The sequence below is a fragment of the Vibrio inusitatus genome, assembly GCA_024346935.1.
GTDB classification, from domain to species: domain Bacteria; phylum Pseudomonadota; class Gammaproteobacteria; order Enterobacterales; family Vibrionaceae; genus Vibrio; species Vibrio inusitatus.
Genome location: AP024879.1, coordinates 692057 through 749727 on the forward strand (window position 1 = coordinate 692057; position 57671 = coordinate 749727).

General features: G+C 40.3%; 57 protein-coding genes (1 of these 57 cut by a window edge). 24 read left to right on the top strand and 33 right to left on the bottom strand.

Annotated features, from left to right (window positions below):
- From OCU48_RS16135 to OCU48_RS16145, 3 genes are all read right to left on the bottom strand, one after another.
- Positions 1-621, bottom strand: the 5' portion of a protein-coding gene (locus tag OCU48_RS16135; RefSeq protein ID WP_141346687.1) for a lipid-binding SYLF domain-containing protein. 864 nt of this gene lie to the left of the window's left edge; only the first 621 of its 1485 coding nucleotides appear in the window; its start codon is at positions 619-621; its stop codon lies beyond the left edge, outside the window.
- 281 nt (positions 622-902) lie between these two features.
- The gene (locus OCU48_RS16140) at positions 903-1094 is read right to left on the bottom strand and encodes a hypothetical protein (protein WP_141346688.1); all 192 of its coding nucleotides are present in this window, start codon (positions 1092-1094) and stop codon (positions 903-905) included.
- A gap of 257 nt (positions 1095-1351) precedes the next feature.
- Positions 1352-3067, bottom strand: coding sequence for a bifunctional metallophosphatase/5'-nucleotidase (locus tag OCU48_RS16145; protein WP_141346689.1), 1716 nt, complete (start codon positions 3065-3067; stop codon positions 1352-1354).
- A 235-nt stretch (positions 3068-3302) separates the two neighbouring features.
- Between OCU48_RS16145 and OCU48_RS16150 the strand changes: the two genes are divergently transcribed.
- Both OCU48_RS16150 and OCU48_RS16155 read left to right on the top strand, forming a co-directional pair.
- Positions 3303-4931: an ATP-dependent endonuclease gene (locus OCU48_RS16150; RefSeq protein WP_141346690.1), complete on the top strand. Its 1629-nt coding sequence runs from the start codon at positions 3303-3305 to the stop codon at positions 4929-4931.
- 234 nt (positions 4932-5165) lie between these two features.
- Entirely contained in the window at positions 5166-5579 is a 414-nt protein-coding gene (locus OCU48_RS16155) for a hypothetical protein (RefSeq protein ID WP_141346691.1), read from the top strand.
- Between the two features lie 154 nt (positions 5580-5733).
- Here OCU48_RS16155 and OCU48_RS16160 read toward each other — a convergent pair whose 3' ends face one another.
- Together OCU48_RS16160 and OCU48_RS16165 are read right to left on the bottom strand one after the other, a co-directional pair.
- Positions 5734-6303 carry a YceI family protein gene (locus tag OCU48_RS16160; protein ID WP_141346692.1) on the bottom strand — a complete coding sequence of 190 codons (570 nt, stop codon included), beginning with the start codon at positions 6301-6303 and terminating at the stop codon, positions 5734-5736.
- Positions 6300-6848: a cytochrome b gene (locus OCU48_RS16165; protein WP_167496224.1), complete on the bottom strand. Its 549-nt coding sequence runs from the start codon at positions 6846-6848 to the stop codon at positions 6300-6302. Before OCU48_RS16165 ends, OCU48_RS16160 begins: the two co-directional genes overlap by 4 nt.
- A 204-nt stretch (positions 6849-7052) precedes the next feature.
- On the opposite strand from OCU48_RS16165, the gene OCU48_RS16170 reads away from it, so the two are divergent.
- A complete protein-coding gene (locus tag OCU48_RS16170) occupies positions 7053-7691 on the top strand; it encodes a hypothetical protein (RefSeq protein ID WP_141346694.1) in 639 nt (212 codons plus the stop codon).
- Between the two features lie 10 nt (positions 7692-7701).
- Here the strand turns inward: OCU48_RS16170 and OCU48_RS16175 are convergent, their stop codons facing one another.
- Positions 7702-8433 (bottom strand): dienelactone hydrolase family protein, encoded by a 732-nt coding sequence (locus tag OCU48_RS16175; protein ID WP_141346695.1) that lies wholly within the window; start codon positions 8431-8433, stop codon positions 7702-7704.
- A gap of 428 nt (positions 8434-8861) precedes the next feature.
- On the opposite strand from OCU48_RS16175, the gene OCU48_RS16180 reads away from it, so the two are divergent.
- From OCU48_RS16180 to OCU48_RS16190, 3 genes are all read left to right on the top strand, one after another.
- Positions 8862-9920: a helix-turn-helix domain-containing protein gene (locus OCU48_RS16180; protein ID WP_244312364.1), complete on the top strand. Its 1059-nt coding sequence runs from the start codon at positions 8862-8864 to the stop codon at positions 9918-9920.
- A gap of 171 nt (positions 9921-10091) precedes the next feature.
- Complete coding sequence (gene gltS, locus OCU48_RS16185) at positions 10092-11318, top strand: sodium/glutamate symporter (RefSeq protein ID WP_141346696.1); 1227 nt, start codon at positions 10092-10094, stop codon at positions 11316-11318.
- A gap of 244 nt (positions 11319-11562) precedes the next feature.
- Positions 11563-13170 (top strand): ABC-F family ATPase, encoded by a 1608-nt coding sequence (locus OCU48_RS16190; protein ID WP_141346697.1) that lies wholly within the window; start codon positions 11563-11565, stop codon positions 13168-13170.
- 225 nt (positions 13171-13395) lie between these two features.
- Here OCU48_RS16190 and OCU48_RS16195 read toward each other — a convergent pair whose 3' ends face one another.
- The 6 genes from OCU48_RS16195 to OCU48_RS16220 are packed head-to-tail and all read right to left on the bottom strand — an operon-like array spanning position 13396 to position 19404.
- Positions 13396-14517: a BatD family protein gene (locus OCU48_RS16195; protein WP_141346698.1), complete on the bottom strand. Its 1122-nt coding sequence runs from the start codon at positions 14515-14517 to the stop codon at positions 13396-13398.
- Positions 14514-16037, bottom strand: a complete 1524-nt coding sequence (locus OCU48_RS16200) for a VWA domain-containing protein (protein WP_141346699.1) — start codon at positions 16035-16037, stop codon at positions 14514-14516. Before OCU48_RS16200 ends, OCU48_RS16195 begins: the two co-directional genes overlap by 4 nt.
- The gene (locus OCU48_RS16205) at positions 16030-17019 is read right to left on the bottom strand and encodes a VWA domain-containing protein (RefSeq protein WP_141346700.1); all 990 of its coding nucleotides are present in this window, start codon (positions 17017-17019) and stop codon (positions 16030-16032) included. The genes OCU48_RS16200 and OCU48_RS16205 overlap by 8 nt, the downstream gene beginning before the upstream one ends.
- Positions 17016-17522 (bottom strand): DUF4381 domain-containing protein, encoded by a 507-nt coding sequence (locus tag OCU48_RS16210; protein ID WP_141346701.1) that lies wholly within the window; start codon positions 17520-17522, stop codon positions 17016-17018. Before OCU48_RS16210 ends, OCU48_RS16205 begins: the two co-directional genes overlap by 4 nt.
- Positions 17522-18448, bottom strand: coding sequence for a DUF58 domain-containing protein (locus tag OCU48_RS16215; RefSeq protein ID WP_141346702.1), 927 nt, complete (start codon positions 18446-18448; stop codon positions 17522-17524). The genes OCU48_RS16210 and OCU48_RS16215 overlap by 1 nt, the downstream gene beginning before the upstream one ends.
- Positions 18448-19404 (bottom strand): AAA family ATPase, encoded by a 957-nt coding sequence (locus OCU48_RS16220; RefSeq protein ID WP_141346703.1) that lies wholly within the window; start codon positions 19402-19404, stop codon positions 18448-18450. Before OCU48_RS16220 ends, OCU48_RS16215 begins: the two co-directional genes overlap by 1 nt.
- Before the next feature lie 307 nt (positions 19405-19711).
- Between OCU48_RS16220 and OCU48_RS16225 the strand changes: the two genes are divergently transcribed.
- From OCU48_RS16225 to OCU48_RS16250, 6 genes are all read left to right on the top strand, one after another.
- Positions 19712-21358, top strand: coding sequence for an arylsulfatase (locus tag OCU48_RS16225; RefSeq protein ID WP_141346704.1), 1647 nt, complete (start codon positions 19712-19714; stop codon positions 21356-21358).
- 57 nt (positions 21359-21415) lie between these two features.
- Complete coding sequence (locus OCU48_RS16230; RefSeq protein WP_141346705.1) at positions 21416-21769, top strand: hypothetical protein; 354 nt, start codon at positions 21416-21418, stop codon at positions 21767-21769.
- 134 nt (positions 21770-21903) lie between these two features.
- Complete coding sequence (locus OCU48_RS16235) at positions 21904-23232, top strand: anaerobic sulfatase maturase (protein WP_141346706.1); 1329 nt, start codon at positions 21904-21906, stop codon at positions 23230-23232.
- Positions 23229-24221: a tetratricopeptide repeat protein gene (locus tag OCU48_RS16240; protein WP_141346707.1), complete on the top strand. Its 993-nt coding sequence runs from the start codon at positions 23229-23231 to the stop codon at positions 24219-24221. The genes OCU48_RS16235 and OCU48_RS16240 overlap by 4 nt, the downstream gene beginning before the upstream one ends.
- Before the next feature lie 11 nt (positions 24222-24232).
- Positions 24233-24631 (top strand): hypothetical protein, encoded by a 399-nt coding sequence (locus OCU48_RS16245; protein WP_141346708.1) that lies wholly within the window; start codon positions 24233-24235, stop codon positions 24629-24631.
- 359 nt (positions 24632-24990) lie between these two features.
- Complete coding sequence (locus OCU48_RS16250) at positions 24991-25896, top strand: LysR substrate-binding domain-containing protein (RefSeq protein ID WP_141346709.1); 906 nt, start codon at positions 24991-24993, stop codon at positions 25894-25896.
- Positions 25897-25946: 50 nt separating this feature from the next.
- Here OCU48_RS16250 and OCU48_RS16255 read toward each other — a convergent pair whose 3' ends face one another.
- Genes OCU48_RS16255 through OCU48_RS16270 form a run of 4 tightly spaced genes read right to left on the bottom strand, consistent with a single transcriptional unit; the run spans position 25947 to position 28256 of the window.
- Positions 25947-26477, bottom strand: coding sequence for an MAPEG family protein (locus OCU48_RS16255; protein WP_141346710.1), 531 nt, complete (start codon positions 26475-26477; stop codon positions 25947-25949).
- Positions 26478-26522: 45 nt separating this feature from the next.
- The gene (locus OCU48_RS16260) at positions 26523-27518 is read right to left on the bottom strand and encodes an HlyD family secretion protein (RefSeq protein ID WP_141346711.1); all 996 of its coding nucleotides are present in this window, start codon (positions 27516-27518) and stop codon (positions 26523-26525) included.
- Positions 27518-27841: a DUF3302 domain-containing protein gene (locus OCU48_RS16265; protein ID WP_141346712.1), complete on the bottom strand. Its 324-nt coding sequence runs from the start codon at positions 27839-27841 to the stop codon at positions 27518-27520. The genes OCU48_RS16260 and OCU48_RS16265 overlap by 1 nt, the downstream gene beginning before the upstream one ends.
- Positions 27842-27851: 10 nt before the next feature.
- Positions 27852-28256, bottom strand: a complete 405-nt coding sequence (locus tag OCU48_RS16270) for a glycine zipper family protein (RefSeq protein ID WP_141346713.1) — start codon at positions 28254-28256, stop codon at positions 27852-27854.
- A 251-nt stretch (positions 28257-28507) separates the two neighbouring features.
- Here OCU48_RS16270 and OCU48_RS16275 point away from each other — a divergent pair, with 251 nt between their 5' ends.
- The 4 genes from OCU48_RS16275 (at position 28508) to OCU48_RS16290 (ending at position 30247) form a co-directional block, all read left to right on the top strand.
- Positions 28508-29005: a general stress protein gene (locus OCU48_RS16275; RefSeq protein ID WP_141346714.1), complete on the top strand. Its 498-nt coding sequence runs from the start codon at positions 28508-28510 to the stop codon at positions 29003-29005.
- 14 nt (positions 29006-29019) lie between these two features.
- Positions 29020-29394, top strand: coding sequence for a hypothetical protein (locus OCU48_RS16280; protein ID WP_141346715.1), 375 nt, complete (start codon positions 29020-29022; stop codon positions 29392-29394).
- A gap of 152 nt (positions 29395-29546) precedes the next feature.
- Positions 29547-29885: a ribosome hibernation-promoting factor, HPF/YfiA family gene (gene hpf / locus OCU48_RS16285; RefSeq protein WP_141346716.1), complete on the top strand. Its 339-nt coding sequence runs from the start codon at positions 29547-29549 to the stop codon at positions 29883-29885.
- A 2-nt stretch (positions 29886-29887) separates the two neighbouring features.
- Positions 29888-30247, top strand: a complete 360-nt coding sequence (locus tag OCU48_RS16290; protein WP_141346717.1) for a hypothetical protein — start codon at positions 29888-29890, stop codon at positions 30245-30247.
- A gap of 992 nt (positions 30248-31239) precedes the next feature.
- Here OCU48_RS16290 and OCU48_RS16295 read toward each other — a convergent pair.
- The 5 genes from OCU48_RS16295 to OCU48_RS16315 all read right to left on the bottom strand — a co-directional run bounded on the left by OCU48_RS16295 (position 31240) and on the right by OCU48_RS16315 (position 35421).
- Positions 31240-31569 (bottom strand): hypothetical protein, encoded by a 330-nt coding sequence (locus OCU48_RS16295; protein WP_141346718.1) that lies wholly within the window; start codon positions 31567-31569, stop codon positions 31240-31242.
- Between the two features lie 173 nt (positions 31570-31742).
- Complete coding sequence (locus OCU48_RS16300) at positions 31743-32267, bottom strand: hypothetical protein (RefSeq protein ID WP_141346719.1); 525 nt, start codon at positions 32265-32267, stop codon at positions 31743-31745.
- A gap of 61 nt (positions 32268-32328) precedes the next feature.
- Positions 32329-33492: a BamA/TamA family outer membrane protein gene (locus OCU48_RS16305; protein WP_141346720.1), complete on the bottom strand. Its 1164-nt coding sequence runs from the start codon at positions 33490-33492 to the stop codon at positions 32329-32331.
- Positions 33493-33555: 63 nt separating this feature from the next.
- Positions 33556-34368 (bottom strand): hypothetical protein, encoded by an 813-nt coding sequence (locus OCU48_RS16310; RefSeq protein ID WP_141346721.1) that lies wholly within the window; start codon positions 34366-34368, stop codon positions 33556-33558.
- 135 nt (positions 34369-34503) lie between these two features.
- Complete coding sequence (locus OCU48_RS16315; RefSeq protein WP_141346722.1) at positions 34504-35421, bottom strand: LysR family transcriptional regulator; 918 nt, start codon at positions 35419-35421, stop codon at positions 34504-34506.
- Between the two features lie 112 nt (positions 35422-35533).
- Here OCU48_RS16315 and OCU48_RS16320 point away from each other — a divergent pair, with 112 nt between their 5' ends.
- From OCU48_RS16320 to lpdD, 4 genes are all read left to right on the top strand, one after another.
- Complete coding sequence (locus OCU48_RS16320; protein WP_141346723.1) at positions 35534-36094, top strand: UbiX family flavin prenyltransferase; 561 nt, start codon at positions 35534-35536, stop codon at positions 36092-36094.
- A gap of 2 nt (positions 36095-36096) precedes the next feature.
- Positions 36097-37512 carry a non-oxidative hydroxyarylic acid decarboxylases subunit C gene (locus OCU48_RS16325; protein WP_141346724.1) on the top strand — a complete coding sequence of 472 codons (1416 nt, stop codon included), beginning with the start codon at positions 36097-36099 and terminating at the stop codon, positions 37510-37512.
- 1 nt (position 37513) lies between these two features.
- Entirely contained in the window at positions 37514-37732 is a 219-nt protein-coding gene (locus OCU48_RS16330; protein WP_141346725.1) for a non-oxidative hydroxyarylic acid decarboxylases subunit D, read from the top strand.
- 72 nt (positions 37733-37804) lie between these two features.
- Entirely contained in the window at positions 37805-38158 is a 354-nt protein-coding gene (lpdD, locus tag OCU48_RS16335; RefSeq protein ID WP_141346726.1) for a prenylated flavin chaperone LpdD, read from the top strand.
- A 252-nt stretch (positions 38159-38410) separates the two neighbouring features.
- Here lpdD and OCU48_RS16340 read toward each other — a convergent pair whose 3' ends face one another.
- The gene (locus OCU48_RS16340; protein ID WP_141346727.1) at positions 38411-38899 is read right to left on the bottom strand and encodes a GNAT family N-acetyltransferase; all 489 of its coding nucleotides are present in this window, start codon (positions 38897-38899) and stop codon (positions 38411-38413) included.
- A gap of 400 nt (positions 38900-39299) precedes the next feature.
- Complete coding sequence (gene lysA / locus OCU48_RS16345) at positions 39300-40580, bottom strand: diaminopimelate decarboxylase (RefSeq protein ID WP_141346728.1); 1281 nt, start codon at positions 40578-40580, stop codon at positions 39300-39302.
- Positions 40581-40779: 199 nt separating this feature from the next.
- Here lysA and OCU48_RS16350 point away from each other — a divergent pair, with 199 nt between their 5' ends.
- Positions 40780-41199 carry an Lrp/AsnC family transcriptional regulator gene (locus tag OCU48_RS16350; RefSeq protein ID WP_141346729.1) on the top strand — a complete coding sequence of 140 codons (420 nt, stop codon included), beginning with the start codon at positions 40780-40782 and terminating at the stop codon, positions 41197-41199.
- A gap of 457 nt (positions 41200-41656) precedes the next feature.
- Here OCU48_RS16350 and OCU48_RS16355 read toward each other — a convergent pair whose 3' ends face one another.
- The gene (locus OCU48_RS16355) at positions 41657-42112 is read right to left on the bottom strand and encodes a RidA family protein (RefSeq protein ID WP_141272638.1); all 456 of its coding nucleotides are present in this window, start codon (positions 42110-42112) and stop codon (positions 41657-41659) included.
- A 360-nt stretch (positions 42113-42472) separates the two neighbouring features.
- On the opposite strand from OCU48_RS16355, the gene OCU48_RS16360 reads away from it, so the two are divergent.
- Positions 42473-43858, top strand: coding sequence for an aminotransferase class V-fold PLP-dependent enzyme (locus OCU48_RS16360; protein ID WP_141346730.1), 1386 nt, complete (start codon positions 42473-42475; stop codon positions 43856-43858).
- A gap of 329 nt (positions 43859-44187) precedes the next feature.
- Here OCU48_RS16360 and rsgA read toward each other — a convergent pair whose 3' ends face one another.
- The 9 genes from rsgA to OCU48_RS16405 all read right to left on the bottom strand — a co-directional run bounded on the left by rsgA (position 44188) and on the right by OCU48_RS16405 (position 53843).
- Positions 44188-45234 (bottom strand): ribosome small subunit-dependent GTPase A, encoded by a 1047-nt coding sequence (rsgA, locus tag OCU48_RS16365; protein ID WP_141346731.1) that lies wholly within the window; start codon positions 45232-45234, stop codon positions 44188-44190.
- A 77-nt stretch (positions 45235-45311) separates the two neighbouring features.
- A complete protein-coding gene (locus OCU48_RS16370; protein ID WP_141346732.1) occupies positions 45312-46157 on the bottom strand; it encodes a helix-turn-helix domain-containing protein in 846 nt (281 codons plus the stop codon).
- A gap of 111 nt (positions 46158-46268) precedes the next feature.
- A complete protein-coding gene (locus OCU48_RS16375; RefSeq protein ID WP_141346733.1) occupies positions 46269-47090 on the bottom strand; it encodes a GNAT family N-acetyltransferase in 822 nt (273 codons plus the stop codon).
- Between the two features lie 406 nt (positions 47091-47496).
- Positions 47497-48561: a DUF1254 domain-containing protein gene (locus OCU48_RS16380; protein ID WP_141346734.1), complete on the bottom strand. Its 1065-nt coding sequence runs from the start codon at positions 48559-48561 to the stop codon at positions 47497-47499.
- Positions 48562-48769: 208 nt separating this feature from the next.
- Positions 48770-49432 carry a hypothetical protein gene (locus OCU48_RS16385; protein ID WP_244312365.1) on the bottom strand — a complete coding sequence of 221 codons (663 nt, stop codon included), beginning with the start codon at positions 49430-49432 and terminating at the stop codon, positions 48770-48772.
- A 305-nt stretch (positions 49433-49737) separates the two neighbouring features.
- A complete protein-coding gene (locus tag OCU48_RS16390; protein ID WP_141346735.1) occupies positions 49738-50205 on the bottom strand; it encodes a type II secretion system protein in 468 nt (155 codons plus the stop codon).
- A gap of 186 nt (positions 50206-50391) precedes the next feature.
- Positions 50392-52065: an ABC1 kinase family protein gene (locus tag OCU48_RS16395; protein ID WP_167496223.1), complete on the bottom strand. Its 1674-nt coding sequence runs from the start codon at positions 52063-52065 to the stop codon at positions 50392-50394.
- A 165-nt stretch (positions 52066-52230) separates the two neighbouring features.
- The gene (locus OCU48_RS16400; protein WP_141346737.1) at positions 52231-53283 is read right to left on the bottom strand and encodes a DUF1254 domain-containing protein; all 1053 of its coding nucleotides are present in this window, start codon (positions 53281-53283) and stop codon (positions 52231-52233) included.
- A gap of 200 nt (positions 53284-53483) precedes the next feature.
- Positions 53484-53843 (bottom strand): hypothetical protein, encoded by a 360-nt coding sequence (locus OCU48_RS16405; protein WP_141346738.1) that lies wholly within the window; start codon positions 53841-53843, stop codon positions 53484-53486.
- Positions 53844-54762: 919 nt separating this feature from the next.
- On the opposite strand from OCU48_RS16405, the gene OCU48_RS16410 reads away from it, so the two are divergent.
- Positions 54763-54990: a hypothetical protein gene (locus tag OCU48_RS16410; protein ID WP_141346739.1), complete on the top strand. Its 228-nt coding sequence runs from the start codon at positions 54763-54765 to the stop codon at positions 54988-54990.
- Positions 54991-55486: 496 nt separating this feature from the next.
- Positions 55487-56518, top strand: coding sequence for an IS110 family RNA-guided transposase (locus OCU48_RS16415; protein ID WP_141347421.1), 1032 nt, complete (start codon positions 55487-55489; stop codon positions 56516-56518).
- The last annotated feature ends 1153 nt before the right edge of the window (positions 56519-57671 follow it).

Genomic DNA, 57671 nt, shown 5'->3' on the forward strand with positions numbered 1-57671 from the left:
ACTTGATTTATCTGTCGCGGATTCATGGTTGGCAAACTTGGCATTACCCATCCCTGTTTCTGTCAGCTCTTCATTTACCGATACCGACATCAAACGAGCGCTGCCCACAGCCGAGGCACTGGACTCAAACACAAGATAGGTTGGAATTTCACTATCTTCCAGATAGTAAACCTTGTCCGCCTCTATACCACTAACACTTATGTTCCAATCTGTTCCCCAAGACTGCTCACTGAATCCTTTACTAAATTTTTCAAGGTTCTCAGGGGTATCGAGAATTGAAATCATTCTATAACTGCTTAGGCCAAGTCCTGCGCCAACATCGTAGCGATACAAGTCAATATAGGTGATGGAGTCATCAACATTACTATATACAGCGCCTATGCCTGTCCCTCCGCCCACTAAAGGCACTTTGATGTTAGACATCACACCGGTTGCGTACCCTTCTGCCTCTTCAAGCTGTGCATAAATTTCTGGGTAAACCTCTGCCAACTCTTCTATTAACTGTTCACTTTCATCATCTATTGATTGACGGATCTCTACTCTCTCTTCATAGGGGGTTGAAGAACTACAAGCCGTCATAAAAAAAGCAATACAACTGATAAATAAGAGGGGATTACGCATAGTGTAATAAGCCAACTGGTTATAAAGTGCGCGAAGATTAACATGATGGAGATCCCCAACCCATCACTCACACTTATGCCGTTCCTCACTCTTATTTAAGTATTAAACCAAGAATACACATGGACTAAAGAGTCCTCACACAACAAGAGTGACCACTTCTATAACAAGCTTTATAACACTTGCATTGATAGCATCAATTAATTTCCTTTTTGACGAATACAAAAAAGCCCTGCTCTCATAAAGAGCAGGGCTTTCGAATAATATACAGTATGGCTAATCTATTAGCGCATCATACCCAAATCTTTTTGCATATGATCAGAAAGATCAGATGCATAGTAAGTTGTGGTAGTCTGACCTTTGCCGAATAAAATATCAACAAGGTGCATGATCAATCCTTTGAAATCAATAGAATAGCTCTTTGCTTCCTGAGAGCTTGGTACTGCGACGGTGTTGATATTCATTACTTGCGCCATGAGTGCCTCTTTAATTTCTGTAAGTTTCAATAAGTTATGGCGCAAATATAGGCAAAATTAGACTAAGAATAAAACGAGTAAAATTCAACCTTCGGATTAGTTTTTCTAATTTTACAACGACGTAACAAGAACAAAAATCAACCAACGAAATAGGTGCATAAACCCGCACTTTACCAAGGTTTTCTTGAATATAAATTCTACAGGGCGGTTGATGCACTTTTTTGTTTACAAATCCGTCACAATAAAAAAGTGCAATTTTATGTGGTTAGACCTAATTTAATTTGTGTTTCAAAGCGCAGCGCTTCTCTCGATACAAATTCGAGGAAACAATCGGCCATCGACATATCAGTAACAGTCCAATCATCTCTACAGTTTAGTATCGCTGAATACCCTTCTTTACCTTTCATTGTGTAAGCTGAAGACGTTCCCCAGTAGATTTTTTCATCACGAATTTCTGTCCAACCGCGAATCTCATCGTAGATCCTCAAATTTTTTACACGTTGACCTTTATTCGCATCGAGCACTACCTGATAATCCAATTGATAAGAATACGGGTAGCTTCCAGAGCCGGTTCCACTTTCATCTACAGCGTTATCAATCGCACCTTCCAACACGTCTTTGATATGACGCCCTTCGATTGAATAAACGCCTATAGGGACGATGAATGGCAGCAATTTACCTGCTATATCGGCTTTGCTGATTGGTCCGGAATTTAATGAGCAGCGCACGCCACCTGCGTTGTGTATTGCAAAGTCTATGCTATGCCCTCGATGGCGCATCGCGTGATAGAAAGACTCTGCGACTAAAGAACAAATCTCACTAGGTCCCTTATCATCAGGAATCCTTATGTGTCTAAGCCCTGATTTAAGGTGCCCTACTACACTCGTTTGCAGGGCATGTACTGCAGGCTTATAGGTATCGGTTAATAGTTGATGTATAGCAGGATCTTTTTTACAACGCACAATATTAGGATGTGACTGCAAATAGTCGAACACCTGACCATATTCTCCATCACAATCGCAATCACTCATCGTCGCATCAAGACACAGCCGGCGACCAACTAGGAGTTCATTTCGACCATTAAACGAAATTACCTTACCAGATTCATCAAAATCAATATCACAATGGCCCATGGTTTGTGAATGCAAACCCGCCTGTACAACATGTGTGTCGTTAAAGCGTTTCCCATACTCATCTCGGCACGGTAAACCCAACTCGCTAAAATCACCTTGGAGTACGTGAGAGTGCCCTCCGACAATTAAGCTTATACCATCAACGCTTCCTGCCAGTTTAAGGTCGGCATCATAACCTAGATGACTCAACAGTATGATTTTGTTGATTCCTGACTCACGAATTTGCTTAACCGTATTAATTGCCGTGTTAGTAGCGTTTATGAACGGAGTATCTGGATCAGGGTTTGCAATATCCATCATCTTATCTATGGATAAACCGAAAATAGCAATCTGTTCACCGTCGACTTCATGGACCAACCATTTCGCACTTTTTGATTGTGGCTGATATGAGTGTACGCTCGTGGTTTCATTAAGCTTAAGAGGTTTATCCTGAAGTTCATTAGACAAGTCCCAATTGCCACACAACAATGGAAAGTTGATTTCATTAGCGAACGTCGTAAGAGGCCCATTTCCCATGTCCAGCTCGTGGTTTCCCAACGTCATCGCGGTAAGATTTAACTGATTTAATAACCTTGAGTTGGCTTCCCCTTTAAATAGGGAAAAGTACAGCGTCCCTTGAAAGCAGTCACCTGCGTGCAAAAAGAGAAACTCTCTACCTGCTTGGTCGGCTTGCTGTCTGAGCTGTTGGGAACGTGTTTTTATACGTGCAAATCCCCCTACACTTACGTAAGGGTTTAACAATTGATTATCTATATTTAAAGACAACTGCAGTGTGGTTGGCTCAAAATAAGAGTGGGTATCATTGATGTGAGCGACCCGTATCCTTGTCACTTTTTTCATTCTTTTCTTCATTCATTCATCTCTAGTTTCAAAGCCATTGTAGTCGGGCGAATATGACAAACCAATGAATTATTTTTTGGGGTGTATAAAACCTCATCTGACTAAGTATCAACAAGGCTTCTTTAAGGTTTGAATTTTCCACTAAGCATAACGAATATCAATTAGTTAGAAACTTGCGAAGCTTCGCAGTGCAAATCCGGTCTATTTTCTATAATGAAAGAAAAAGGGGTAGATTATGCAATTGGAGCGTATCGAAATCTCTGGCTTTCGGGGCATAAAGCGTCTTTCTTTGCCTTTTGAACAACTGACAACTCTGATTGGTGAAAACACATGGGGTAAATCCTCTCTACTTGATGCACTATCCGTTGCTTTACCTACTGATGCTGAGCCCTATCAGTTTGAAATGCGCGATTTCCATGTGGATTACTCAATTTCACATCCTCAAACCCAGCATCTTCAAATAGTATTAAAGCTTCGTGCTAGTTCGAATAATGAACCAAGATCAGGCCGCTATCGCAAGATAAAACCCGCATGGAATGAACGTTCAAACGGCCGCTCTGAAATTATTTATCGACTCAGCGCCACACTTGAAGGAACAAAGGTTACTACCCATTACGCCTTTTTGAATCGCGAGGGAATCCCAAAGCAACTGCATCACACAGCGAAGCTTGCACAAGAATTGATGATTCTGCACCCTGTCATTCGATTGCGGGACTCTAGACGCTTTCAACGCATTGAAGAATCTCCTCAAACTAATTCAAAGATCGAACGTAGAATCAAAAACACTTGCCGTCGACTAATTTCAAACCCTGGTCTAGTGAGCAAAGAAGAAATGAAGAGCAGCGTCAAAACGATGCACGATCTTGTTGACCATTACTTCTCATATAAAACTCACATGCGACATGACCCTAGAGCGTTACGTGATGGCATATTTACGTCAAGTTCAGGTAGTAAAATGTCACTCAAGCAATTTGTCGATCAAACCAAAGACCGTCAGACTCGTTTGCTATTGATGGGATTGCTCAATAATTATTTACAAGCAAAGGGAAACACAGAGCTACGACGCTGCTCAAGACCTTTGCTCATTGTCGAAGACCCAGAGGGAAGGCTCCACCCAACACATCTCGCTCGCGCTTGGGCGCTTTTGCAAATGATGCCGATGCAAAAGATCCTTACCACCAATTCAGCTGTTTTATTAGGTGCCGTGCCTCTTAGGAGTATTAAACGATTAGTTCGAAAGTCTGACCGTACTGAAGCAAAATACATCCGTCCAGAGATGCTATCGTCTGACGAACTTAGGCGTGTTGGTTTTCACATCCGTTTTCACCGTTCGAGTGCTTTGTTTGCAAGGTGCTGGTTACTGGTCGAAGGTGAAACCGAAGTCTGGCTTTTCAACGAATTAGCAAAATTGTGTGGGTATGATCTCGCCGCAGAAGGTGTGCAAATCGTGGAGTTTGCACAATCAGGGTTAAAGTCGCTACTTAAAGTGGCTCGCGCATTTGATATCGACTGGCATGTAGTGACAGATGGCGACGCGGCAGGTAAAAAGTACGCAGCCTCGGTAAGAGCGATGCTTCACGGTGAACAGGAAAGGCACCGCCTGACAGAGCTACCGGATAAAGATATAGAGCACTACCTCTATAATAATGGCTTTGAAAAGTTCTTCAGGGATATGGTGAAAATTCCTTATGATCACCCTATTCCAGCGAAAAAAGTAATTGTACGTGCTTTGAAGAAGCACGCTAAGCCCGATGTTGCCCTAGCAATTGTTGAGTATTGTGAAACTCACGGGGACGGCGTAGTGCCTCTGCTCATTCGCTGGACATTGAAGCGAGTGATAAGTATGGCAAATGGGAATACGTAACCTTCGAGATCATGTAGTGAACAACAAAGTACAGTGAATGTGTAGCCAGCCAGAACCATAAGTAGCGTTTATAGATTAACTAAATGCGACGATATGGATCGAATTCCCTCATCGTATAAAATACAGCCAACTCTATGACTGACGTAAGTTATATAGCGTTCATACGATAAATCATTTCTGAATCAAGGCAGACTCAAATAGATTTATAACACCTAACTTAGTTGGAATTAATTTATGAAAAATCTATTTACACTGTTCATATTACTATTTATTACCTCTCCTGCTCTTGCTAACAGCGTCACCAATCAATCCGAGCAAGCTCTAGAAGTTCAACCCAAAGAAAGCGTAGTTGGAACGCCATCTAAACCTGCTCACGTTGAAAGTGACTATGCGGAGTCAGTGACTAAGGCTAAGTCTGATTACGAACAACGAATAGACTACTTAGAAAGCAGCAATTATGACGATCTCGAAAAGAAAGCTACACGCGGAACTGCCGGATTTATTCTTGCCGGTGCTGCTACCATTGCCGCTATTGGTAATCCTGGTCTTGTAGCTGCAGGTGCAGCCATTACTGTGGGTAGCGTATTCTATGTTAAAGACAGCCATAAAGCTTTGAGTGACAAACGCACATTAGGTCATGAAGAGTAATCAGTGCTCGAACTCTGTTATATTTTCTAGTAACAATCACATGTATTTCGTCACGAACCATTTGTATTTACATATAGACGTAAATACTAGAGATAAAAAAATCTCGCTTGAAAAACTCAAGCGAGATAAAGAAAAAAGGTTTAGCGGTTAGAAGTTACTTTTTCTTACCTTCAACATGCAGTTCCATTTCTACATAGCTTGAAGTTCCCATCACTGGAATATTAAAGTCCGCAAGTTCTAGGCGAGTTGTTCCCATAAAGCCAGCACGCTCACCACCCCACGGGTCTTTACCTTGACCAATAAAGTTAGCTTCAATGATGATCGGCTTAGTTTGGCCATGCAGCGTCAAATCGCCCATGATCTCAAGATTACCATCACCCTTATCGACCACTTTCGTACTATTAAATACCGCGTCACTGTACTTTGAAGCGTCGATAAAATCGCTGCTTCTAATATGCTTATCACGTTCAGCATGGTTAGAATCTAGGCTCGTAGTATCAACCTTTACCTCGACTGAAGATGCTTCAACGTTGGCAGGATCATAGCTAAATTCACCAGAGAAACGGTTAAAGCGTCCCTTAATGTAGCTATAACCAAGGTGACTTACCTTAAAGTTAATTGATGCGTGCGCACCTTGGGTATCAATCACGTAATCTGCCGCGTTAGCGTACAGAGGTGTAGCCATCGCAAGTGCCAATCCTAGAGCAGCCGTTAATTTCTTCATTTTGAACCTCCTATCATTCTGCGTAGCGTATCGTCTTTATCGATAAAGTGATGTTTAAGTGCAGCTAAAGCATGGATAGCTGCTAATCCAATCAGGGCAAATGCCACATAATAATGTACAGAACCAGCAAGGTCGGCTTGTCCTTCAAATAGCTTTCCAATTCCAGGTACTTCGAACCAATCAAATACAGAAATACCTCTGCCGTCTTCTGTTGATATCAAGTAACCTGAAGCAAACAAAACAAACAGCAAAAGATACATCAGATGGTGAGCTGATTTAGCAGCCTTCACTTCAAATGCATTACCTTCTACTCTCGGTGAGCTAGTTAGAGCTTTCCAAATGACGCGAAAAACAGTGAGTGCAGCAAGAATAATCCCTACTGATTTATGCCAAAATGGTGCAGTTTGATACCATTGACTATAGTAGTTAAGGTCAACCATCCACCAGCCCACAGCAAACATACCAATGACAGTAACTGCTGATATCCAGTGGATGATGCGCGCGGTGCGATTATAAGCCTTCAACGTACAACTCCTTTGTTCCATAAGTAACTCAGTCACTTAATCGTTTCCTTTACTTAACAACTAGACTACAAGATTGAGTTAGTATGCGCGAACTAAAAAAAACTGCGATGACTTGAATTTGACGGACTTATTCAAAGAATTTGAAGGAACTTGGCAATTTACTCAACCTTACAATTTAAAATATAGTAAAATCATTGACATAATACCCATTGGCTGAGACAGAATTTGCTTAAAGATATCGTTATTCAGGCTCTAAAAGCAGTTCAAAACGACTGTCTTTCCCTGTCAAAACAGCACTACCCCACTGTGCACAATCGAGGAATAAGTAACAATCACTTAACCTCATTAGTTGAGCGTCGCCTTGAAATAATCGCGACCCAGTTTGAAACTTCTATATCAAGTCAGCCCATTGAACTAGAGGCCAATGATATTGAGAAGACTGTGCATCGACGTATTACGTTATCCTACGGCACTGTTTGGTTATTTCCATATTCGATAAAAACCGCGAATAGAGTCTTCAAAGAACAGCTTTCTAATACACTGAGCTTATGGCGAGAAGAGTATGCCTATGCCATTCAACCGAACGATTGTGTCGTATTAGTGTGTGATCACTGGCTAAATAGGATTAACACCAGTCAGCAATTGCTAGATTGGTGGCATAATCAATTACCGGATAACTTTTCTGAATATGTTCAGCAAGGCATTTTGTTAGTGCCATCTTCAGCACCTAAACTTGATGAAATTATGCAACCCTTGAATCTACTTCCCTGTTATAAAGCCCATGCTCACCCCCTTAAAAAAGAAGAGAACGCATCTTCTGTGAAAAGATACGTCCAGCTGTATGCGATATTTGAGTGCAAATAGGAAATAGCTATTACTTCGTTACTTCGACCAGCACCTCGTTAAATCGGATCCATGACTTCATGTCCGCATCTTCACGGTATCGCTCTGATCCAAACACAGTAAATGCGTGAGGTGCGCCCCCATAGGAAACCATTTCATGTTTGATGCCTGTTTTTTCCAGCTCATCCGCTAACATAGCGAAATCTTTCATAGTAATAGCGGTATCAGCAGTGCCGTGAAAAACAACAACCGGTGCTTTGGTCATTTTATAACTTTGACCTTCTGGAGTGGATAATCCTCCATGGAAGGTGACAAAGGCTTTAGCATCTGCGCCGGCTCGGGCAGCTTCAAGAACCGCAGCGCCTCCGAAGCAGTAACCCATCACCACCGTGTTATCTCCACTCCCATTAAGCATTTCACCTTTGCTTTGACTCTCTGCCATCAACTTTTGCAGTTTAGCTCTATCTTTGTATAACTCGCCCGTGTGTTGTTTCTTATCTTTAACTTCTGTTGGACGAACACCCTGACCAAAAAGATCTGCCGCAAACACGTTATAACCTTGCTCATTAAGCATTTCTGCGCGTTTAATCTCGTAGTCTGTCAATCCATCCCAATCGTGAACAAGTATCACTAATGGTGCAGTATCAGACACCTTTGACCAATACCCTTGATAAGGTTGCCCATCTACTTCATAAACCACATCTTCACCCGCTACAGCATTAAAAGAACCGACCAATAATGCAGCAGTTATAAAATGACGCATGACACTCTCTCCTTCCTTTTGAGTCAATTACAGTGTAGTACGTGATTTTTAGCGTATTGAGATTATTTAAATGTGTATTTGCATCAAAACCTAGTTCAGAATCAGAAACATAGGAGACGAATAATCAGTGAATACTGATAGTCGAATGTATCGATTGCTAACCTTTTGGATAACAGCACCAATCCTCACTATAAACTCGCCTCACAAGCCTTCTGAGTCGTATTTCGACTTTTATAGAATAATGTACTCATCACTTCCGCCTAATTTGAATGAGATACACATTGCTAGACGGCGTCGATTTTTTACAAAAATGTGAATAAATTCGTATATTATTGATAAATGTAATATTACGCACAGTACATACATTTAAGCGCGAAGTAAAAAACAACGCGCTTATCCCTATTTTACTGCAGTTGAGAGCTATCGAATTGAAAATACAAGGATTTAAACCCGCTATACCTGAAAATGTTAGTGAATCTTATGAAGACACGATTCCGCTGATTAGAGCCGATATTGTCCGTGTAGTATTGGTGGCTTTCGAGAAACATGGGATCGACATAGAAGAGGCTTTAAAGCACGCAAATATTACTCGCGAGATGCTGTTTAACTCAGAAAATATGATCATGAATGATTCAGTTCGCAAGATTCTAGAAGTTGTGTATAACGAGAATGGTATTTTCCCATTTGCACACAGCATAGCTGATACCTTACGCACGCACCTGATCCCGGATTTCGTTAAAACTCTACCACACAGTTTATCAATTCGTGATGTCTTAACTAAATTCAACCTATTGATCAGAGACTCTATCCCTGCGGCATGTCAATATCTCGACATCGAAGGAGATACAGCTTGGTTTTGCTCTGCATACAAACATAAGAGCATTGGACACTGGCAAGAAGTGTTCAACATCCTATACTGCACACAGCTCATAAGAGCACTTACCAATAATGAAAAGTGGAAGCCTAAAATCGTCTCACTGCAACAAGGGATACTCGGCGATTTCGCAAAAAATATCCCGAATGACATTCTATTACTCTTCTCGCAAAGAACCACTAAGATCACAATTGATCTTGAATTACTCGATCAACCTATTTACACCCCCTACCCAGAGCCTACGCCTAAGGAGATTGTTTGGTACAGCACCTTTACTGATACTATTTACACCGCTTTGCTGCCTTATGTTCATGAACAGCACCTCGATATAGATCTGGCAGCAAGATTATTTGATATGAGTACACGCACCTTACAGCGTCGATTACAACAAGAGAAAAACTCATTTAGAGCGATCAAAAATAGCCTACTGTTTGATATAGCTTGTGAGTTAATGAGTCGGAATTTAAGTCTAACTCAAGTATCCGTTCAGCTAGGCTATGCGGATATTTCGCACTTCTCTAGAGCCTTTAAACGTTTTAGTGGTTTAACGCCAAAATTGTATCAAGCAGCATTGATAGAAGAGAAAAATAGCTTAAAAATCAAACAGACATAATCATTTAATTTTCATTTGGCGGAAAGTGGTAATTGAATTTTCGGGTTTCTGGCGTATAATCCGCCCTCCTAATTTTTGGACTAACTAGTTACGATGGCCTTTCAACTTTCGTCTATAGTTATCCAATACTCATCTCCACAGCGGTTTTTCGCCGTGCATTAAAGGAGCTTTATGACTACTACTTATACTATTGGCAGCTTAGAGTCGTTTCTCATCGCGATTTTTGTTCTCTTTCTTGGCCAGTTCATAAACAGAAGAGTCCCCTTCTTAAAAAAATACAAAGTGCCTGAACCTATTGTTGGTGGCCTAATTATTGCCTTCATCATCACTGGTTTGCATTTCCAAGGTATCCATCTAGATTTTACTTTGCCTCTAGAAAAGATACTTATGCTGATGTTTTTCACTACTGTGGGTCTATCCGCAAGCTACTCTCAACTGCTTAAAGGCGGTAAGAAAGTATTCATCTTTTTAGGGGTGGCTTCCGTTTATATCATCATCCAAAATGCGATAGGTGTTAGTCTCGCTAGCATGATGGATTTAAACCCGTTAATGGGTTTGGTAGCAGGATCAATCACACTTTCAGGGGGTCACGGTACAGGTGCAGCTTGGGCAGCCACCTTTGATGAACTGTACGGTCTTAAAACACTTGAGTTTGCGATGGCCTCGGCAACCTTTGGTTTGATTGTTGGTGGTCTTATTGGTGGTCCTGTCGCTCAGCGAAGAATCAATAAGCACAACTTGATTTCAGAGTACGGCGACGGTTCAAAGCATCATGAAAAATTCCCAGACGTCGTAACCTATAATGAGACAGAGGAAGATAAAGTTACCCCTCGCCGCGTAATCGAGACCATGTTTATGGTGTTGATTTGTGTTGTGGGCGCAACTTACATCAAAGAATATACATCAAGCTTGGGTATCGGTTGGCTAAAAGGTATCCCTGATTTTGTATTTGCACTGTTTCTGGGTGTTATTCTAACTAACATCTACGAGTTTACAGGCGCCTATAAGTTCAATACCGACACCGTTGATATTATCGGTACGGTATCACTATCGCTATTCTTAGCGATGGCACTCATGAGCCTGAAATTGTGGGAGATCTTTGACCTAGCAATGCCATTGTTAGTTATCCTTGGCGTGCAAACCTGTGTCTTGGCGGTGTTTGCCTACAACATCACCTTTAGGGTTATGGGCAGTAACTATGATGCCGCCATAATCACTGGCGGACACTGTGGTTTTGGTATGGGTGCAACACCGACAGCAGTAATGAACATGGGTTCTCTAGTAAACCACTATGGACCGTCCCCTCAGGCCTTTATGGTAGTGCCTATTGTGGGTGCTTTCTTTATCGACATCGTTAACTTACTTGTTCTGCAGGGGTATATTGCCTTCCTAGGCTAATGCCACTTTCGCAAATCTTAACCTAAAGCCAGCCTTATAAGCTGGCTTTTCTATTTTTGGTAAACTAAACCTATTCCCTCCCCCTACTGATTTATACCTCTTTTCAACAAAATCATTTATGTGACAACCCTCTCATAACTGTCTTTTGTTGAATAAATCTGTATAATTCTGCGCCTCACATTTCATTGTTTAGTCACTGTCTTTGATTGAGCAAACCTAAACTTTAATTCTCAGGAATAGTTCTTTGATATCTACCGCAAACATCACAATGCAATTTGGCGCAGAGCCGTTATTCGAAAACATCTCTGCAAAATTTGGTAACGGCAACCGTTATGGCCTTATTGGTGCTAATGGGTGTGGTAAATCAACCTTCATGAAAATCCTAAGTGGCGCTTTAACGCCAAGTTCAGGTAACGTCTCTATTACTCCTGGATTGAAACTGGGCGTGTTAAGTCAAGACCAGTTCGCATTTGAGCAATACAATGTAATTGATGTGGTTATCATGGGTGACCGTAAGCTTTGGGAAATTAAGCAAGAGCGCGACCGCATTTACTCGCTTCCAGAAATGAGCGAAGAAGACGGCATGAAAGTAGCCGAGCTTGAAAGTGAATTTGCTGAGATGGATGGCTACACAGCAGAAAGTCGCGCCGGTGACATACTTCTTCAAGCGGGTATCGAAGAAGAGTTTCACTTTGGTTTAATGCAGCAAGTTGCTCCAGGTTGGAAACTGCGCGTGCTACTGGCACAAGCGCTATTTGCTAACCCAGATATATTGCTACTTGATGAGCCAACCAACAACTTGGATATTCACACCATCAACTGGCTTGGTGAAGAGTTAAACCAGCGTAAGTGCACCATGATCATCATCTCGCACGATCGCCACTTCCTTAACTCTGTATGTACTCACATGGCTGATATCGATTATGGTGAGCTACGTATCTATCCTGGTAACTACGAATACTTCCTTGAAGCTTCGGGGCTTATCCGTGAACAATTGCTTTCAAGCAATGCTAAAAAAGCCGCAGAAATTAACGAACTACAAGACTTTGTAAACCGCTTTGGTGCAAACGCTTCTAAAGCGAAGCAAGCAAGCTCTCGCGCTAAAAAGATGGATAAAATAAAGCTAGATGAAGTTAAGTCGTCAAGCCGCATCAGCCCATCAATTGATTTTGGCGAGGGTAAAAAGCTGCATCGACAAGCACTTGAGCTACAAAACATTGGACATGCATTCGATGAGCAACTTCTGTTTGAAGGCGGTAATCTTTTGCTTGAAGCAGGAAGTCGCCTAGCGGTGATTGGCGAAAATGGTGTAGGTAAAACCACCTTTTTGCGTTGCCTTGTGAATGAGCTCGAGCAAAAACACGGTGTGGTTAAGTGGTCTGAAAATGCTTCTATCGGTTATTGCCCACAAGATAGTACAGCAGACTTCGATAATGATTTAAGTATCTTTGATTGGATTTCTCAATGGCGCACCGTCAAGCATGATGACCTTATGGTTCGTGGTATATTAGGTCGCCTACTGTTTACCGCCGACGATGCCAATAAGAAAGCAAAGAACTGTTCTGGTGGTGAGAAAAACCGTCTACTATTTGGCAAATTGATGATGCAAGACATCAATGTATTGATTATGGACGAACCTACAAACCACATGGATATGGAAGCCATCGAAGCACTGAATTCGGCACTAAAAGGTTACGAAGGAACGCTTATCTTCGTAAGTCATGACCGTGAGTTTGTTTCTTCTCTAGCGACATCTATCATTGATATTAAAGATAAGAAATTGGTCAACTTCCAAGGTACTTATGATGAGTACCTAGACCATCAAAAGAAAGAACTAGCGGTTACCCTTTAAGCACAGATAAATGGACCAAATATTGAAAATCAGAAAAGTATAGCGTTTGCCTACTTTCAGATGAGTAAGTGATGGTCCGTTTCTAACAATTGTTATAGCGGAATATTTCATCCAAAATTCAGTCTGAACAATTCGATTTAACGGAGAAAAACTAGCACGCTAACTACCTTTTTGAGTGCCAATGTTTCCCACTCTAGGTAGAACACATTGGTACTCAAACCAACATTATACTGACCAATACAGCCGAATTCTTTGCCATATTCCTACCCTCTCATTTTTCTGGAACTGGCTTTGCAGTGAGTATTTGACAAGCTCTTCGTTGTTACTGGCGTCAATAAGTAAAGGAGTCCTTAAATTCGTTTTGTTACTGGCCTTTGAATAACAACTATTCAACCACTTGGCTCCATGACTCGAAAATAAGCGGCTAAAAATCAAAATCGTAGGTTTGCTTTTAATCAGGTAAAGTCGAGCCAAGTAAATACAGATCATAAAGCTCAAAAAAACCATTCCCAATCGAAGTACCTTTTGATAATCCACGCCTCCAGCATCGATGCTTTTTGCTGATGCTTTCCATGTATTTAGTTGATTATTATCAGGATTCCACCACTTTACTTGTTCCGAACCCAATGCATATTGACCCGGTTTGTCAATGCTATAACTGATATGTTGTACCAACGTAGTGCTATGCTCTCCCCTAGAATAGTGAGAAGATAACGCAGGCTCGAGCAACGAAACCGTTACGCCTTCAGGCGCTAAAGGGACAAAATCAGGCATCATAAATGTTGACGTATATTCGGCTTTTATCGTCACAGTTCTTTGGATTATGTCCCCTCTTTCATACTCTTTTTTTGCCGTTTCAGAGGTGCTCGACCAGACATCTTCAACACTGACTTTAGATGACACTAAGTAATTTGACTCATGTTTCAATTCTGATGGAGCCTTCACTACCAGTGCTAGTGGTTTGGTTTTTAGGGGGGTTTTGACGATATTGCCATCCTCATTTGCAGTGGTTAGCGTTACCGTCATCGACGGAATCAAATACACGCCCACCTTATTTGGATATACCTGAATCGACCAACGCTGGCTGGTAAATTTCTCATCATTAATGAAAGAATAGCCTGACAAGGTTGATTTGTTCTCTTGCTTAACCATCGCATTCGCTACATAAGGGAGTGAGTACTGTGGACCGTCCATAAAGTACTGTTTAGTTGTCGCTTCAAACTGAAGATTAACTTGTTGCCCCGGTACTATCTGCTCATCTTTGACTAAGAGCGCAATGTTTGGATCGGCACCGGCTTGCCACGAAACCAACAGAAAAAATAGCAGTGATATTAACCGCATCATCATTTTGTCTCCTGGTTGTATTCACTCAAGAATTTTCTTCTCACGAAATCTTTAGGATCTCGGCTAATATCTCTCAGCCATTTGTCTGTCGCTGCATCACTAACTAACACATCAGTAGCTTTAAGTGTCGAGTGAGGTATTTGTCCATAAGATTTTCTCTTGGCACCATCTGAAATTTCATTCGCATCTTTGGGAGGCGGCACGGCATCTTTTGATGGCGGATGCTGGTCATGCTGTTTTTCACTCAATCTTTTCATTTTCTGCAAGATCTCATCAATAATATGCAGATTGTGTTTCACTTTAGTATTTTCAGGTTGGATTTCCAACAAGGCCAGATAGAGTTGCTGGGCTGTTTTGTATCGGCCATCTTGAGCGGCGGAGTTAGCCATGTTAAAGATTGCTGTCGAATCTCCTGTTTTGGAAAATTCTTTTTGTGCGCAAGTAAATTTCTCTTGGTAATAACACGCAACGGCTTTCCAGCTTGGATCTTGAAAATACTGCTCTGCTTTCTGATATTTTCCCATATACATTAGAGCCATACCCTGTTGATCTCTGGTTAAAAGCCAATCCATTGCTCCTGCTTGTGAAGGCTGGCTATAGGTGGTCATCAGTAATAAGCAAAGCGCCCATTGCAAAGTCCATCCCTTTCTAAACCAAAATCCAGCGATAATGGCCACTGCAACGATCAACCAGTGGGACTCATCTTGCCACTGACTATCACTTGCACTATTGGCTTGATTACTTAAAAAGTATTGCTGTAAAGCGCTATCGTTGATATTCATTGTGGCACCATCAAAGCTCGGTACTCCTAAAGCTTTTGCTGACTGTTTACCAAGTTCATTCATATACAACACGGCAGCTGCCATATGGTGTTGTTGAATGAAGTTCGTGAGGTCATGCTGACCAGACGATACGCCATCTGTAACCAGCAACAAGCTCGACCTATCGAGTTTTAGCCCTTGTGTATTCTTCAATCGAGAAACGAGAGTACTGAGATCGCCACCATCTTTTGGCATTACTGAAGGATCTAAATACGAAAGATATAGCGCCAATAAATCTTGGTCATCTGTTGGTGGTAGCAGTATGTGACTGCTACCTGCCACGCCAAGCACAGCTATCGGACGATTTATTCCAGATTTCACCAAATGCTTTACTAACAATTGAGCTTTTAGGTTTCGATTAGGAGCAACATCAATTTTGTTCATCGACAATGATTCATCCATCACGACATACAATGGAGGGTTATCTGAAGGAGACAAATCAGTCATCCTCCAAACGGGTTTTGCTAAAACGCCAATCACGATAAGAAGAATAAAAGAGATGGCGACAATTGGCCCATACCCTTGTCCTTTAGCCGGTTTATCAATCATTTTAGACAATAGATGAGGTGCTACCACTTTGCTTGGTAAACGCAATTTATGATGACGTTTATAGAATAGATACCCAACAAAAATCACAAGCGGACCAAGCAATGTAAGGAACATAGGCCTCAAGAAATGAAAAGACGCCAAAAAACTAGACATAGGCTTTTCTCCTTTTCACTTCAAAGAGACTCAACCCAAGCCACAAGACGAAGTAGTAACTAACCAGTACCATCAAGATATATGGATATAGGTAGTTATAAGGTTGATAACTGACTTGTTGATAGTGGCTCTGCTCAATTCGATTAATCTCTGCTAAGATATGTTCTAGAGCTCCTTTATCGATAGCCAGATAACTTTCTCCCCCTGTTAATGCAGAGACTTTTTTCAATGTCTCTATATCAACTTTCGCATTGCTATCCTGAGTCGCAGGATCGCCCATCGCAATAGTATGGATGGAAATATTGTGTGCCTTTGCCACCTTGGCAGCTTCCACGGGAGGCAATTGGCTTGATGTATCACTGCCATCGGTCACTAAAATAAGTACCTTTTGCTTTGCTTGGGAAACTTCAAAAGCACGAATGCTGAGCCCTATTGCATCACCGATGGCGGTTGCTGGACCTGCAATCTCTGTCGATAAACTGCCTACAACTTGAGTCCATGTGGTCAGTTCATCTGTAAATGGCACCTGCAAATATGCACCCGAGCCGAAAACCGTAAGACCTAACCTATCCCCCTTACGCTGTGAACCAAATTTTTGCATCAGATCTTCCAATGCCTGCCATCGCGACGTTAATTGCCCATTAGCACTGGGAAAATCTTTTTTATTCATTGATTTAGATAGATCTAAAGCCACCATCAAGTCTCGACTTGATTTTTGTTGAACCACTTTTTTACCCAGCAATACGGGCTGGGCAGTACACACAACCAATAGACACCAAGTCACGACTAATGAGACTTTCTGAATTAGAGTTCTGTGTGGTATGGAGCTGTTTGGTTGCGCTTTCGTGCCTGTAATATCAACGACTCGTTGAAAGAAAGGAGCACGGACAGCAAGGTCACTTTCTCGATAAGCAGGCAGCACCCAGTACAAACATGGAGCGAGTAATCCCAGCAATAACCACCAAGGCGTAAGCAAAGTCATCGTATTTTACACTCCACTTTGTGATGTATTTTTATCCATTTACTCGCACTATCAACGAGCAAAGTATTCAGTTCTTTTTCGTCTTGCCACCCACAAGGAGGTTGAAAGCTCACAACTTGTAAATGTTGCTGAATACGCGGAGTAAACAACGCTTGTTTTGTGGAGCGATTTAAAAATGAGATCCACTCAATACCATTCAAAGCACTAACAGGGTTACCTAAACAAGTCTCTGCCGCTACCTTCCTAAGAAGGTGCGGAACGAGTGCGGTGGCTTCCTCTTCCGATACAGACCTCAGCAAGCTAATCGCTTTACGTCGATATGCATTCTTATGCCAGCGATAGCCAAGCCAACCAAGAAAACCGATGAATAAGAGGCTAATGCCTACAATCAATAACCACGCAGAAAGTGTTTGTGGAAAGAATGAAATGGGCTTAGGGAGAATGATGGAGTTAAACCCTTTTAACAGGTAATTACCAAAGATCTCAGGCTTAGGTATTAGCATTACCTACCCCTTTTTAAAAGCAGGTTCAATTGTCGGAAAGGTTCTTCCTCGGTATTAAAACTGGCAAAGGGCAAGCCTGAATGACCGATAGATTTTCTGATCTTTACCAACTGTTCGGACATTGCCTGCTGATACTGCAAAATATCTTCTTTAGCCGTATCAAGCTTCAGCTGGGATCTTCCATCGCTGATCACGAGATCCTTGGCCGTTTTGTAGTCCAACTCGAGAGCGTCGTTCACTAATAAAACAATGACATTATGTCTTGCCGACATTAGCTTCAATGTTGATAGCTCACTATCACTAACACTCAAACTATCGGTAATCAAAACCAAAGTACCACTGCTGCCCAACATTGGCAGAGCCCTAGCAAGAGCAGAACTTAAGTCATTCTTGAGAGCTAAAGCCTTATTGCTAGCCTTGCCTAACATCTGATTTTGAGTGACAACATTAGCTATAAATTGCGTTATTTGCATCATTGCGCGGGATGGATTCTGCGACTGCATTTGCTCAGGTCCAAGAACGACGCCGGCAACACGATCACCACGCATGTACAGCATCCAGATCATCAAACTTGCAAGATGGGCTGCCACTACCGATTTCATGTAAACACGGCTGCCAAAAAACATCGTTGGACGCTGGTCACATACGACAATAGCGGGTCTGTCAGTTTCTTGTGTGAAGACCTTAACCACCCTACTGTGACTGCGTGAACTCGCTTTCCAATCAATATTCTTGATATTGTCGCCTGTTCGATAAGGACGCAGCTCCTCAAAGTTAAAGCCTTGCCCTCTTAATCTTGAGCGGTTAGAACCGGAAAAAATACCACTGGGATGCAATAGGTTATTCATTGCGAGTTTTTGCGCTTGAAATTGCAAACCAAGCAATGTTGATTTATCGACGTATACGCGACGATCTACTTCAGTCATTAGCGAATTTCAACCAGCTTCAGAATTTCATTGACCACAGTATTACTGTCGATAGCATCGGCCATTGCATCAAAGCTCAATGTGATTCGATGGCATAAAACGCCATGAATAACAGCTCTGACATCATCCGTATCTACAAAGGTTTTACCGTGAATAATGGCGTAAGCTCGAGCCGCTTTATCCAGTGCTATTGTTGCCCTTGGGCTAGAACCTATACGAATCCAATGTTCAAGATCAGAGGCTTCAAATTGTTCAGGTATGCGCGTTGCCATCACCAAATCAACAATATAATTTTCAATGGATTCAGATACATAAACGTCATTCATCAATCGTCTTGCATCTAAGATTGACTCAGGTTCTATCTGTTCAATAGCTTGTGACATTTTCTGCTCTTGTTTGACCAACTGCAAAATCGCCAATTCATCGTCACGATTGGGGTACGCAACTTCGACCTTCATAAGAAAGCGATCTAGCTGCGCTTCTGGCAATGGGTAAGTTCCTTCTTGCTCAACAGGGTTTTGTGTCGCTAAAACCAAGAATATTTCTGGAAGCTCATGACTCGTCCCCCCGACTGTTACTTGTCTTTCCTCCATAGCTTCTAGTAGCGCTGACTGTACTTTAGGTGGAGCACGGTTAATCTCATCGGCCAGTAATATATTGGTGAAAGCAGGCCCTTTGACAAAAGACATACTGCCACTATTACTCAGGGATTCGTAACCTACTACATCGCTAGGCATCAAATCAGGAGTAAATTGAACACGATTTAATGCCAGATCGAGATTACTCGCCAACGCTCTCACAGAGCGTGTCTTTGCGGTACCCGGTAAACCCTCTAATAATACGTGCCCATCGGCAAGAAGTGCGATGAGAAGAGCCTCCACGACATGCTGCTGACCAATGACTGTCTTTGATAGGGACTTGGACAACATCTGTATATTGCTATAAGTGTCTGACATGCGATTGTTCCAAAAATAAACTTGAAAACGATCATATGATTTTTGCTTATTGAAACAATTTAATCATACTAACAAGTGAATTAAATAAGTTTTAATCGAAGGCTTATTTAATTCAGGCACATTATTAACAATGATGGTAGCGACTCTAGCAACTTATATCATGGTTATTTTTAAACTCTATTCTCTACATATTCCAATGATTGAATTTCATTTAATTTACATTTAAATATGTATGTCTTTTTAAAAAAAACATATCCATTAATATTCTCCCCAGTTCAAAACATCAATACAAATACTGGTGAAATACATGAATATACCTAGTAAAAAAACACTACTGACCTCAGCAATGCTTGCTCTATCAGCATTGACTTCAGTCAGCTCAACCGCAGCACATGCGGCTCCAAAAGTACCAACAGAGAAACCTAATATCCTAGTGATGTGGGGAGATGACATTGGTATGTGGAACATTAGTTATTGGAATCGTGGCCTGATGGGCTATGAAACCAAAAACATTGACAGAATTGCCAACGAAGGTGTTGCGTTTACTGATTACTACGGAGAGCAGTCATGTACTGCTGGTCGCAGTGCATTTATTACAGGTCAAGACGGTCTTCGTACCGGTATGACAAAAGTGGGTCTACCTGGTGCTCCACAAGGCATCGCAGCTGACGATATGACCATAGCCGAAGCTCTAAAAGATATGGGCTATATGACAGGTCAATTTGGCAAAAACCACCTTGGTGATAAAGATAAAGATTTACCAACCAATCACGGTTTTGATGAGTTCTATGGCTTCCTCTACCATTTAGATGCCATGGAAGAACCTGAACATGATTTTTATCCAAAAGATCCTAAATTCCACGAACAATTTGGCCCTCGTGGTGTTATTCACTCTTTTGCTGATGGTTCAATCAAAGACACTGGTCCATTAACCAGTAAGCGTATGGAAACCATAGATGATGATGTAACTGCACACGCAATCAAGTTTATGGATAAAGCTCAAGCGGCGCACAAACCATTCTTTGTTTGGTGGAACTCGTCCAAAATGCACTTTAAGACGCACTTGAATCCAAAAGACCGCGGCCTATCAGGGCAGGGTTTTTATAACGATGCAATGATGTCTCACGACAGAAATGTGGGTCAACTTCTAGATTACATCGATTCACATAATCTAAAAGACAATACCATTGTTATGTACGGTACAGATAACGGCCCACACTATAACGCTTGGCCAGATGGTGCTATCACTCCATTCCGTGCAGAAAAAGAAACTAACTGGGAAGGCGCTTATCGCGTACCAACCTTTGTTCGTTGGCCTGCAGGTCACTGGGACGGTGGCCGTGTACTAAACGGTATGGTTTCAGGTCTTGATTGGCTACCAACATTTGTAGGTGTAGCAGGTAATCCAAATATTAAGGATCAATTATTAAAAGGTGGTTTTAAAGCCAACAACAAAGAGTTCAAAATCCATCTTGATGGCTACAACATGGACGATTACCTAGCCGGTCGTACTAAAGAAACACCACGTAAGAGCATCATGCTTTACAACGCTGACGCACAAATTGTCGCAATGCGTTACTCACAAGACAACTACATTGGCGGCGGCAAAAACCACAGCACTGATTGGAAAGTCGTTTACGGTGAACAACGTGCGAAAACTATGGCTCTATGGGCTGAACCGTTCACATGGTTGCGTCTACCTAAGATCTTTAACCTTCGCCAAGACCCATTTGAGCGTGCTGATCAAAACGCAAATGGTTATTGGAACTGGGAAATCGATAATGTCTTCGTATTCTACAAAGCTAACGCCTTGGTTAAAGAACACCTAATGACATACAAAGATTATCCACCATCACAACGTCCAGGTTCATTCACAATGGCTGGTGCAAGTGAAATGGTTTACAAAAACTTTGGCCTAGGCGCTGGCGGCTCTCAAACCCAAGCAGCGAAATAAACACGACCAATAACTTTAAGGGTGAATGATAATTCACCCTTCTTTTTGGAGAACATCATGAAAAAAACAATCCTACTTATTCTTTTAGTTGCTTCATCTTGTGCACATGCTGCTGCGACAAATGACGCCAATAGTGCAGTAATGGAAAACATCACACGCTTTGAACAATATGAACAAACGGCGCAGCAGATGTCTCAAGGAGAGAGCCAAATGATCTCGCCTGATTATCAAAGCAATCAAATGAGCCAAGCTTCCCAGCCAATAATGTCAAAGCAAAGCAAGACTATGGACTCCACACCCACCCCAACGCAGGCTGATAGTTCTGTATATCAATCAATAAAGATCCTTATTGAAAGTGGAAACCTTACAGATAAACAAAAAATTAAGCTAATCAGCCAATTAAGCTCATGATTTAATACACTTTACTCTCAAATTAGTTTTATTTAATCCAGATTTTAATACCGCTATTCGATGAATAAACGCACCTACCGTATAGTACGCATCAAGACAGAAATGCAGCAACACGAACAAGAGAATAGTGATTTATGAGCGATATCAATTCAGTAATCCATGCCGGTCCTCAGTTTAATTCTAAAGCATCTAAACGCATGCACGTGATGGCAAAACCTATTGGCGCAGCGTGCAATCTAGATTGCGATTATTGTTATTATTTAAGTAAGGAAAACCTACTCGAATATAAGAAAGGTTGTACTCCGCAACTAGATGACCAAAAATTAGAAAAATTTGTTCGTGATTATATTGAAGGCCAAAATTCACTTCAAATCATCTTTTCTTGGCAGGGTGGTGAAGCAACTATGCTGGGTATTTCATATTTTGAGAAAGTCGTTGAACTTCAGAGAAAATACCAGCCTGAAGGCGTTACCATCTCTAATGATTTGCAAACTAATGGCACTTTGTTAAATGATCAATGGTGTGAATTTCTAAAGAAAAACAACTTTCTTGTTGGGTTAAGCATCGATGGTCCAGAACTTCTTCACAATACTTATCGCACAAATAAAGCAGGTCGTGGCACATTTAAGCAAGTCATGAGAGCGGTTGATCTACTGCATAAGCATGAAGTGAAGTTCGCCACTTTAACGTGTGTGAACAATCTAACAAGCCGCAATCCATTAGAAGTATATCGTTTTCTAAGAGACGTAGTGAAATCGCCTCAAATGCAATTCATTCCAATTGTAGAAATGAAAACATTCAGGGAAACCGCACCTAACACTTGGGATATTAGCGATCGATTAATGCAGGGCGACAAACGACTTATCCCAGGTCACAAGGACTCTGTCGTAGAACCCTTCTGTGTTTCTGACCATGCTTGGGGCAACTTCTTGATCACGGTGTTTAACGAGTGGATCTGTAATGATGTTGGTACCGTATTTGTTCAGTACTTTGAAGCTTTCCTTGAGGCGTGGATGGGCAACCGAAACCCTCTTTGTACTCTTGGTGAAATGTGTGGCAAAGGTCTAGCTATGGAGCCTAATGGCGATGTCTACACCTGTGATCACTACGTTTATCCTGAATATAAGATTGGCAACATCGCAGAGACCGCTTTAGAAAAAATGGCACTATCACCGAAACAGCAACAATTTGGTACGGCAAAATCTAAGTCATTACCAAAGCAGTGCCAAGAGTGTGACTACAAATTCGCTTGTTTTGGTGAGTGTCCTAAAAATCGCTTTATTAAAACTCGCGATGGTGAAGATGGTCTGAACTACCTTTGTGCTGGATGGAACAAATTCTACAAACATGCGGATGCAGGTTTTGCATTCACTTTAAGACAACTTGGCTTGCCTGTTGCCCATGGTAAACACAGCGATAAGATCCTAACCGAAAAACAAATACTGCCGGTAAATAACGCATGAAGACACAACTACTAGCTACCATCATCGCAAGCTTACTGTCGTTTTCCGTGTTGGCTAATGAGCAACCACCGACGCATTTTACGCCAAACCAAAACGACCCGGCTTATATTGCTCAAGACAAAGCACAAACCATTCAAGAGCGAGTAACTGCGTTAGAATCGCTGCGCACGGTACCCTCACAAAATGCATTAATTGCCATAGCTCGCTCGCTGAAAGAGAATAACGAGTTAATTCAGCAGGCTGCGATTATAGGGAGTCATGGACTAGCTATTAATTATCGCTGGGAATTGGTGTCTCCATTTTTAGGCAGTGCTAAACCGCTACTAAGCCAAGCAGCAGCCTATAGCTTGGTCAAAGGGTACCCGCAATTAACGACGCCAATGAAGTCAGAGCTGAATAAATATATTCCAGATCTGGAGCAACACTACTTAACCAGAGAGGATACTTTCTCGCAGTTCAAACTGGCTGAGGTATATCGACTAACGGGTCAGATCGATAAAGCGATCGTCGAATATAATTCCCTGATAGAAACGGTTCCTGAGAACCAGGCTGTTTGGGTGGGTTTATCCGAATCTTATCGACTAAAAAATGACAATGAAAACACGCTAAACACACTAGAAAAAGGCATCAAAGTAAATCCTAACGCTTCGCAACTTTACTATGCGAAGGCATTGACCTTGGTGCGCCAAGGCAACAAAAAACAAGCGCTTGATGATATTAAGTCCGCAGCGATTTTAGCAGAAACTAATAGTTACTACTGGTACCTATATGCTGTAATACAAAAAGGTTTTGACCTAGAAAAATCAGTGCCGCTTTTCGAGCATGCGTACCAGTTATCAAACTCCTCAGAACAACTGTATGCTCTATGCGATGTATACATCGATACAGATAATCCCGCTGCAATGACCTGTATGGAAGAGCTTAAACCCATAGCGCCGGAATCTGCCTACACGGAATTGTTAACTAAATTTCAGAATAAAATTAAATAGTGAACACTGATATGAGCCGATTAAGATATTTGAAATCATTCGTTATTGCACTTTTACTGCCCCTATTTTGCTTCAATGCCACTGCAGCTGAAGGACCGCTTCAGGCATCGCCAAGCGAAGTCTCGGTGGTTACCGAAATGAACGCACCCTACTATGATGCATTTAATGGTCCTCGTGAGGATAACTGGGTATACCAACTGGCCGATAAAAATGAGTTGCAACCACACTGTTATATTTCTAAAGATGAATCTATGGCGGTAGGTAAAACGACGAATTACAAAGGCACTGAGATGACGTGCATTCAAGTCGGTACATCAAGTCGCATTTTTTGGCCAACACGATGGGTTGAACATTGTCAATCAGTAGGCCAGCCATATGGCATGTGCATGATGGGTGAAATCAAGCGCTAGCCTCATCAGAACCCACACTTCAATTCCTTTATCTGAGGCTTGACGATACGCCAAGCCTGCCTTTTTTAGCATTCACTCATTAGCCGTCAATACTTATACCAATCGTACTAAATAACTGGTTACTCTAGCTTGTTAAAATGCTCGATAGCGGCATCAGAATTTCTCATTGTAGAATAACTACTTATCGAAGAATTCTGCCTTGTTCTCAAGCATTTTCCCTGCGCTATTTCTGATCACTTACTTAGTGTGGTTGGTATTAACACAAAATCCCCTCCTCCCCTTAAACCCAACGCCTAAATTGACTCTCATCACCATAGTATTGCACTATGATTAGATGACGATGAATAACGAGAAAAGCTATGGATCTTAATCTGTTAAAGACATTTGATGCCGTAATGAAGTCCAAAAGTGTTAACGAAGCGGCTGAGGTACTGAATATCACAGCCCCTGCGGTAAGCCATGCGTTAAATCGCCTGCGAGATCAGTACCAAGACCCATTATTTATTAGACAAGGTAGAGGTATTGTTCCCACAAGCTTCGCTGTGGAATTGCACAGTGAAATACAAGAACCTTTAAGCTTTCTGTTAAATGGCTCTAAATCACGACAAGATTTTGTACCTTCTAAGAGCCAACGAACCTTTCGTATTTCTAGCCATAAAGATATCGATGTAATCCTAGTACCAGCAATCACCCGTTATAAAAAGGAAGTTGCTCCTCACGTAGTAATACAAGCTGACGTTGAACATCTTAACGAAACAGACCGACAAGATGATCTACGCCGACGACGAGTAGATATTATTTTGGCCACTGTACCGCTCTCTGACAAAGGCTATCACAACGAATTGTTATTTGAGTTGGAGGGTGTCGTTGTAGCGAGTAAAGACCATCCAAGTATCCAGCAATCATTGACGTTCGATGATTATATGCAAGCTCAACACGTCACGTGGAAAACACAAAGACTAAGCACGAATACACTTGATTCAGTTGCTATGGAAGGACAACTGCCCACAAGAATGATCGCCTACTCTACAGGCTCATTGTTAACGGGAATGCACTTAATTTCAGAAACTGATTGGTTAGGTGTTTGCGGGAAATGGCATGCCGATAAACTAGCCAGCAAAATGAATTTAAACGTATTTCCTTTGCCATTTGAAGCAAAGAAGGTACCGATATATATGACCTGGCATCAATCTCAGAAACGAGATAAAGGGCACGAATGGCTAAGGGAATTCATTAAAAAGTTAGCACAAGACATAGAATGCTGAGTATTTCGGCAAGCAAGTGAACACTGACTTGCTTGCCGAATTAACGTTGCCTAGGACAGCAACAAGTAGCCGAAGAGAATAAGATAAAGTACAACAGAAGAGTAAAACGTAACTGCAAAGCCAAAAGCACGAGAAGGCGCTCCCTTCGCATATCCAAACTTAAAAGCAATCCTTCCAACTGCAAACAGCAACGAACAAGCGATACTTGCTGATAACCACTCAATCGGCATCAGTAAGCACCATGCCGTATAAATGCCAAACGCCAGAACACATTGTTCTAGTGTATTTTGCAAAATACTTTGTAATAAGATTGCGTCTTTGGTTCCAGATGTTAATCCACTACCATCGATGTCTTCTGGTGAAAAAAAACGATGTTTAGCGAGTGCTCCAATAAAAATCATCACACAAAATGATGGCAACATTAATGACAGGCCTAACGCTCTAACTCGCGCAGTAAGGGAGCTACTGGGCTCATTCCCCAGAGGATTAAAATAAATTGCGCCTGCAATAACGATAATGGCAATGACCATAGCAGCAACCATTCCTTTAAGAACCCCTTGCTGTTTCGTACTTAATTTCATTGCAAAACTCCATGGTGAAAAAGGAGCCCTAAGGCTCCTATGATATTAACCTTCAAATACCCAGTTTTGCCAACTTTGCATTCTCAAGATTACTTTACGTACAACGCTAAACATTTCCCATTTTGGTGAATAAACCGCAACATGAGCATCAGTACCCGCAGGGACAGGCATGTTATCTAGCAACTCCGGATGGTCAAGCTCAACCTTGACTAGAATTCGACCACCCGCAGGGATTTTTTCTGCATATGTCATCATTCCTGATGGCGTTGCAGCTCCCTGTGCAAATATGTCATTGACTTGAACTACATGCGCTTCATAGGCATGGCCTGGTATAGTTTGGAATGTCACCTCTGCAGGGTAACCTTCTTTAACATAGCGTGCTGGTGCTTGCTTAAACGCGGCAAACAGCTGTTTGTCTTCTTTATGAACGAACGTTAGGTTACCTTGAAACGGTACAATACGACTTTTCATTCCTGGTCTTAAAGCGACCTGAGTAACATAACCATCAGTCGGTGCAGTAACCGTTGTTTTGCTCAAGTTAAACTTAGCTAGATCTAACTCAGAATTATACTTACTTAAATTTGCTTTTTGCTCTAATAGCTGAGTATTAACTTCATCAACATCTTCTTGTGATGAGAATCCTCTGCTGCCTAGCTTTTTATAGCGAGCTAGCTCTTTCTTATAAAAGCTCACTGCCGATTGGGTTCGTTTAATATCCCCTTCAATTCGTTCTACTTTGTCCTTAAATGGCGTTGCATCGATTTGATACAAAGGATCTCCCGCTTTAAGCTGTTGATTTCCTTTGACAAAAACATCGGTAATGACACCTTCAACTTGAGAGGTAATTGGCGTAGTTACACTGTAGAGTCTTGCCATTCTCGACACGGGTTGATACATCGCCATATACAGAAAAATCCAACCGACAAGAAACATCCCAATGACCGAGGCGGTTGTAATGGTCCATTTGTTTCTAGGCACTTTGAACACTTTAAAGGTAATGACACACAGTGCGATGTAACTTAATGTAATTAACGTTTCCATTATTCTCTCCCGCCTGACTGTTCAAGTTCAGTAATTCTTGATAACAGGTCGTCGTATTCTGATTTAGAAACTGAAGGACCTGCACCCAGCCAATTATTTTTCTCTCCGTCATACATCGTCGCCCATATCCATAGGAATGGCCATAATACATGCAAGAAGAATAAACTTATCCAGCCAGCCACATGAATAGCGTCTGCATGGGGATGATTTCTTTTCTTTGCTATTTCATATGGAATATCATGAATAACTACCAATCCGAATATAAGGATAAGTAAAACCAAAAACAATATAGCCAATGAGGCATAATCTAATATTAAATTCAAAACAGTTCTCCTAATTTAGAACCTTGTAACCACGACCAACCATACATGTATTCATTACTTGATCGACATCAGTTGCATATTTTTGGTTACTATAATTAACCTCAGCACGATGATGGAGAAGGCCAGAAACAAAGCCTACACCAGCGCCTATTTTTGCACCTTCGCTCCCATGCCCGCCAGCAATAGCAGTGCCTGCAGCGCCTAACGCTGCAACTCTTGCTGTACTGCCTACAACAGCGCGACCGGTATCTTCTACATCGCTACTTTGAACTTGGTGAGAGAGTTGTTGGCACTCATACATATCAGCATCGTATTTTTCATTATCAACACCTTTTGTATCAACGATGACATTTGCAAAACTGGATGACATATATAATCCAGCAAGTAGTATCAAATAAGATTTTTTATATTTCATATTTAGCTCGTATGTTTCTATTTATCTGACAATTAAAACCTAGGCTTGCCTCTGTTTATTGTTGCCATTATGAAATAAATTAATAAACATACAATTGACTATATTTAAAGTGCCGATTTAGTTCTGCTCATCGATCAATGAATGAATCGTATTTAATCCACTTTTAAAAGATGCCCTATCGCTGTGTCAGTTCCTATTAATTAAAATTACCCCATAGAATTTTAGAGATTATTGAGTAAGGAACTATACATATGAAACAAAATAAAGTTGTTGCTGTTATTGATACACACAAAGAAGCCGAACTAACCGTTGCAACACTCGCTGACAATGGATTTGACATTAATCACATCTCAATTATCGGTAAAGGTTATCAATCAGTAGAACACGCCACCGGCTTTTACAACACAGGTGATCGCGTTAAGTCTTGGGGCAAGTCAGGAGCTCTTTGGGGTGGACTTTGGGGCGCACTAGTTGGCTCAGGTATGTTTTGGATACCAACATTTGGTGCTCTCGTTGTTGCTGGCCCGCTCGTTTCAGCCTTAGTTGGCGCTATTGAAGGTGCAGTGGTTACGGGCAGCATGACCGCATTAGGCGGAGCATTGATGAGCGTTGGTATTCCAAAAGACAGCGTCATTAAATATGAAGCTGCAATCAAAACCGATAAATATCTAGTCGTTATGGATCTTGATGAAGATGAAATCGAACGTTCTAAAGAACTGTTAAGCAAGCACGATATCAGCTTTCACTAACTATGAGGTTCGCAATGAGAATGAGATGGGTACTAGCAAGCGTACTTGCAATCGTAACGCTAACTGGTTGCACAACCACGGCAGAATTTGTTCTTAAGAATCAACCTTCTGCTGCACAAGCAGCACAAAATAGAGGAGTATTTGAACTCAGCTGCAATGAAGTATCAACCACGTTACTAAATAGCAAGACCATTGACCTTTATGAAAGACAAGTACCTGAATACCAAATCGGTGTATCAGGTTGTGGCAAAAAAGAAGTCTATACCGTTGTATGCAATCCAAATAGCGGATGCATGGCCTATGACAGTAAAGAAGGAGCATTAGACACAGCAGTAAGCAGCACTGAAGCCGGAATTGAACAGCTCGAATACACAGAAATCATGCATTAATCGAAGAGATAATATTATGAAAAACAATAAATTAAAACTAACAACAGTAGCACTACTTTCTACACTTGCGCTTTCTCAACGAGCACTAGCGAAAAACATCACTAACGACCATTTAAATAGAAATCTATAAAAAACAAAACAAGGAAATCATTATGAACATTAGCTTCAACACTCGACATATCACACTATCAGATGCAATGAAAGATCACTGTGAACATGATATCCATCGATTATCTCATCATCACCCAAGAATATCGGAAGTCTCTATTTCGATTATTTATCATGAATCTTACAAGCAGTTTGATATAGAGGTAAAAGCACACCTAGATCATAAATGGTATTTTGTTAAATTTGAAGGTACTGACTTTAATCTAACTGTTTCTAAAGCAGTGCAAGGTTTACATCATGAACTAAATAAAACGAAAACCAAAGAAAAAAAAGAATTTCATGACCATACATTGAATAGAAACTTAACATCAGAAGAAGAATAACAATGAAAATTTCAAAATATATTCTACCTATACTTGCTATTAGTTCCACCGCGATTTTTGCGCAAGGAGCATTTGCTAATGCAACACCATTAGATCAAAACTTCACCAACAAGATGACAAATCTAGAAGAAGTTTTCTCACAAGATATTTATGTTACAAAACAACAAGCAAAAGAAATGCAGTTGAATAAAGTAAGAACATTTAATGTCTATAGTTCTATCAACACTGAGCAAGTCAGTAATACTATCGCTAAAATGATTGATAGAGACCAACCTACTTACTTTAGTGTAGATTTGTATTCAAGTAATATTGGAAAGTCCGATACTATTGAGTATGTAGCAAAAGTTACTGAATATAATTAATCGGCGATATACACATTCAATTCACTATAGAGATACCTTCAATAAAAACACTACTACGATGGTATCTCTAATTATAAATAACTCAACAAAGTGATAACTATGGGTAAAGTCATTTTCTTCTACGCTAGCATCGATCTAGCTTTATTGCACCTAGGGTTTGGCATACTTGGTTGCCTTACTGGATCCGGAGTTATTGCAGCACTAATAATATCTCTAGAAGAATACGATCCTAGAATATCACCAACTCTAGAATTTGGACTTGCAACAGTGTTCCTAACTTTATCTTATTTTTCAGCCTTAATAATTTATACCATTTAACCTGATTTATCCTCTGTACCTTCCCTGTTTATCGATATACCAACTTAAATATCATCCCGTATTCTTACCCCGTAGATTATTCCATCACATTAAATCATTGAGAAATATGTAGGTTTTCTCTGCTTTGTATTCTAGCAATCATCTCACAAACCTAGTTCAAACCATGGAACACATACAATTTATGTAGTTCTGTTTGATATGAGCCATTGAAACCCTTAGTGAGTGAAAAGAAACAATAGAATAAATACATTTACCTGGTGCTTTAATAGCTATTTCTGAACACTTACTTAGTGCAATTGATATATTTTACTTTGTATTTCTACGCAAACAATGTAGCTTTTCTATCATCTTAATGGATTAACCAACTAATAGTGAACTATCGCCTCATGCTTAAGGTCACCGACGATATGGAGTGTTAAAAGTGATATCCCAGCACTAGAATTGAACGTTTTAGGTGATTAATAACCTCGAGAACGCAGAGTTGTGTTTAGAATAATGCCAATAAAAAAGCAAAACCGCTTTTAAGAAGACGATTTTGCTTGTAGAGGTTGAATTCGGGACTATTTATTGAAAGATAAACATTGCCATTTTCATATTAAATATCACCAATTAGATTACTTTGATAACATAAAGTGAATGTCTCTCATCATCTGAAATCGGTGAGATACGCTAATCTAAGCAAAGTCTGAGTTTCTTTCTTCGTCTGGGCTTACCCAAGCAAAGCCACTATCACTTCTGGTATTCAGGATTTGATAATTGCAACTGTGATCCTCATCAATACGGTCACCGTGAGAATCATACATTCCAAACTTAGATGGCTGTTTGCAACTGTGTTCAATCGCAATACGACCACCATGTGAATCGTATGTCATCAAACTATGAGTGGAAACTTGTGCGGAGGTGATGGTAGGCAAAGTTTGTTGTACGCTTTGTGCTTGGCCCGCTGCCATAGCCATAGGAGTCAAAAATAACGATGTAAGCAAAAGAGTGGTTACTGTTTTCATAATAGTGCCTATATATCTATATGTTGTTTGATAGGATTAATATTAACCTCACCTCTGATTTACAACTATTGAACAAATATAAAATTTATATTTAGAATTATTAAACTATGCAGAGAGTTGCATTATGAGCCTTCTACATTAGATATATTCGTAGTTATTATCTGAAATCGAGATTAGCTTGCATCAAATTCAAGCGTTGACTCATTGCGATACAAAATAGCTTCTAAAGTATTAAGCGCCCTTCTATCTAGCTCAAAGGCATCTGTAAGCAATTTCTTGATTTCTAGCTTAGATTCAAAGCTGGCTTGTGCAATGTACTGTGGATAATCAATTAATATTGAAACCCAAAGATCATCAATAATGTTCATCAGTAGTTTATTCAAGTCAAAACCTTGATTTTCGACAGCTATTTCTTTCGCCAAGAGCAAGGCGACTTTAGAGTTTTTCTGAATTAAGTCATCAACAGCCGCCTTATTATCTTGTTGATTTTTTGGCATTTGCTGACTCAAGATATTAAGAAACTGAACCAGTGCTGACTTCTGCTTCAGAGACTGCAATTTAAAGGTGCCAAGACGGTCAAAAGTGATGTTTTGCATTTCTCTTTTGCAACAAATAAGAGTACCGTTACTATTATTTGTTACTTTTACTTCCTTCAGGCAAACACTGCACTTATAGATGTCTTGTGGTTGTTCATTCATTCTGTTTACCTTCTATATATTCGATATTTCTTTGCAAGTACTTTCTCTAGTAATTGCAAAATCACAACCCTGTCCCTACTTGAAAATATAAGGCATTGTCTTCTTCACTCTTGGCAATATCGATACCAGCGTGTAGCCCATATCGACGTGCAATGAGGTATCGAAAACCAACCCCATAGGCATAATGGTTTTCAGAAGAAAACAAGTCGCTACTTTCATCGGTTGCCGAACCCAAACCACCAAAAATTGACGTCGACCATCGAGTCGAAATGTTGTAGGTCAATTGCGATTCAATGGATGCAGCAGCATTACCTTGGTAGCGATTTCGGGCGATACCTCGAAGCTCGATATCTGGATACGCTGGCGGTGGCAATAGTCGCTCATCGGTAAACAGTGAGTTGTATTTCCCTTGCACTGCAATATTCCACGTGTCACTGAGACTAAAGTAATGTACGCCTTCAGCATTCACAGTTTGGAAGTTGTAATCACTGCCAATAGCCTCATCAAATACCATATACTGAGCCTTATAATCCCCCCCTGCGGTTGGATAAAAAAAGCTATTACGGGTATCGAATTCCGCGACCACACCTAGTCCTGACACCGAGGGGCTCATGTTAAGCCTACTGCTAATGACATCCTCAACATGGTCTTTATCCATAATAGCTAGATCTGGAGAGACAAATTTTTGTGTCACTCCCAAAAATAAGGGAGTACCTGCAACGCGAAACTGTAATTTTTGCATGACTCCTGCGCCTTGCATGCTCATCTCAAATCCAGATGAATCCAGTTTTTCGTAAGGCGAGTAAAAGTTCATGTGTATATCGCCATAAAACGCGCCACCTAAATAGCGAATGCTGTCTTTATTCCAAGTATGTCTATGGCCTACAAACGCTCCCCAACTCCCGTTTTCCGTACCAAATGCACCGACAGCAGTAATCGCAGGTGTCAGCAACTGTGCGCCACCATCAAGTGACTCCATAGCCAATTGTTTGCGCTTCTTTTTTTGTGCATTAGACTCATGAAGAAAAATACCCATCATACCGCCACCATACCCAAGAGCAGGTTCCGTTATTAAAATGGGGACCGGAAGAAATCCATAGGCATTCTCAGCCAAGTAATCCCCCATATCAAATTTGTTATCTATGGGGTCTGTGTAAGATGTAGCCAAAGCATGGCCACATACAGACGTTAGCAACATCGCAATGATCGCTCTTCTAAAGTGCATAGGCTTACCGTAAACAATCTAAGGGTTTTGAGACGAGAATAGTTCTCAATTGAAATCAATAAACTAGAATTGAAAGTTCACTTCTATTCGTTGGTCACCCTCAAAATAACTTTGGTCATGAACCCAGTTAGCGAAATAACGCATATTGAAGCGAGGTGTAAATTGATATGAGACTACAAATTCATTTGTAAAAACTGAATCAGTATCTGTCCAAGTATCAGAACCGGCAATTGGGGTTAACCACATTGGATTATAGTTAAGCCACAATTTGTCAGTAATAGAGTACTTTGTATAACCGCCAATAACGCCGTAAACACCAGGAATGGTGTAGCCAATATATTGGTCTTCTGGATCAACACCACCATCTGAAACTTGGTCAATTTGATCTCCAGTAAAGTGGCCATTTTGAACACGAGCACCGACACCAACTAGTGGGTATAACTGTAAGCCCGCAAATTTTGGTAGTGCTTGAATGAAGCTATACGACGCATCCAACGATTGGTTCTCAACGTTGTAGTTCATATCAATCTGGTTGCCCCTGCCATTAGTTTTATTCACTTGGAAGTTGCGAAACCGAACTGTATCGATTGAATCATCACGCTCAGAAGATCCCGACCAGCCCAAGGTCTCGCCAGCAAAACCTTTAACTTCGATGATATTCATAGCCATGGTATCTGCATTGCCCGTGTCATAAGCTCGACCAACTTTCACGTTTAAGCCTTTATCGGTAACACCAAATCCAGCTTGAGTGTATACCGCTAAGGGATCGGACATGTCTTGAATTTTTTGAGTATCGTTAGTTTCTACAGCAAAGGCATTCAAGGTGTTAAATACAAGCCCAACAAAAAGGCTGGAGGTTAAAAGGTTAAATTTCATAGTGAGTTGCCAGTCATGATTTTCAATGGCTGGCAGTTTAGATTTTAATCAAACCTTGATCGATGCAATAACCTTTAAAAGTGGATTTAGTGAAACTGTATAGAGCTAGAGTGATTGGGCAAGCTTGCGAATCACTCATCCTATTATTGGTGGGAAGTCATTTTTTTGAAAGTAACAAATCAACTGATCTATAAATTGTTGGCAGTAATAAGCCTGATTCTTATTACTAGTTAAACGATAACCAAAGAAATTTGGTTTGATAGGATATTGTGACAATATCTCTCTTATATTTTCACCTGGCTCAATCATACTGTCCGGTAAAGATGCCACACCATTTCCTTTAATCATCAAATCCTTCAACATCTTAGGGTGGTTAGCTATTATACTCTTGGTAATTTTTAGGTTTACCCATTCTGACCCGTCAAACATTGTCCAATGATCTTGGCTCAGTGCAGTCTGCATATGTAATACTCTGTGCTCAACGAGATCTAAAGGCGTTTGTGGTTCACCAAATTCTTCCAAATAATCATTAGATGCATACAACGATTTATTCACATAGAATAATTTATGTTGGATATCTTTATGACTAATAGAAAAGGAAATGTCGAACAACTCAGAGTCTTGTTTAGAGTAATTAGTAAAATGAAAATAGAATGAAATATTTGGATGATTTTTAAGAAACTCATCGATAAATTCCAAAGTTACATAGTGCGTATAAATATAATCTGTAATCCCAACCTTTAGCTTAATCTTGTCATTTTTAAGTGCCTTTTCTACAACGCTGTAGCTACTCGTGAGTGAATCCAACGCGTTTTTTAGCGAATGATAGATCTCTAAACCATCCGGTGTGGCTTTCACTCCACTGTGTGAACGTTCTAATAGCTGACAGCCTGTTTTTATCTCCAATTGATCTAAAGAGCGGCTCAAAGCTGACTTTGATATATCTAGCTTTTTTGCAGCTAAAGAGAGGTTCCCCGTCTCTATCGAAATACACAAGTATTGTAATTTATTTAGATCTATCATGTAGTTACTCTTGTTGTCATTTTGCAACATAGTGTTGTCCCTACTACTAGCCTAGATTAATTTTCGGTCAACTGATAATTTTCTCCTCATCGAAAGACAGAAAAACTGTTTTAACTATTTAGATTTATTCTGTGAGGTATATATGAGAGTTGTAGTAGGAATAACAGGCGCTACAGGCGCCCCCTTAGCATTAAAAGTATTGCAATTGCTCAATGATTTAGACGTTGAGACTCACGTCATTATTTCGAAATGGGCTAAAACGACAATAGAGCTTGAGACTGACTACAGCGTTAATGACTTCAAGGCATTAGCTACGGTGAACTATTCACTATCTAATCAAGCTGCCGCCGTTTCAAGTGGTTCATTTAATGCGGATGCCATGATTGTTGTTCCTTGCAGCATGAAGACTCTCGCAGCTATACGTTGCGGTTTTGCAGACAACTTAATCAGCCGTACAGCTGACGTTATGCTAAAAGAACAGAGGAAACTGATACTAGCAGTACGAGAAACCCCACTCAATTCTATTCATTTAGACAATATGTTGTACCTATCTAAATTAGGCGTCAGCATCTGTCCTCCAATGCCAGCTTTCTACAATAGACCAAAATCAATTGATGATATTTTGACTCACAATGCCGTCAGGATTCTAGACCAAATTAACTTGAACCATCCATCCGCAAAACGTTGGAAAACAGAGGACTAATCATGCCATATAACGACCTACGCCAGTTTCTATCGGTACTTGAAGACAATAATCAACTTTTAAAAATTAATGAAAAAGTAATGCCTGAACCTGATATTAGTGCAGCCGCTGCAGCAGTAAATAAGCTGACATCATCACCAGCACTACTATTCAATGATATTGCTGGTTATCACAATCGTGTAGCGATGAATGTACATGGCTCTTGGGAAAATCATGCATTAATGCTTGATATGGACAAAAACACCTCCTTAAAGAAACAGTTCCATGAAATGAACAGCCGTTGGTTAAACTACCCAGTGGAGCCTGTGTATGTTGACCAAGCACCATGCAAAGAAAACATTATTAACGAAGATATTAATCTGTTTGAGCTTCTTTCATTATTTAGAGTGAACAAAGGGGATGCGGGATTTTACATTTCGAAAGCATCTATTATTAGTCGTGACCCTGAATTTCCAGATGACAATGACAAGCAAAATGTTGGCATTTATCGTCTACAAGTCACCGGAAAGGACGAACTCAGTATTCAGCCGTCTGCATTTCATGATATTGGCATTCATTTTTCTAAAGCTGAACGCAACAACGAACCGCTCGACATTGCTATCACCATTGGTAATGAGCCCGTTATTACACTGATGGCCAGTACACCTTTAGGCTATGACCAATCAGAATATAAAATGGCTGGCGCTATTCAACAAAAACCCTATGAACTAATCAAAGCAGAAACATCGAACTTAGATCTTCCTGCTGGCACTGAAATTGTATTAGAAGGCAAAATTTATCCTAATAAGCGCGTAGTCGAAGGCCCATTCGGTGAGTTCCCAGGCTCCTACTCTGGTGCGAGGAAGCAACCCACGGTGAAAATTCATACCGTGACTCATCGCAATAATCCGATTTTTGAAAACTTGTATGTGGGTATGCCTTGGACAGAAATCGATCATCTTATCGCGCTAAATACCAGTGTTCCTGTTTACCAACAGTTGAAAGAGGAATTTCCTGAAGTACAAGCGGTCAATGCTATGTACACACACGGTATTGGCATGATTATTTCAGTGAAAAGTCGCTTTGGTGGTTTTGCAAAAGCAGTGGCAAACCGAGTGTTCTCAACCCCTCACGGTATGCCATTTACTAAAATTGTTATTGTGGTTGATGAATACGTTGACCCATTCGATCTTAACCAAGTGATGTGGGCTATGACAGTTCGCGTTGATCCCACAAACGATGTGCAAATATTGAACAATATGCCGGGTGTTGCGCTTGATCCAACCTCAAATCCAAGCGGCATGTCTTCAAAAATGATCATCGACGCTACAACGCCTGTTGCACCCGCAAGGCTATTAGAAGATACCAATTTAGTTACCTTGCCAGACGGTAGTGATGAATGGCTAACTAAACTACAACAAATGATTAAGGATCAATAATATGAACTGTCCACGATGCAACAACAACAATACCGAAAAACTAGTCGACGCCCCAAAAGATAACGCTTGGTTCATTACAAAGTGCAACCACTGTCTTTACACATGGCGAAATACTGAATCAGAAGAATTGACTAGCCATAGTGCCTACCCAGATATTTTTAAATTAAATGATGAAGTCATTGAAAATATGATGGTAAGTCCACCAATCGCAAAGAATTAGTCGTTATATCAACCATTAAGCACAGACACTAATAGACTATTACACTGTCATAACCTTGGTATCATAAGAGATATGGAACTTAACTTAACATCAATTAGAAACACTCAAATCACACTATCAGTATGTCAGGCTGGTGATGATTTAAGTATTACTCTGTATGGCGGAGAAAAAGGACATATCGGAGCTGTAACATTAGGCTTTGCATATCAAGAAAAGATACAGTTTCAAACTCTAGTAGTGCCTGAGCATAAAGAAGCGTTTTTAACAGAGCAACTCATTCAATACATTGTTCCTAAATACGCCAAAACATGTGTGATAAGTTGTGGCATTCATTGGGATAATATCAGCAACGAAGAGATCACCCAGGCAGTCAATGACAGTATTCAACTATTGGAAGAGTATTTAACCTCCACTGTAGTGGATTAACAGGTTTGGCCACATAGCTAGAGTTTTTGCCATAAAGAAAAGTCTGTCAGACACTAAGTCCGATATTGCTCAGAAAAGTCAGCGTAAAACATAATTGAGCAAGAATGAATTAGCGATGAACCCGCCAACTCAAATTTGGATAAAAAATGAGTTGCAGCATACACTCAATTAGTACTTAACGGGTTAGCTGAGGTATTGTAAAAGTGACGCTCCTATCAAGCGTGACAGAATTCGAACTCTTGCTTAGGCTCGTTATGTGTCAATTGCTCTGATCGTCTTTTGCATGTTGTGGCTTATTGTCTGATAGCCAATACTGCGGTAGAGAGCTATAGCAGCTGCATTTTGATTGAAGACATGAAGCCCTAAACTACTTGCCCCTAACTCGGTAACTATTTTTTCAATACATCCAAGTGCAGATTTAGCATAACCATTTCTACGATGAGCTTCATATATCTCTATGTCATATATGAAAGCAGACTTTGTATGAATATTATCCTCAATTTTCACCCAAGTATGACCGACTCGATTCTGGCTATTATTTTCAGTAATAGTAAACAAGTAATTGTTTTTCGTTCTTTCACCATCAGGTAAAAGTGTTTCATGTGCTTTCTCAGATCTCTCTAATGATTCTGATTCGTCCCAGCGACCAGAATCAACATTAACCTTGGCATAGGATTGAATAGCAATTTTGAGATACTCAGTGAATGCTTCTCTATCCATAATTTCCAGTGATACTTGCATATATTCATTTTCCTCGATTAAGGCATATAACGCTGCATTGAGTTGTGAGCAAAGCACGACTGTAGTCGATAAGCAAATCTGGTCAAATCGTTAAAGTTCTATGTATCAAGAAAAGTAAATTAAATTTCTGGGATTGAAACTATCTGCAACCCTGCTCTGGCAAACTATAGGGCAAACCTTGTTAGCGACTATCGTGCTGAGAAGTTTCTGGACACAAACGAGTTAGCTAACATTCTCGTTCAACTCACAATTAGGTAGAACCTTCACAGGGTTCTACCAAAACAGACTAAGGAATCAAGAGAATAAATATAGAAAAGCTATTAATCAACATTCCACATCCCAAAAAAGACAGAGATGAAGGTAATGACTTAACGCAATCCCAGATTCTTAAAATCACATTCTAAACTAAGCATAACTCCTGTACATTTTGTTCAAATGCCATCAGTTTCTCCTGAGTAATCGGCCTACGAATCATTTTGGCTTTACTGCCATTCACCATTATTTCGGGAATAATAGAGCGGCTGTTATAGGATGAGTTCATCACCGAACAGTAGGCACCTGTGTATAGGAATACAACTAAATCACCCGTTCGTAATTCATCACTTAATGGATAATCACGCACAAAAGTATCTGTACTTTCGCAAATAGGGCCCACGATATCATATTCCTGAGTAGAGCCTACTTTAGGTTCAGCTACAGTCACGAGCGGGTGAACCGCCTGATACAATGCAGGACGCATCAGATCATTCATACCCGCATCTAGAATGACAAACGTTCTGGGATCAGCCTTTTTCACATAGTTAATACGCGATACGAGTACTCCAGTATCAGCTACCAGCGAACGCCCTGGTTCAACAATTACTGTCCCCTTAAAATACTGGGTTTCTATAGATATCACTTCGGCGATGGTCTCAAAGTCCAAAACAGTACCTTGACCGTAGTCGATGCCAAAGCCACCGCCGAGATCGAGGCGAGTAATTTCAACTCCTTCTTGTTCCAACTGTTCAACCAAATTCATCATTTTACCAACTGCAATACGATAAGGCTCGGTATCACAAATTTGAGAGCCTATATGTATCGCCAAACCTTCGATGATCAAATGGCTATTACCTGCGTACAACTGAGTCAGTTCTGCCACTTGCTCCATATCGATACCAAACTTATTGCCTTTTTGGCCCGTGGTGATGTTTTTGTGGGTATTAACTTTTACATCGGGGTTCACCCGTAATGCTACACTTACCTGAACATTTTTCTGCTCTGCCAACTCCGTCAGCAGCGCTAGCTCCTCAGCAGATTCCACGTTAAATTGGCTCACACCTGTTTCAATGGCGGCATTGAGTTCTGTAATCGTTTTTCCTACACCCGACAAGATCATATGTTGACCGACAAAACCTGCGGCTAAAGCCCGTTGCATCTCACCTCCGGACACCAGATCTACACCTAGCCCCTGCTCAGCTAACAAACGCAGAACATGCAGAGTACTATTTGCCTTCATTGCGTAGTGAATCCGAATCCCCCGCGACTCAAAAGCATCTTTACAGCGACGTACATTGTCCAACAATCGTGCTTCAGAATAGCAAAAAAACGGTGTTGTCATCTTTTCTGCGAGTGCACGAATCTGACAGGATTCCATATGCAACTCACCTTGATGATAAAAAACTGGATCGGTTGGTTGTGTCATGATAACGCTCCTTCAATCTAAAACGGACAAAACCTCTTGTTTGTCCTCAAGAAAGAGCTTACGCTAATCAACTTGACCTGAATGCTGACAGATCCACCTAAACCACCGTCAAAAAGACGGAATTTTAGTGAAACTATCTGTATGAGCATAATAATGCTATTTTACTCGTTCAATTTGTAAATAACTGCCTGAAAGTACCATGGATAAGTTTGACCAAGCCATTATTAATCTACTGACCGAAAATTCTCGCCAGTCCGTTGCCGCCATTGGAAACATTATTGGTTTATCCCGTACAGCGGTAAATGAACGCATTCGTAAACTCGAAGAGAGAGGAATAATACGGCGATATACCGTAGAACTTGATAATGAATCTCAGGAAGAGTCGATCTGTGCCTATTTTGAGCTCACCTTTCACCCCTTTGAATCCGCTACTGTTACACAGAAATTGCAAGCCATTCCAGAGATACGTCAGGCACATGCCCTTAGCGGTTCTACTGATGTTCTCCTGTTTGTACAGACCCGCTCTATGGAACGACTCAATCAGGTTCGTCAGCAGCTGTCTGACTTAGACAATCTGGGTAAAATAGTAACGTCTACCGCATTGGATCGGTTGGTGTAAGGTTCAGCTTAATTCTTGCGATTGCCAGAAGCGATTTGTATGAGCAAAATAGTCCATACTAACACCGAAGGTGCGACAGAATCGTTCGGTGATCACATGAGCTAACCAGGATAGTTAGCTCGTTATTGGACATTTCTGAGTTACGAGAGAAAACACCACCAATCCTGTTTGCATGAGTAAATGAATGGAGAAACTCTATCTTTGTGGCCAGTTTTGGTGAGCCACTACAATATGGCGAGCTAGGGATATTTCCCTATTCATAGATAAGTATATGGTGCAATTAGGTGGAACAAACTAGGGGCTCCTCCCCTTTAGTTTCTTTTAAATTGAAAACCTTTACGTCAGCGATACTGCACTTTAAGTGTCGAGCGGGAAAGGGGTTGCGCTGGTTCAGCTGTAAGATAGAAGAAACGAGTCTCTGTCATTAGAAGCGCTTACTGAGACTCGCACTTTTAATCTACTTTTTAATTGCTATCGCTTCTATTTCAATTCCTACATCTCTAGGTAGTCTTGCAACTTCGACTGTAGAGCGAGTCGGATAGTTTTTTACGTTGTGGCTGTCAAAAAACTCGCCATAGACCTCATTCACCTTAGCGAAATCATTAAGGTCTTTAACAAACACAGTCATCTTAACGATGTGTTCAGGTGTTAGCCCCGCCTGCTCAATAACAGCTCGAACATTCTCTAAAGACTGCTTTGTTTGCTCTTTGATATCATCAGAGACTTCACCTGTCGCTGGATTTACAGGGATTTGTCCCGACGTAATCACCACCCCACCTAAATCAATGCCCTGCACATATGGACCAATCGCTGCAGGCGCCTGATCAGAGTGAAGTACTACACTGCTAGCCAATACATTGAGGCTAGATAATGACAATACAGTTGTAACAATTAGACTCTTTAGCTTTTTCATTTTTAATGCTCCTTAAGAATTTAATTTATTGTTAGCACAGTTATTATTTATCTTCATAGACTTTTTCTTCTCACTAAACTAGTGCGTAAATTTTATTTTGGTGCATAATAAAACAAAAATTTAACATTCACATCACCATACTGGTGAAGATAAATATCCTTTAAATGAAAATTAGTAATTAACGTAATGCTAATTGAAGTATCTTGTAATTAATTCACAATTTCGATGGTTATACCGTGCACCATTTTAAATCAAACCATTTACATTTTGTAATGAAAAAATCAAGATGAATTATTCCTATTGATCTATTTGTTTTTGAATATAAATATACATATAGATATATAAAAAGGAGTTTGAGATATGAAAGATAAAAGCATTGAATCTACAAATAGACGCAGCTTTATAAAAAAAGGCATTGGTTTTTCTGCTGCCACAGTAGCAAGTAGTTTATTTGTGTCGAAGAGTGTAGTCGCTGATGCATACCTAGAAAACTATGCAGATCTAGACCAATGGTATTCTGGTGAAGATTACTGGAAAGAAATCAGAAAAATGTTCGTTCTTGAAAAAGACAGCGTCTATATGAACATTGGCACCACGGGTTCTATGCCACGTTCAGTACTAAAAGAGTACTCTCAAAATAATAAACTAGTAGCTACAACGCCTTGGGGAAATGGCGGGCTATCAACAGTAAATAATATGGCAAAGAGTATCGCTTCGGGATTTGGTGCCGAAGAAGATGAGATAGTACTTAGCCGCAATACCACGGATGGTATGTGCAGTATTATTAGCGGACTTAACTTTAAACATGGTGATGTTATCCTCACGACTCACCATGAGCACAATGGCGGTTTGTCTCCATTACACGTTGCAGTAGAACGATGTGGCGCTGAATTAGTCGAAGTAGATATGCCTGTATACACCGGCAAAAATAAACTCAAAGCCAACGATATTATCAAAGCATTCAGAAAAGCTCTGCAAAGTCATAGTAACGTTAGGCTGATGGTTTTCTCCCATATTCCTTATGTCAGCGGTGTGACACTACCTGCGAAAGAGCTTTGTGACCTTGCGAAAAAGCATAATGTGCCTACGTTAATAGATGGCGCGCATACCATTGGCATGATGAACCTCAACTTCAAAGACATTGATTGCGACTTTTACGCAGGTTCAGGGCATAAATGGCAATGTGGTCCTGGTGCATCAGGTATCCTTTATGTCAGGGATAATGCGTCGCGCCTTAAAGAGTATTGGAGCGATAGAGAACATGTGTTTTGGCCCGTAAACTCATCATCTGCCAATTCAACAACAGCCACTATACAGTCGCAGTTGCAAGGAATAGGTAATGACAATATACCTGCTAAACAAGCACTGACCGACAGTTGCTTCTTGTGGGGTGAAATTGGGCGACAAAAAATAGAAGACCGAGTCCTAGAACTTTCTAGTTTATGTAAAGAGCAACTTAAAGAAGCATTTCCTGATGCTTATTATTTCGCTCCAAATGACAAAGACCTATTAAGTGGTATCACAACTATCAATCCATTTAATCTTGATGATATCGAACTGTTAACTATATTGAGAGATCGGTTACGTGATGAATTTGGATTTACAATACGAACGACTAGCTTCAGACTATATCAATCAGATACTGAGCAATCACATGCATTAAGAATTTCAACGCACTTATTCCATTCTAAGTCCGATGTAATAAGACTCGTACAAGCAATGAAACAAGTTTACATTAGCATGTAGAACAAAAGTTTATGAGCCAATGAAATTCGACACTCACATTGGCTCAATAAATACAACGACAGTGGGGTCAGGTCTTGCTTTATGCCAGTCAATACTTTTTGTAACTCAAAACTAGCAAGTGACGCCAAGCAAAAACTCTATCCGTAGCTCATTTCGGGGCATTTTCGTGTTACGCCACCCTACCAGCAAGGATCTGGACAAATTCTTCTTAGACTTTTTGTTATATGAAACGTCACTGATTAGAGTCCCTATAACAAATGCTCTCTGTGATGTTCTAAATTTCTAGCGTCCTAAAACCATCAAAGTTTAGGACGCTATTTAAATGCAAATTAATAGCCTTTCTTGAACTTTTTCGAAGCACTTTGGGTGCTGTTGATTAGCTTTCCTAGAGCCTTATCTTTAGAACGTTTTTCTGCCAAGGTCGCACCGTTAACCGCTTGTTCTTTCAATAACTTTTGATAGCTATTTAAACGTCTTTCGGTTATTTCACTTGCTTTTAATGCCCGCTGAACCGCACACCCTGGCTCATTTCCATGAGAACAATCAGAGAAGCGACACTTCTGAGCAAGTTCGGTAATTTCAGAAAAAGTCTCACTGACCCCTTGCTCGCTGCTGCCCAGCTGTAACTCTCTCATTCCAGGCGTATCCATTAAAAGGCCGCCATTTGGCATGACTTTTAAAGCTCGGTGAGTAGTAGTATGACGACCTTTACTGTCCTCTTCGCGTATTCCACCCGTTAGCATCGACTCAAAACCCAGTAGGCTGTTCACAAGAGTCGATTTACCCACCCCTGAAGAGCCTATAAACGCAATCGTCTGGCCGTTACGACAATGAGGTTCAATGGATTGAATATCCTGCTCATCTAATGCATTAAGAGTGTGTACTTCAAGTAAGGTGTCGAGTTGTTGAACTTGTGCTAGCTTATCATCCGCATCTTCACAAAGATCTGCCTTGGTCAAGAGAATCACTGGCTCTACCATAGCTTCGCGAGCGAGTATTAGGTATCGCTCAATGCGGCTTAAACTGAAGTCGTGATTCAATGATGAAACAATCATGACAGTATCAATGTTTGAGGCGATTAACTGGGTTTCAACCTTGGAACCCGGTGCTTTACGCTCAAACAGAGATTGTCGCTCTAAGTTTTGATGAACCCTAAATTGTTCATCAAATAACAACCAATCCCCAACACACACTCTATCATCATTGACGGTAAACGTTAGGCTTTGTTGGCCTTGTTCAGACATCACAACAACGCGATCACGGTGCTGCTCAATCACTCGACCAACCCGGTAATCCGTTAGATCTTCTAGGCTAAGCTGTTGCTGAAAAAATGGTTTCCACCCAAGTTGTTGAAGTGTTGGATTTTGGTTGTTCATCGGCTTTGCTCTTATCTTTAATGATGTGCTTATCATAGAGTTAGCTCATCGATAAAGATTGAATATTTCCGACAACGTTACTCTAAATTTGAACTGACACCACCGTAGATATCAATTGTTAACTCTCGCTCTTTCTCATAAGCTTTCGGAGTAAAGCCAAGTTGTTTTTTTAGGTATCGGATCAAATGAGGCTGATCACTAAAGCCAAATTGAAAGGCAACCTCTACCCAATCCAGTTCGTTCGATCCACGTTGATATAGATACTCTAACATTGCCTCTAAACGATTCATTGATTGGCACTGTTTAAGTGTAAGCCCTGTGGTGCGTTGAAAACTTCTTTCTAGGGTTCTTTGTGAGCAATACAGTTTTTCACCCAACTCTGATATCGCACTCTTGTCTAGATATTTAATCACACTACGAGTGGTGTTGCTGTGCTGATCTTCGGTGCATTGTTCCAACCAAGGTGACAGCATCGTATCTAACTGCTCAACACACAGTTTTGGGTTATTTCGAGCCGCTTCAATCAGCCTGCTTTCATCTATGCTTAATTGCTTGAACAATTTTGAGCCTTTTGCTGACTCTACTTCATCTAAGGCCAACGGGTTGTCAGAAAAATCAGGTAAGCAGTAAAGAGCACCAACATGGAACTTGATTCCAAGATGCACAAAGGGCTTAGAGTGATCTAATTCAAATGTTTGTCGGTGAGGATAGAGCCAATGGCTGCCTTTTCCATTTACCATGCCGGGATTAAGGTTATAAGCATAAACTTGGCTTTGAGGTGAAATTATTAAATGTGCAGAAGGATCAGGGTTGAGCTTTGGAAATTGATAAGATTCAGAATCTGGGCGCTTTTCAATCAGCCAATAGCATTCAACATATTGGGCAACACTAGATAAGTTTGGTAACTGTAGCCAATGGATCATAACCCGTTCCGTTAGTTTTATTGATTCAGAATACTATAAGCTATATGGCCGCAAACAAAAATCCCCCTTACCTGTCAGCGGCAACTGAAAATAAGTAAGAGGGATAACGAGTTATTTTTTGTTAAATTCAACCTGAACGATACGGTTTGAAGAAGATAAACCCGCACGTTTAATGGCTTTTTGTGCCCCAATGTTGCTATTTTCGGTGGAACAGATTGGCGTTAAGCCTCTTTGGTTGGCTGAGTTAACTAACCAATTAAGCACTTGAGTGGCAATGCCTTTTCCCCGTTGTGATTGAGCGACAATCATGCCTAAGTCTGCATATTCCGTTTGGTATTCATCAAACAGACGACACTCACCCGTTGCAAGAAGTTCGCCCTCGTCCCAGTAACCAAATAGCTCTTTACGGCCGATCAGGTTGCAAAAATAGCCGCTAAGCCATTGCTCTGGTGCACCGATAGCCGTTGCTGCAAACTCTACAAACTGATCCAGTTGCGCTGGCTCTGCTAGCTTTAGTTCTAGCTCTTTTTTATAGCCATTCTTGCTCGTCTTCGCTTGCTTGTACATTAACGCGTTAACCGTCACTGCTGATGAATTATCAAGGCTAAGAGACAAATAAATTGGCTCTGCTGTGCTAACAAATGCGCCATTTACAGCGCCAATGACGGAACTATTCTGTTCTGCGATAAGCGTGAAAAGCTCTTTTGCATCGGTTTTAGCATCACCACTCAGGTAGAATTGCAACAGGTAGCCTTCGCCATTGACACAGCAATAACCCACCAGGTTTTCTTGTTCATAAAAACCAAAGTGTGTAGACATGGGAACAAATCCAAAGTGCCACATACCATCAAGTGGTGACGTAGACTGTGCAAAGTATGCTTGCTTTAGTGTGCTGATTTCTAACAGATTTTCGATTGGTTTGATTTCTAACATCGCTCTTTACCTAATTTGTTTGATAAGCAGGAAAGCCTTTCATCATTCTCTAAGAAGTGTCTCGCTTTCGGATGTCATAAATCTTATGGGATACGAACTCGTTATGATTGAACAAAAACGACAATGTTCAAATCTATCATTGGATGTTTAGTTAAATTTGAAGTTCAAGTAAGCATGGTGCGCGGCTATTACTCCATCAAGATGTGCTTTCTTATTAGGATTTGTAATGGGCTTCTGTTATCAGTACAACACACAATGGGGCAAAGCTGGGTTATATAGATTGCTAAATTAATGTTTAACGGATAATTTGGGCTATAGCAAAACCTCTATTCTATTTGCTAAATACACTGTGCAACTACACCTAGCACTGCCGGTATATGCGGCCGTGCTAAGCGAGACTGGAAAGTTAATTGAATAGATTTGTAAAAAAATCACCTTCTTCTTCTAACTCTTTAATGATTAAGTCATATTCAGAGTCAATCACTTCCTGAGTTGCACCGTAATGTCGAGTGGTAATAGTAAAGTCACCATCATATGCTGAAGTATCTACATTATTGATGGCATCTGCACCACAGTTAAACGAGATGGTGACTGTACCATCTTCATTTTTGTCCCATGTATAGGAAATAGGAGCAACGGCACCTTCGATTAGATATTTTTCTGAATCATACGCTGTTACTGAAGTAAAGAATGTGTTCTTTGGATCAGTGAATGTTGTCGTTACACATTTTTCGGAACTAATGAATGGCGAGTTTACATATTTATTGCCTTCGTTGGCGATAGGTGAAGCACCTCCCCAACCCGCTGCATTTTCCAGGTTCCATTGTCGTAAATCTGTTACTTCACTTGGGGTGCGGGGGAATGTATAAGTGAATTTTCCTGTCTCTTCCACAATACCGTCAACGACACGTTTACGCTTCCATACTTCTTGATCAACTTCATCAAAGTCGTACTTAGGCAGTTTATAATCTGTTGCAAAGTTAAATACCGACGTATCAACTGCATACAATGCTTTTCGAGACTCATCGATACCATTTTCTAAACCCGAACGATAAATCAAAAATGCTGTATTTGTATCTGTTACCGATACAGTATGCACACCATCTTCGACAATTAAATGCTCGCCGTGACCATTCTCAGTAATTACTTGTACGGAGAGGTAATTGTCAGTCTTAGGAATTTGAAATGTCACTTTACCGTCAACAGCTTTAAGAATCGCAACGCCGTATAAAGTATCGTCATTCATCTGAACTGTTGGAGCCTTATCACCACGAGGTGGTAAGTCTTTCAAGATAGCAAACTGTTCGTTCGCACCACCTGCCATCCAGTTTCTATACATACGAGCGGTTTCTGCATGAGCAAAATTTGACTCTGTAACTGGAATGAAGTGCTGAGTTTCCATATCTGAAGCAATAATTGTACTAGAAGCAAGGCTTATAGTGATCGCGAATGCCAATGTTAATTTTTTCATAATATATCTCAAATGAATGAGGAGTCCGTTCAAACATTTCCTTAATGCGTTAATTATATAAGGGTGATTTTATTTGAAAAATTATTCGTTTCTATTTCAGGTATGCTTACAGGTAATATCTTCGTGCTAATGTTTGTTTTTAAACTATTACATGTCCGTGCATTCAAGGTTTGTAGATTTCCATAATCGAGAATCTACACAGCTATACTTAAAATGCCATTTTGTATTCAATATACCCTTCACCATCAAAGTCAGAGAATTCTCCCTCTGAATCATTGTAGCCAACACGTATTTGATGATTTTTGTACTGATAGCTTACAAACGTATCGACATAGGTTGAATGGAAATCGGACTCACCAAATGTGTAGAAAGGGTCTAGACCCAAAGAAAAACCATGACCAAGTTTGAAGCGGTTATACACACCTACAGTACCAGTGGTAATCCAATTATCTTCTGTTAACTCCATACCTCCGATTGTAAGTATGGGATACATTGTCCAAACTTTTCCAACATTCCAAGTGGAAACCGCACCGATACTTGCAGTGGTTCCTAAATCTTCTTCCAGTTGAACTGTAGATTCTGCGTACACACCAACGCCATTCCACAAGTTCATATGAGCATAACGCACATTTAGAGCATCAAATCCTTGTTTGGACTCTACTGCCAACATGTTTTTTCCCCAGGCAAAGCCTGCTGACAAGTCAAAATCACCATCAGTATAAAAATGCCCTCCCACACTCGAATAGACAGCAGTAGGGTCAGCCATGTCTACTGGCTTTTCAGCCGAAAAGACTGATATTGAAATAAACGGAAGAATTAAAAGAGTACGAAGAAAGTTCAAAGTGATGCCCTCAGTTATCTGTGAAGGCATTCTATAACTGATGAAATATGCAGTAAAATGATAACCCGTCATATTGGGTATGCGCAGAATGAATAACATTATGCAGTATATTTGGAATATTCTTGGTATTGAAGATCCATTGATAAAGCACACTCGTAACTTGCAATACAAGGGATACTGTAGCTACTAGCATTCATCCGTATGGAGCACAAGATGTGTGATGCCAATCTGCTATTCCAAATAAGCTTCAAATCGTTTAATTATTATGTTCGAAGTTCGACTAACTAAACGAGTGCAACCAAAAATCGTAATACAGGATTTTTGGTTACAGTTTCTTAGCACCCATCAAGATTTGTTGAGGGTTCAGTTACTATTGTAATTACTGGTCGTTTATCAGGACTATTAACGGCATTTGCATTATAAGTTACCCTGCATCTTTGCGAACTAGGGGCATCTGAGTGATACCAATAAGAGGCAGTATCACTTGTTTCAAATATTAAGACATCGTCAGAAGTATCAAGCGCTAGATATATTGAATCATTGGTTGGGTAACCGTAAGTTAGATCGATTGGAGTATTGCCAATAGTAACTGTACCTTCCTTTCCATCTTCACCATCGATTACAGCTTGCGCATGAACCATATCAGTTGCTGAAATGACAGAACCTTTAAGACTCTCCATAACTGAAATACGTGCGTCACTAGAAAAATTAACAAATCTAGGAGCAGCCGTTATAGCTAAAATACCCAAGATAACGATCACGGTTACTAATTCGATTAATGTAAAACCACTATTGCTTGACATATTCATTCTCTATTAAAAAATAAATTTCACTCGAATATCCGTATTGTCATTACCTCCATCTATTTATACCGTAACATTATCGAAGCTTATTACTCTAATGAATCTTTCCTATATCAGGTATAACGAGAATGCATAGCTATAATTGTAGCTATACGTCGAATCTATACTGGTGAAATTCACAGAGATTCATCTCTTACTTCTATCATCAATTAAGTTTCCTGACAGATTAACGGCTTTTAGCAACCTTAGTCCGAGCACTCCTGATAGCGAAAGTAATGCACCTCCGATTACTGATACGCCGTGAATAAGCGGCGGTACTTGGGTGCTTAACAGCATACTTCCTCCCAATAACAATGCACTGGTCAATACACCGTAAACAAGCCTGTTGACTACTGCATCTAAGTTTCTATGCTTTAAATTAACGTCAAATTGACCACTACGAATTTGCTCAATTAAGGTTTCTAAATCAATGGGTAGTGATGCAAGCAACCGTTCCCACGCGGTAAGGGACTTACTTAACTTTCTAGTGAATCTACTTGGATGCATGCGACGTAATCGCATTTTGTTTGCGTAAGGTTCAATCGCGCTATTGATACTAAAATTGCGGTCTAATAAATGAGAAGAGCCCTCTAGAAGAATAAGCACTCGTATTAGTAATGAGATACCCGTTGGCATCATAATATGGTGAATTCGAATGATTTCTGTAAATCTATTGAGCATATCGGTCACACTTACTGATTCTAGAGAGCGTGAAAAATATTCAAAAATGAAATCGCCCACATCATTTTGTAATTGTTGTTGTACGAAGTCTTTAGGTAAGGAACATACGCGTGTGATTTGGTAGGTTACTTCACTTGAATCTTGTTGAATTGCGGCAAGCAGCATATTTTCAATTGCTTCTTGTAACTCCTCATCAAGTCGGCCGACCATACCAAAATCCAATAAGCCAAATTTATTATCAGGCATCACCCATAAGTTTCCAGGATGTGGGTCGGCATGAAAGACTCGATGCTTAAACACCATATCCAGATACATATTAACCCCAATATCTGCGAGTGATTTTCCGTCAATATGGTCTTGATTCATTCTAGTTTTGTCGCCAATACTAAAACCAGTTAATCGCTCCATAGTTAATACGCGTTTACCAGACAACTCGCTATAAGCCTCTGGGATGTGAATGCATGAAGTATTCTTGAATTGATGTCGAATCAATTCCATGTTGCTCAACTCTTTTGAATAATCCAATTCTTTTAGGAGATGATTACAAAAGTCACGCACCAGACTCTGTGGTTGGTAGAGTCGTAGTTCGGGATCGTATTTTTCGGCAAGTTTGGCAAGCAATTCTAGAATATCTATGTCAGCTCGAATTTTATCTTCAATATTAGCGTGCTGAACTTTTACGACAACTGCCTGTCCCGTTAAAAGTGTCGCTTGGTGGACTTGTCCAATAGACGCCGAACCAATAGGAGTAAAATCAAATTCTTTAAATAGATTATCCATCGATGTGGAAAATTCATTTTCAATCGTAAAGGTGACAACTTCCTTTGAATCACTAGGAACATCAGATTGCAAGAGAGCAAGTTCTTTAGCTATGTCTGGGCCGATAATATCAGTTCGAGTACTTAGCATCTGACCTAATTTTATAAATGATGTACCAAGCTCTGTGAACGCCATGCGTAAACGGATAGGGAAAGGCAATCCCGCAAAGTTTTTCCCGTCTGAAGTAGTAAATAACCCATTTAAAAATTCAGGATCTTTTTCTTTTACCCAATTGGCTAAACCATATTTACTTAGAATGATGATGATTTCATGAAATCTACTGGTATTTTGCTTAAATTGTGAAAATTGATTCAGCTTCATATCCATTCTCTTTTGTTATTTGAACTACCAATTGTATAGAATATTTAGGAGGACGTTATTTCAATAATATAGAAGTAAACTCAAGTTAATTCGAATCACTATGAATGAAAGTGGGATACTAAAATAAGCATCCCACAAGTAAGTAATTGGTGTACTTGATATGTACTACAAGGATTGAACCGTTGGAAGAATACGGAAGCCGTCTTTCACTTTTTGACTTGGAATATAATGTCTAATTCCTAAGTTAAATACACCTGAATCATTCTTAGTTTTAATATTGTTGATAGCATCGGGGCCACAGCCAAAACTAATCGTATATGTGCCATCAGCATTTTTAGTTGCTGTGTTTGAACTTAAATTTGCAACATCGTCAAACATAAACCCGGCTTTGTCATAAACGGTAATAGACCAAAATGCTTGGTTTTTTGGATCTTCAAACGTTGCTTGATGACACTTATCAGCAGGGAAATTACCCGAAACTTCATAAATGTTGTCTTCAAGTTGCGCACCACCCCAACCAATAGCCGCACCTACTGTGTATTTCTCGTCGGTATACAATTCTTTGGATTTATCATTTGGATCGGTAAACATACCAGAGATAGCAGATGCCCCTTCTTTCTTGAATAATTGTGGCATTTGAGCTTTAAGACCCATTTCAACTTTATCAAATGACGCTTTGTTAACTTGCTCTGCAACAAACTCGTCATTTGAGTTCGCTTGAATGGTCATTTTATCTTGGATTGCACGAACTTCGGCCTCTGTATAAGTTGCATCTAAACGCACAACAACATACAGGTGAGATCCTGTGTGAGTACTCAAAGAGAAAGTGCCAGCACCATAATGCATAGTCTGAATACGATGATCTTCCGTCACACCTTGAATCGACATATATTTGCCCTCTTCAATCTCAGGCATGGTAATTGTTGCACCTTTTGATACATCAATTACAGCAAACGAGTAGTAGGTATCACGATTCATACGCACGACAGGTTGCTTATCTGTTGGGGTTAGATGGCGCTTATGAAGAAATTTATTTACACCTACTAATTCTTGGTTCTTCAAAAACTGATGAGAAGACTCAAGAGTAGGATATGTATCAGCGGTTGCAATCACACCATCAGGACTAAAAAAATCGCTATAAGTGCTGACCTCTGCTGATATTGCAGGTAGGGAAGTAACAGTAAATCCAAGAGTAAGAGCTAACACAGTTTTTTTCATTTAAGAGCCTTTTAACATAATTAAATAATCTCAATTAACTATCCGTGTTAAAAACGTAACATCCTCTATTTGATGTATTCAATTATATATCGCAGTATCACACTCAAAAAATGACATTGATGCATGTAAGATATTACCTAGTAACATATCACCAATTATGTTCTCAGCTATTGCTAAGTTCTGTATCGCCCAATGTCTATTTATCCCTCTATTAGACGAATTGATTCCTTTAATAATGCGTTATAAACAATATCTGCTAGTACCGCCTCATCTTGCGTGCAACCGTAGTTTATATGCTGCCCTACACGCAGGTGTCCAGCATCATCAAGTGCCGTACCAAAAGCGATTTGAGTAGCTATATCGAGATATTCAGGGTGTTCATCGGCCATTTTATTGAGTGAGAGACGTAGAGCTTTCATTCCTACTTCTTCTGCTTGAGAGACATTTCGAAAGAGTTCTGTAATATATACCTGACACATTTCATCACTATTTAACTCGGATGCTACAGTCCAAGGCAAAAATGAGAGAGAAAGTATGCCAATGAGTGTGTTTAATTTCATGAAAGTTACCCTTAGAAAGATGTTTTGTATTGTCTAAAATCAAAGTAATTATCCAGAGTTAACCTCTAATTAGAAGTTATTATTCACCGCTACTTTTTATACGATCTCCAAGTATAAAGTTAAGCGTACATAGATTCTCCTTAAACTATGCTAGGCATCATAGCTAGGCTGAGTCTATAGTGCTTTACTCTCGTGTTAAAAACGTAACATCCTATATTCGATGCATCTAATTATATACCGTAGTGCCACACCAAGATAATGAAATTGAAACATGCAAGATATTACCAGGTGATATATCACTAGCTAGATTCTCTGCTCTAACTAAATGTAGTAGCGACTAATATCAAGCCTCTAATAGACATAATGATCCCATCACAATGCAGCGCTCTAGAGGGATGTACAGCCTACAGTTGAGCTCTTTACTTCAACAAAATGTTTGAATCCCCGTGTCAAGCTATGTGCGAATGGTAAACAAAAAATTTACTCGTAGCCTTTATTTCTGAATGAATTTTTTATCCATCTTATATCACAACATAAGGCGTGATGTGTTGTCCCCTTTCAGAGGCATAAATGAAATATCGATTCATCAGTAGACCTGTTAATTTACCTAACGTAAATAAGGTGAAATGCATATCCGTATCATACAAATTGCATGATCGTTTAAGCTGCTAAATCTAAGAATATTTTTGGACAATCCCACAATAGCGAAATCTCTAATTTAAAAATACTTGGATTAGTTAAAATACAGATGTAACTAGTCATTTTCCTTGATATTATGTCTTGATGGTATAAATAACTACTACCTAAATGCGACTATAACAGAAAGTAATATCTGTTATGCAGCTAAAGCATTACTCGATATATACACATAAATAATACAATAACCAAAATAAGCTTATTATACTTCGAGTACAATAAAATGAACATAGCTAACATTCAAATATTTATTAATCAACTACTCCCTTCCCTGACAGGTACATTAAAAGCCACTCCCGTAACTGGTGGTATTATTTCAATTAGTTACTCTAATGGTTCTAGAGCAGGCTCTACAAGCTTAGCACTATATAAGCATGAAATAATAGCCGCCATGCAAGGCAATGACAATGGCTACCTACAAGAACAAATTAACTACCTAGTTTCACTATAGATACCGAGAGAAAAAGCAATGATAAGCGTGATAATATATATGATAATCTTTAATTCAGTAATAATTGAACCTATAGAGGATAAAGTAAAAAATAAGTCTAACGATTATGAAATATCGGAATATTGTGCTCCGAACTCCAAAGTCCAACCGACTAATTGCACTAAAGTTAGGAAGTAACACTCTCTAGATGTGCTATCTGGAATCGCCTTGTTGATCTAATCAATCTGAGAGTAGATCTCTCGCATAGTCCATCTTTTCTAGTTTCTAGTTTCTAGCGGGCATACCTAGGTTCAAGCTCACCAAAATGAAAATATATATATCGCTCGAGCATAACGTTCGAAGGTGAGGCATTGTATTTTTCCACTCATTACTTTTTATAAATCAACATTACTTGGACATTTCTATTTAAATTTATAGGCGTAACTGATGTATGGAATCCACTCTCTCCGCGGCTAACTACACTTTAGCCAAGGTTTTCAATAATGAGGCTTCCAGCATGCTAAATAGTAACGTGATCGGTATAGACCTAGCGAAAAATGTCTTTCAAGTTTGTCATATCAGTATCCATGGAGAACTACTGAGTAACAAAGCTATGAGCAGGCAAAAACTTAAAGAGTTTTTGGCAATGGCTAAACCTTCTATTGTGGCTGTTGAAGGATGTGCTAGCTGCCATTATTGGGGACGTTTCGCTGAACAGTTTAGTCACGATGTACGAATCATTAACCCAAAGAAAGTTAAAGGCTATCTTGAAGGTCACAAAACTGACGCGAATGATGCGTTAGCTGTAGCGAATGCCGCATTACAAATTGGTCTTAAGTACAGTAAGCCCAAAACAGTTGACCAGCAAGGACTTCATTCTCTTGAAACCAGTCGTCAGTTATTAACTCGTTCTATGGTTTCCATAGGCCAGCATATTCGTGCGACCATTCTTGAGTATGGTGTTGTTAATGCTAAAGGAGAAATCGGTCTAAAAAAATCGGTTACCTCAGTTCTTGATGGACAGTCCGAAATGCCAACACCATTGGTTACGACGATTACAATGATGTGGCAACAATACCTCAATCTAAAATCAGAGTTGAAGCAGTTAGAAAAAACCAAAAACGCTCTTACTCGACAGATTGAACCATGTCGTAGATTAATGGAGTTAGAAGGGATAGCCGAAACAACAGCGTCAATGCTGTATGTCACATTAGGCAATGGCGATCAGTTTAAAAATGGCCGGCAAGCCTCAGCGTTCGTTGGCTTAACCCCAAAACAACATAGCTCTGGTGGTAAAACTATAATGCTTGGGATTAACAAAACTGGTGGAGTAAAAGATCTACGCTCATTACTCTATTTAGGTGCGATGTCCTACCTTGCTAGACTTCCTGAAGTTCCTACTACCCAGAAACAGGCATGGTTAATTGAACTGGTCAAGAGGATTGGCTTTAAACGAGCCTGTATTGCATTAGCAAATAAGACGGTTAGAACCGCGTGGGCAATGCTCCGCTATGAGACAAAATATCAATCAATACCAGCAACAGTTTAAGTGTAACGCAGTACCAAATTTTACAAAATGATGATGCATAATAGGTAAGACCAACCTACTGAGAACCTGACCGAAGTGTAATGTTTTCAAAAACTGCCTAACTGAATAGGTCAGTAGGTGCGCAAACATCAAAGGTTAGGGGGTAGCTCCCCCAACAGAAACCGAATATACGACCGCATCTTAACTTTTATGGTTCGTCGCTTTGTAAATACGTGGATTCCATATACATTTCGGGGCAAAGGTGTGTTACGCGCCCTGTGAACACACCTCTGTGGGATAGACGGCACCTGTTGCCAGGTGCACCCTCCTCAGAACCGTACGTGCAACTTCCACTGCATACGGCTCAAGCCTCCACAAAAGCACCGTTAAGCACCCAGTAACTAAATAATCTTAGAAGCTGTGAGACCAGAAATCCGATCATCGATCTACTTCCCTCACTTTAATTACCTTTGCGATACACACTTAAAGCTTTAAAGCTGCCCCAATGGCCACTTAGTGAATAAGTAACCACGATTCGTTGTCAGAAGACACACTGATTTCATTCGAAATCAACATTTACTTTTCTTCTTTTATAAAGTTCTTCAAACTATCTCGCAACGGGAGACCAATTAGAAGTCAGCTCGCTTTCGCACCAGATATAAACCTGTATCCACTTCATTACAAAGCGGCATTCCCTTTCTCTAACCTCCTTTACCTGCATACCTATCGGCAATCTTCACAGACTGCTTTCCCATAGGGAGATATACAGGCTTACCCTGTTCCGTATGTCGCGTAAATGTCAACGTAGATGCCTACTATGGTGCGAAGAGTACATTGTTCACGAAAGAGTATTCGTCCAACCTCTTTCCGACTCTCGTTGCCTTTTTGGCTACAGCGTATTAACCACTTCCGCTGCTTCATCGTATAACGTACCTTACATGGATTCACATTAGATTCATCATATTGACTCCCTAGCACTTACCCGATTTGTGGTTACCAGGAAGAACGTCCTCTCACGGTTCCGTTCCCGCTCAGCCTAGCGGCTGAGTTTCGTCACATTGTCAGATCCGCTGCTTTATTCAGGATCCTAGGGTCATCTGGTGATACAGATGGTTCACTCTTCTCGTGGTGAACAACGCTTCATACGACTTCAGGTCGCACGGACAATTCCGAG

What these genes read in the sequence shown, in the direction of transcription:
- OCU48_RS16140 (WP_141346688.1), bottom strand. Translation starts at nt 1,094, where the DNA reads ATGGCGCAAGTAATGAATATCAACACCGTCGCAGTACCAAGCTCTCAG.
- OCU48_RS16145 (WP_141346689.1), bottom strand. Translation starts at nt 3,067, where the DNA reads ATGAAAAAAGTGACAAGGATACGGGTCGCTCACATCAATGATACCCAC.
- OCU48_RS16150 (WP_141346690.1), top strand. Translation starts at nt 3,303, where the DNA reads ATGCAATTGGAGCGTATCGAAATCTCTGGCTTTCGGGGCATAAAGCGT.
- OCU48_RS16155 (WP_141346691.1), top strand. Translation starts at nt 5,166, where the DNA reads ATGAAAAATCTATTTACACTGTTCATATTACTATTTATTACCTCTCCT.
- OCU48_RS16160 (WP_141346692.1), bottom strand. Translation starts at nt 6,303, where the DNA reads ATGAAGAAATTAACGGCTGCTCTAGGATTGGCACTTGCGATGGCTACA.
- OCU48_RS16165 (WP_167496224.1), bottom strand. Translation starts at nt 6,848, where the DNA reads ATGGAACAAAGGAGTTGTACGTTGAAGGCTTATAATCGCACCGCGCGC.
- OCU48_RS16175 (WP_141346695.1), bottom strand. Translation starts at nt 8,433, where the DNA reads ATGCGTCATTTTATAACTGCTGCATTATTGGTCGGTTCTTTTAATGCT.
- gltS (WP_141346696.1), top strand. Translation starts at nt 10,092, where the DNA reads ATGACTACTACTTATACTATTGGCAGCTTAGAGTCGTTTCTCATCGCG.
- OCU48_RS16195 (WP_141346698.1), bottom strand. Translation starts at nt 14,517, where the DNA reads ATGATGATGCGGTTAATATCACTGCTATTTTTTCTGTTGGTTTCGTGG.
- OCU48_RS16200 (WP_141346699.1), bottom strand. Translation starts at nt 16,037, where the DNA reads ATGTCTAGTTTTTTGGCGTCTTTTCATTTCTTGAGGCCTATGTTCCTT.
- OCU48_RS16205 (WP_141346700.1), bottom strand. Translation starts at nt 17,019, where the DNA reads ATGACTTTGCTTACGCCTTGGTGGTTATTGCTGGGATTACTCGCTCCA.
- OCU48_RS16210 (WP_141346701.1), bottom strand. Translation starts at nt 17,522, where the DNA reads ATGCTAATACCTAAGCCTGAGATCTTTGGTAATTACCTGTTAAAAGGG.
- OCU48_RS16215 (WP_141346702.1), bottom strand. Translation starts at nt 18,448, where the DNA reads ATGACTGAAGTAGATCGTCGCGTATACGTCGATAAATCAACATTGCTT.
- OCU48_RS16220 (WP_141346703.1), bottom strand. Translation starts at nt 19,404, where the DNA reads ATGTCAGACACTTATAGCAATATACAGATGTTGTCCAAGTCCCTATCA.
- OCU48_RS16225 (WP_141346704.1), top strand. Translation starts at nt 19,712, where the DNA reads ATGAATATACCTAGTAAAAAAACACTACTGACCTCAGCAATGCTTGCT.
- OCU48_RS16230 (WP_141346705.1), top strand. Translation starts at nt 21,416, where the DNA reads ATGAAAAAAACAATCCTACTTATTCTTTTAGTTGCTTCATCTTGTGCA.
- OCU48_RS16235 (WP_141346706.1), top strand. Translation starts at nt 21,904, where the DNA reads ATGAGCGATATCAATTCAGTAATCCATGCCGGTCCTCAGTTTAATTCT.
- OCU48_RS16240 (WP_141346707.1), top strand. Translation starts at nt 23,229, where the DNA reads ATGAAGACACAACTACTAGCTACCATCATCGCAAGCTTACTGTCGTTT.
- OCU48_RS16245 (WP_141346708.1), top strand. Translation starts at nt 24,233, where the DNA reads ATGAGCCGATTAAGATATTTGAAATCATTCGTTATTGCACTTTTACTG.
- OCU48_RS16250 (WP_141346709.1), top strand. Translation starts at nt 24,991, where the DNA reads ATGGATCTTAATCTGTTAAAGACATTTGATGCCGTAATGAAGTCCAAA.
- OCU48_RS16255 (WP_141346710.1), bottom strand. Translation starts at nt 26,477, where the DNA reads ATGAAATTAAGTACGAAACAGCAAGGGGTTCTTAAAGGAATGGTTGCT.
- OCU48_RS16260 (WP_141346711.1), bottom strand. Translation starts at nt 27,518, where the DNA reads ATGGAAACGTTAATTACATTAAGTTACATCGCACTGTGTGTCATTACC.
- OCU48_RS16270 (WP_141346713.1), bottom strand. Translation starts at nt 28,256, where the DNA reads ATGAAATATAAAAAATCTTATTTGATACTACTTGCTGGATTATATATG.
- OCU48_RS16275 (WP_141346714.1), top strand. Translation starts at nt 28,508, where the DNA reads ATGAAACAAAATAAAGTTGTTGCTGTTATTGATACACACAAAGAAGCC.
- OCU48_RS16280 (WP_141346715.1), top strand. Translation starts at nt 29,020, where the DNA reads ATGAGAATGAGATGGGTACTAGCAAGCGTACTTGCAATCGTAACGCTA.
- hpf (WP_141346716.1), top strand. Translation starts at nt 29,547, where the DNA reads ATGAACATTAGCTTCAACACTCGACATATCACACTATCAGATGCAATG.
- OCU48_RS16290 (WP_141346717.1), top strand. Translation starts at nt 29,888, where the DNA reads ATGAAAATTTCAAAATATATTCTACCTATACTTGCTATTAGTTCCACC.
- OCU48_RS16295 (WP_141346718.1), bottom strand. Translation starts at nt 31,569, where the DNA reads ATGAAAACAGTAACCACTCTTTTGCTTACATCGTTATTTTTGACTCCT.
- OCU48_RS16300 (WP_141346719.1), bottom strand. Translation starts at nt 32,267, where the DNA reads ATGAATGAACAACCACAAGACATCTATAAGTGCAGTGTTTGCCTGAAG.
- OCU48_RS16305 (WP_141346720.1), bottom strand. Translation starts at nt 33,492, where the DNA reads ATGCACTTTAGAAGAGCGATCATTGCGATGTTGCTAACGTCTGTATGT.
- OCU48_RS16310 (WP_141346721.1), bottom strand. Translation starts at nt 34,368, where the DNA reads ATGAAATTTAACCTTTTAACCTCCAGCCTTTTTGTTGGGCTTGTATTT.
- OCU48_RS16315 (WP_141346722.1), bottom strand. Translation starts at nt 35,421, where the DNA reads ATGTTGCAAAATGACAACAAGAGTAACTACATGATAGATCTAAATAAA.
- OCU48_RS16320 (WP_141346723.1), top strand. Translation starts at nt 35,534, where the DNA reads ATGAGAGTTGTAGTAGGAATAACAGGCGCTACAGGCGCCCCCTTAGCA.
- OCU48_RS16325 (WP_141346724.1), top strand. Translation starts at nt 36,097, where the DNA reads ATGCCATATAACGACCTACGCCAGTTTCTATCGGTACTTGAAGACAAT.
- OCU48_RS16330 (WP_141346725.1), top strand. Translation starts at nt 37,514, where the DNA reads ATGAACTGTCCACGATGCAACAACAACAATACCGAAAAACTAGTCGAC.
- lpdD (WP_141346726.1), top strand. Translation starts at nt 37,805, where the DNA reads ATGGAACTTAACTTAACATCAATTAGAAACACTCAAATCACACTATCA.
- OCU48_RS16340 (WP_141346727.1), bottom strand. Translation starts at nt 38,899, where the DNA reads ATGCAAGTATCACTGGAAATTATGGATAGAGAAGCATTCACTGAGTAT.
- lysA (WP_141346728.1), bottom strand. Translation starts at nt 40,580, where the DNA reads ATGACACAACCAACCGATCCAGTTTTTTATCATCAAGGTGAGTTGCAT.
- OCU48_RS16350 (WP_141346729.1), top strand. Translation starts at nt 40,780, where the DNA reads ATGGATAAGTTTGACCAAGCCATTATTAATCTACTGACCGAAAATTCT.
- OCU48_RS16355 (WP_141272638.1), bottom strand. Translation starts at nt 42,112, where the DNA reads ATGAAAAAGCTAAAGAGTCTAATTGTTACAACTGTATTGTCATTATCT.
- OCU48_RS16360 (WP_141346730.1), top strand. Translation starts at nt 42,473, where the DNA reads ATGAAAGATAAAAGCATTGAATCTACAAATAGACGCAGCTTTATAAAA.
- rsgA (WP_141346731.1), bottom strand. Translation starts at nt 45,234, where the DNA reads ATGAACAACCAAAATCCAACACTTCAACAACTTGGGTGGAAACCATTT.
- OCU48_RS16370 (WP_141346732.1), bottom strand. Translation starts at nt 46,157, where the DNA reads ATGATCCATTGGCTACAGTTACCAAACTTATCTAGTGTTGCCCAATAT.
- OCU48_RS16375 (WP_141346733.1), bottom strand. Translation starts at nt 47,090, where the DNA reads ATGTTAGAAATCAAACCAATCGAAAATCTGTTAGAAATCAGCACACTA.
- OCU48_RS16380 (WP_141346734.1), bottom strand. Translation starts at nt 48,561, where the DNA reads ATGAAAAAATTAACATTGGCATTCGCGATCACTATAAGCCTTGCTTCT.
- OCU48_RS16385 (WP_244312365.1), bottom strand. Translation starts at nt 49,432, where the DNA reads ATGCCTTCACAGATAACTGAGGGCATCACTTTGAACTTTCTTCGTACT.
- OCU48_RS16390 (WP_141346735.1), bottom strand. Translation starts at nt 50,205, where the DNA reads ATGTCAAGCAATAGTGGTTTTACATTAATCGAATTAGTAACCGTGATC.
- OCU48_RS16395 (WP_167496223.1), bottom strand. Translation starts at nt 52,065, where the DNA reads ATGAAGCTGAATCAATTTTCACAATTTAAGCAAAATACCAGTAGATTT.
- OCU48_RS16400 (WP_141346737.1), bottom strand. Translation starts at nt 53,283, where the DNA reads ATGAAAAAAACTGTGTTAGCTCTTACTCTTGGATTTACTGTTACTTCC.
- OCU48_RS16405 (WP_141346738.1), bottom strand. Translation starts at nt 53,843, where the DNA reads ATGAAATTAAACACACTCATTGGCATACTTTCTCTCTCATTTTTGCCT.
- OCU48_RS16410 (WP_141346739.1), top strand. Translation starts at nt 54,763, where the DNA reads ATGAACATAGCTAACATTCAAATATTTATTAATCAACTACTCCCTTCC.
- OCU48_RS16415 (WP_141347421.1), top strand. Translation starts at nt 55,487, where the DNA reads ATGCTAAATAGTAACGTGATCGGTATAGACCTAGCGAAAAATGTCTTT.